Origin of the sequence: Gardnerella greenwoodii 00703Dmash (genome assembly GCF_000263635.1) — a bacterium.
GTDB classification, from domain to species: domain Bacteria; phylum Actinomycetota; class Actinomycetes; order Actinomycetales; family Bifidobacteriaceae; genus Bifidobacterium; species Bifidobacterium greenwoodii.
Genome location: NZ_ADEV01000009.1, coordinates 1 through 57,671, shown reverse-complemented (window position 1 = coordinate 57,671; position 57,671 = coordinate 1). Strand labels below are relative to the sequence as shown.

The 57,671-nt window shown below is 39.9% G+C and carries 30 protein-coding genes, 3 tRNA genes and 1 pseudogene (1 of these 34 running past the window's edge); 12 read left to right on the top strand and 22 right to left on the bottom strand.

All coding sequences use genetic code 11. From position 1 onward, the window contains the following. Positions 1-758: the 5' portion of an alpha/beta fold hydrolase gene (locus NG78_RS02010; protein ID WP_004134865.1), read on the bottom strand. 625 nt of this gene lie to the left of the window's left edge; only the first 758 of its 1,383 coding nucleotides appear in the window; it begins with the start codon at positions 756-758; its stop codon lies beyond the left edge, outside the window. Between the two features lie 128 nt (positions 759-886). Between NG78_RS02010 and NG78_RS02015 the strand changes: the two genes are divergently transcribed. Next, complete coding sequence (locus NG78_RS02015; protein WP_019260958.1) at positions 887-3,439, top strand: sensor histidine kinase; 2,553 nt, start codon at positions 887-889, stop codon at positions 3,437-3,439. 12 nt (positions 3,440-3,451) lie between these two features. Next, entirely contained in the window at positions 3,452-4,243 is a 792-nt protein-coding gene (locus tag NG78_RS02020) for a response regulator (protein ID WP_004134863.1), read from the top strand. Between the two features lie 112 nt (positions 4,244-4,355). Here NG78_RS02020 and NG78_RS02025 read toward each other — a convergent pair whose 3' ends face one another. From NG78_RS02025 to NG78_RS02035, 3 genes are all read right to left on the bottom strand, one after another. After that, entirely contained in the window at positions 4,356-6,245 is a 1,890-nt protein-coding gene (locus tag NG78_RS02025; RefSeq protein ID WP_004134861.1) for a chromosome segregation ATPase, read from the bottom strand. A 383-nt stretch (positions 6,246-6,628) separates the two neighbouring features. Next, on the bottom strand, positions 6,629-9,322 hold the full coding sequence (locus NG78_RS02030) for an ABC transporter permease (RefSeq protein WP_004134860.1): 2,694 nt from the start codon (positions 9,320-9,322) through the stop codon (positions 6,629-6,631). Between the two features lie 17 nt (positions 9,323-9,339). Further along, on the bottom strand, positions 9,340-10,179 hold the full coding sequence (locus tag NG78_RS02035) for an ABC transporter ATP-binding protein (protein WP_004134859.1): 840 nt from the start codon (positions 10,177-10,179) through the stop codon (positions 9,340-9,342). A 291-nt stretch (positions 10,180-10,470) separates the two neighbouring features. Between NG78_RS02035 and NG78_RS02040 the strand changes: the two genes are divergently transcribed. The 5 genes from NG78_RS02040 to NG78_RS02060 all read left to right on the top strand — a co-directional run bounded on the left by NG78_RS02040 (position 10,471) and on the right by NG78_RS02060 (position 16,508). Next, the gene (locus NG78_RS02040) at positions 10,471-11,019 is read left to right on the top strand and encodes a YraN family protein (protein WP_029600163.1); all 549 of its coding nucleotides are present in this window, start codon (positions 10,471-10,473) and stop codon (positions 11,017-11,019) included. Further along, entirely contained in the window at positions 11,019-12,662 is a 1,644-nt protein-coding gene (locus tag NG78_RS02045) for a YifB family Mg chelatase-like AAA ATPase (RefSeq protein ID WP_004134857.1), read from the top strand. Before NG78_RS02040 ends, NG78_RS02045 begins: the two co-directional genes overlap by 1 nt. Beyond that, positions 12,659-14,314 carry a DNA-processing protein DprA gene (gene dprA, locus NG78_RS02050; RefSeq protein ID WP_004134856.1) on the top strand — a complete coding sequence of 552 codons (1,656 nt, stop codon included), beginning with the start codon at positions 12,659-12,661 and terminating at the stop codon, positions 14,312-14,314. Before NG78_RS02045 ends, dprA begins: the two co-directional genes overlap by 4 nt. A gap of 40 nt (positions 14,315-14,354) precedes the next feature. Then, a complete protein-coding gene (locus NG78_RS02055) occupies positions 14,355-16,307 on the top strand; it encodes an FAD-binding protein (RefSeq protein ID WP_004134854.1) in 1,953 nt (650 codons plus the stop codon). A 114-nt stretch (positions 16,308-16,421) separates the two neighbouring features. Further along, positions 16,422-16,508, top strand: a tRNA-Leu gene (locus NG78_RS02060). Between the two features lie 159 nt (positions 16,509-16,667). Here the strand turns inward: NG78_RS02060 and NG78_RS02065 are convergent. From NG78_RS02065 to guaA, 3 genes are all read right to left on the bottom strand, one after another. Next, positions 16,668-17,396, bottom strand: coding sequence for a GntR family transcriptional regulator (locus tag NG78_RS02065; RefSeq protein WP_004134852.1), 729 nt, complete (start codon positions 17,394-17,396; stop codon positions 16,668-16,670). A gap of 214 nt (positions 17,397-17,610) precedes the next feature. Further along, on the bottom strand, positions 17,611-18,999 hold the full coding sequence (locus NG78_RS02070) for a PTS ascorbate transporter subunit IIC (RefSeq protein ID WP_004134850.1): 1,389 nt from the start codon (positions 18,997-18,999) through the stop codon (positions 17,611-17,613). 519 nt (positions 19,000-19,518) lie between these two features. Continuing rightward, the gene (gene guaA / locus NG78_RS02075) at positions 19,519-21,081 is read right to left on the bottom strand and encodes a glutamine-hydrolyzing GMP synthase (RefSeq protein WP_004134848.1); all 1,563 of its coding nucleotides are present in this window, start codon (positions 21,079-21,081) and stop codon (positions 19,519-19,521) included. 401 nt (positions 21,082-21,482) lie between these two features. Here guaA and NG78_RS02080 point away from each other — a divergent pair, with 401 nt between their 5' ends. From NG78_RS02080 to NG78_RS02090, 3 genes are all read left to right on the top strand, one after another. Continuing rightward, positions 21,483-23,960: a phosphoketolase gene (locus NG78_RS02080; RefSeq protein ID WP_004128025.1), complete on the top strand. Its 2,478-nt coding sequence runs from the start codon at positions 21,483-21,485 to the stop codon at positions 23,958-23,960. 278 nt (positions 23,961-24,238) lie between these two features. After that, positions 24,239-25,939: a phosphate acetyltransferase gene (pta, locus tag NG78_RS02085; protein WP_004134845.1), complete on the top strand. Its 1,701-nt coding sequence runs from the start codon at positions 24,239-24,241 to the stop codon at positions 25,937-25,939. Positions 25,940-26,112: 173 nt separating this feature from the next. Further along, entirely contained in the window at positions 26,113-27,342 is a 1,230-nt protein-coding gene (locus NG78_RS02090; protein ID WP_004134844.1) for an acetate/propionate family kinase, read from the top strand. A 74-nt stretch (positions 27,343-27,416) separates the two neighbouring features. Here the strand turns inward: NG78_RS02090 and aroA are convergent, their stop codons facing one another. Both aroA and NG78_RS02100 read right to left on the bottom strand, forming a co-directional pair. After that, complete coding sequence (gene aroA, locus NG78_RS02095) at positions 27,417-28,784, bottom strand: 3-phosphoshikimate 1-carboxyvinyltransferase (protein ID WP_029600161.1); 1,368 nt, start codon at positions 28,782-28,784, stop codon at positions 27,417-27,419. A gap of 88 nt (positions 28,785-28,872) precedes the next feature. Continuing rightward, positions 28,873-28,946: transfer RNA gene (locus NG78_RS02100), tRNA-Pro, on the bottom strand. Positions 28,947-29,112: 166 nt separating this feature from the next. Between NG78_RS02100 and NG78_RS02105 the strand changes: the two genes are divergently transcribed. Continuing rightward, entirely contained in the window at positions 29,113-30,207 is a 1,095-nt protein-coding gene (locus NG78_RS02105; protein ID WP_004128015.1) for a hypothetical protein, read from the top strand. A gap of 73 nt (positions 30,208-30,280) precedes the next feature. Here NG78_RS02105 and glgX read toward each other — a convergent pair whose 3' ends face one another. The 13 genes from glgX to pyk form a co-directional block, all read right to left on the bottom strand. Continuing rightward, on the bottom strand, positions 30,281-32,410 hold the full coding sequence (gene glgX, locus NG78_RS02110) for a glycogen debranching protein GlgX (RefSeq protein ID WP_004134840.1): 2,130 nt from the start codon (positions 32,408-32,410) through the stop codon (positions 30,281-30,283). A gap of 100 nt (positions 32,411-32,510) precedes the next feature. Then, entirely contained in the window at positions 32,511-35,552 is a 3,042-nt protein-coding gene (gene polA, locus NG78_RS02115) for a DNA polymerase I (protein ID WP_004134838.1), read from the bottom strand. A gap of 107 nt (positions 35,553-35,659) precedes the next feature. After that, entirely contained in the window at positions 35,660-36,448 is a 789-nt protein-coding gene (locus tag NG78_RS02120) for an ANTAR domain-containing response regulator (RefSeq protein WP_029600160.1), read from the bottom strand. Between the two features lie 225 nt (positions 36,449-36,673). Further along, entirely contained in the window at positions 36,674-37,762 is a 1,089-nt protein-coding gene (gene menA / locus NG78_RS02125) for a 1,4-dihydroxy-2-naphthoate octaprenyltransferase (RefSeq protein ID WP_004134835.1), read from the bottom strand. A 39-nt stretch (positions 37,763-37,801) separates the two neighbouring features. Next, positions 37,802-38,575: an energy-coupling factor transporter transmembrane component T family protein gene (locus NG78_RS02130; RefSeq protein ID WP_004134834.1), complete on the bottom strand. Its 774-nt coding sequence runs from the start codon at positions 38,573-38,575 to the stop codon at positions 37,802-37,804. Positions 38,576-38,587: 12 nt separating this feature from the next. Next, a complete protein-coding gene (locus NG78_RS02135) occupies positions 38,588-40,444 on the bottom strand; it encodes an ABC transporter ATP-binding protein (protein WP_050541788.1) in 1,857 nt (618 codons plus the stop codon). Between the two features lie 262 nt (positions 40,445-40,706). Further along, on the bottom strand, positions 40,707-41,333 hold the full coding sequence (locus NG78_RS02140) for a hypothetical protein (RefSeq protein ID WP_004134831.1): 627 nt from the start codon (positions 41,331-41,333) through the stop codon (positions 40,707-40,709). A gap of 467 nt (positions 41,334-41,800) precedes the next feature. Continuing rightward, positions 41,801-43,201 (bottom strand): glycoside hydrolase family 3 protein, encoded by a 1,401-nt coding sequence (locus NG78_RS02145; RefSeq protein WP_004134829.1) that lies wholly within the window; start codon positions 43,199-43,201, stop codon positions 41,801-41,803. A 49-nt stretch (positions 43,202-43,250) separates the two neighbouring features. Beyond that, positions 43,251-44,996 carry a VWA domain-containing protein gene (locus NG78_RS02150; protein ID WP_004134827.1) on the bottom strand — a complete coding sequence of 582 codons (1,746 nt, stop codon included), beginning with the start codon at positions 44,994-44,996 and terminating at the stop codon, positions 43,251-43,253. An 82-nt stretch (positions 44,997-45,078) separates the two neighbouring features. Then, positions 45,079-50,826 (bottom strand): type I pullulanase, encoded by a 5,748-nt coding sequence (gene pulA, locus NG78_RS02155; RefSeq protein WP_080577896.1) that lies wholly within the window; start codon positions 50,824-50,826, stop codon positions 45,079-45,081. A 220-nt stretch (positions 50,827-51,046) separates the two neighbouring features. After that, positions 51,047-52,714, bottom strand: coding sequence for an alpha-amylase (locus NG78_RS02160; protein ID WP_004134822.1), 1,668 nt, complete (start codon positions 52,712-52,714; stop codon positions 51,047-51,049). Positions 52,715-52,858: 144 nt separating this feature from the next. Further along, positions 52,859-52,932: transfer RNA gene (locus NG78_RS02165), tRNA-Leu, on the bottom strand. 256 nt (positions 52,933-53,188) lie between these two features. Beyond that, positions 53,189-54,628: a pyruvate kinase gene (gene pyk / locus NG78_RS02170; protein ID WP_004134820.1), complete on the bottom strand. Its 1,440-nt coding sequence runs from the start codon at positions 54,626-54,628 to the stop codon at positions 53,189-53,191. A 682-nt stretch (positions 54,629-55,310) separates the two neighbouring features. On the opposite strand from pyk, the pseudogene NG78_RS02175 reads away from it, so the two are divergent. Further along, positions 55,311-57,671: pseudogene (locus NG78_RS02175) on the top strand (hypothetical protein); the annotation flags it as partial.

Below are 57,671 nucleotides of genomic sequence, written 5' to 3'. Positions count from 1 at the left end.
CCAAAGGAAGAGCCCAACATTTGGAATCGTTCAACCGTAAGCTTCTCGCCATTTGGAAGCACAACATCACCCTGCGCAATACGATCTGCAATAGCAGCAGCACGAGCAACATCCTGCGGATAACGCTCATAGAATTGCTCTGTTTTTCGAGCCATGCGTGGGAAAGTATGCTCGTATACTTCACGCGCATTTGCTGGAACATGAGGAATACCACCAGTTGTAAAGCTTGCAATCAAGCCTTGTGGGAAAAGCGACAAATAAGTAAGCGTTAAAAATCCGCCATAACTTTGCCCTAAAGAAACCCACGGCTTAGCATCAAACTCAGTAAGACGCAAATGCTCAAAATCACGAATAATAGAATCAGCCAGGAAACGCTTCAAATACCAGGCTTGTCTCTCAACACTTACACCGTCGTCTGCCATTCGCTTCATAGTTGAAGCATCTACTCTTGAAGAACGCCCAACACCACGCTGATCTGGCAAAACTACGCGAAAATGCTTAATAGCCTCTTGGATCCAACCATCGCTAGAAGGTGAAAGCGGACGAGGACACTGCCCACCAGGTCCGCCTTGCAAAAAGACCAGCAACGGTAAATCGTCATGTACATGTTCAGGAGAGCAAACTACTCTACAGAACAATCGAATTTTTTCGCCTTTAATAGCTCCGCCAGGAGTATTTCCTTCCCAATCAAGCGGAACGTCAATCGCACGCTCTTCAACATGCAATCCAGGAACATAATAAGTATTAAGTAATGCCATGCGTATTCCTTTCCATTCTATATTTCTTTATTTGCGTGCTACATTGCAACTATCAATCACACACTCTATTTATAAATCATACTCAAGTTCGATTGTTCTATAAAGTACTATGCACTAGCCTAGTAAATATGAAAATATCTCATATGTTTTGCAGCGTTATACAACGCTTACGCACCGAGCTTACGATAAACGATATATTATGGGGTATTATTCCATTTATTCTTTTTATACTTTCAAGCAATCGCTATGTTATAAGCAACGTTGATGGCTTTTTGACACAAAGTTCTTTAATTACAGTAGCGCTTACAAATATTGTTGTTGCATTACTACTTTCAGTACGAAAACTATGGCCTGAACAAGCGGCTACTATTTTTATTGTTATTTGCATTGTGCAAGTAATATTTGGTCCTACTCAACTTTTTGCTGATTTCTTTGGTTTCGTACTGCTTGTTAACGCTATTGCGCGAGGAAATCCAGAACATTCAAAAGCTTTTGTTATTGCAGCCTACGTAACAACAGTATTATCTTGCGCAATAATATCGTGGAATGCTGTAATGGGACCAATATATGGCAATAATCATTCGAAATCTAGTTATACTTGCAGTGTACGAAATATAAATAGCAGTAACATAAAAAATTGCGTTTCAAATATACTTAATTTTGCAATTCCTTCAATAATTTTTGCGATTATTATTACCACTATTACGGTTATTATTGGCTACTGGCAGCGCACTCACGTGCATACTATTCAACTTTTACAAGATCACAATAATGCTATTCGCGCGTACAGAAAGAAAGCTCAGCATATTGCTGTTACTGCAGAACGCGCAAGAATTGCCAGAGACATGCACGATATTGTTGCTCACACGCTTTCTATTATTATTGTGCAAGCAGATGGTGGTCGTTATGCAGCAACCAAAGATATTTCGCTTGCTAAAAAAACAATGCATATTATTAAAAACGAAGCCGAGCGCGCCGTTCACGACATGCGCCGACTTCTAGAAGCTTTAACAGATGCTCCATCGGGTAAATTGGACTTCAATCATGTGCCTTCTCTTATTGAGCAAGCAAAAATTGCATCTCCTAAAAATATTTTTTGGCACACTGTTGATGGCATAAATTCTTCTAATAAACTCAACAAAAATGCGCAAACTGTAGCATATAGAATTATTCAAGAAGCACTTACTAATATTCGAAAGCATGCAGGCGAATGCGTTAAAGTAAACATTCATGAAGAGTGGAACAACCAAGGCTTAACACTAAAAATTACAAATGAAATACACAAAATCGAAGCTAATCAAGAGCAAAATAGCGGTGCGCCACATAAAAACGGTTATGGTTTGATTGGCATGAAAGAGCGAATTGAAAATCTTCAGGGAACGCTTGATTATGGAAAAATGAATGATGGAACGTTTAGTATTGTTGCTTTTATTCCATATTCCTACAGCGCAGACCAGTCGAACAGTACTGCTTCTGTATTAAATAGTATTCATAACGTTACTCATAAGAATGCAAAAGTTAATAATGAATCGGCGGCGCAAGCAGAACCGGCAAATGTGAAACCAGCAGATGTAAATGTTCCAACCTCATCAAACGTTTTGCCATACGTTTTACCAGAAGCAAATACTTCAAAAAATAGAATTGAGAAAGTATCACAATGGTTTGAACAACATTGGCTTATTGGAGACATTATTTATGCATCACCTTGGGTTGTTATGATGCTCTTTCTGCCAACCTACGATTTTATTGTTGGAGTTGGAATGTCTTCACAATATTCCAACTCGCTTTCATTACAAATACTTTATAAAGTATTTACTCTTACAACCATGGTGCCATTCATGTTTCGCAGAAAAGCTCCAACCGCATGCGCAATTGTTGCAGCAGTATTTTCTGCAATACAGCTTATACTCTTGCCTGATATTTTATTCGCTAATTTTTTCATACCGAACATTATTTACGCTGCTGTGCTCTACGGTAAAAAACGCGCATGGCAATGGGTTAGCGCAGTAGTGCTTGCCGAATCTGCTATTTTCGCCGTAAAAATTGGTATTGCTACAAAAAATATTCCACAAACTGAAACTCCAATACGATTCTTTACATCAAATATTGCCACAACCAATTTTTATGACTTTATGCAATTTGCGTCCGTTGGATTAGTTTTTGGTTTCATAGTTGCAATAATTTGTTTTACAGTTATTGCGTTTGCTTATTACCGCAGAAATGATGACAATAATTTGCTGCTTCTAAAAGCGCGCAGAACAGAACTTGAGCAAGAGCAAAAACAGCTAGAAGTGCTTGCAGCTAACGCAGAAAGGCAACGACTTAGCTCAAATATTCAGCAAAAAGTTGCTATTACATTGCATAAAGTAATCGATGCCGCAAATAGCGGAATTGATATGCTAAATAAATACGAAAAAACAAATAGTAATGCAGAAAATACAGAGTCAACAGAAACGGAGAAGCCACAAGAGCAAAGTGAAGAAATTAGTAAAGCTTTCAAAAATATTGGAGATGAAGGTCGTTCGGCACTGAAATATATGCGAAAATTGCTTGGAGTTTTGCGAGAAACAGGTTCAAGCGTTCATTCAGCAAATAATACTGCAAATGTAGCTGAGATTGCTATTCGCCCTGCTGCCCCACTTGATGAACAAATTCAACACAACGCTATAAATAAGCAATAGTAAGTTGATACTATGGAAAATATGGAGAACAATGAAGTAATTAGAGTCGCTATAGCAGACGATCAAGAGCTTGTGCGCGCAGGCTTTACCATGGTAATTAACTCACAGCAAGATATGCAAGTTGTATCTCAGGCTTCTAACGGATCACAAATTGTGGAGCTTTCTAAAAGCCAGAATCCAGACATTATTCTTATGGACGTTCGCATGCCAGTAATGGACGGTTTGGAGGCAACTCGCAAGATTCTGCAGCAAAAAACTAACGAAAATACTCGAATTATTATTCTAACAACTTTCGACCTTGATGAATATGTTATGGCTGCAATTCATGCGGGCGCTTCCGGATTCCTTTTGAAAGATACTGAACCTGAAACCTTGCTTAATTCAATACGAACGGTGTATCAAGGAAACGCAATTATTGCTCCGACTGCTACGAAGCGTTTGATTGAAAATATGATTCAGCAAGGCAAAGTAGCAACAAATATTACAGCAAATAGAGCTGCAAATTACAATGCGCAAGAAAGTTCGGCTGCACAAGCAAATTCTGCTACACAAGTAAATTCAACTGCACAAGAAACACAAAGCTGCGCGTGCGAGAATTCTGCTATTCCAGAACTTACTGATAGAGAACGCGAAGTTCTTGTTGAAATTGCTCACGGACTTTCAAATCAGGAAATTGCTGACAAACTATTTATTAGCTTACCAACAGTTAAAACTCATGTTGCGCATATTTTAGGAAAAATCGATGCTCGAGACCGCGTGCAGGCTGTAGTTTTTGCTTACGAAAATGGCTTAGTTAAGCCGTAATGAATGAGCCAAAACATATAAAAATGCGGCTATTCGTGCATTATGCATTAATAGCCGCAAATTTAGATTATTATCTTATTAGATTTAAATTATCTAGTATTTTTTACAAGCTTTAGGCCTTAGGAGCACGGCGGTGACGCATAAATGTTACGCCTGCAGCAGATGCACCAGAAATGGTTAGCACACCCAAAACACCCAACATTATAGTGCTAAGCATATTGCCAGAAGACTTGTTCTCGGCTGTAGCGCTAGCTTGAGCTTGTGGCTTTTCGCTTTCAGTATCCGAAATCTTTTCGTCAGTTTCGTTAGCAGGACGATCCTGAACATCATCATTTTCGGCAGTTTCAGCACTTTCTGCAGTTTTAGCGTTTTCTTTAGCAACATTAGATTCAGAAGGCTTTGCAGAAGGCTTTGCAGATTCAACAGTCTTGCTTTCAACAGGCTTTGACTGCTTATCTGCAGCATCTTCAGAAACAGCAGGAGCTGAATTATCTTCAACTTGAACTGCTGGCACTACTGGGTTTGCAGGAGCAACAGATGCTGATGGAACAACAGAAGCAGGTGGCATAGCTGGTGCGTTAACAGACGGAGCTGGAATCTTAGCTTCAGGTACTGCAGGAGCAGGAGCAGCTACTTTCGGAGCAGATACTACTGGAGGTGCTGGTACTGGAGAAACATGCTCTTTAGATTCAGACTCAGAAGGTGCTGGCGCAATAGGAGCAGTCTGTTTTTCAGATTCTTTGGCATCATTATTGCCAGCAGAACTGCTGCTATTTTGCTGATTCTTTTGAGCTTTTTCCTGTTCCAATTGAGCTTTGAGAGTAGTAACTTTAATTCTAGCTGCCTCAAGATTCTTTTCTGCTTCCTTTAAAGAATCTTCAGCTTTATTCTTTAAATCACTTTTCTCAGTTCTCTCATCAATCTGATTTTTCTTAGCTGCTTTAGCACCCTCGACACCATTTTTTAAGGAGTTAATTTTTTGGCTTAGCTCATTATCTTTGCCAACTAACTTATAGTTCTCAATAATATTATTAAGAAGCTTTATTTCAGACTCTGCTTTCTTTGCTTCAGAATCTTTAGTATTAGAAGCTTCAAGCTTATTGGCTACATCTTTCTTAGACTTATCAATTTGATCTTTAATCTTTTTAAGTTCTTCATCTGCTTTTTCAAATTCTTGCTTTGCTGCTTTGAAAAGGGTCTCTAATTGTTTCACAGTTTTTTCTTTAGCAGCAACAGATTGCCTATTCCCTTCTATTTTTTTAAAAAGCAAATTTTGATCATCAGAAACTTTTTTAAGCTGATTATTTATAGAATCAATATCACCACTATTTTCTTTAACAGCTTTTTCTAACGCAGATTCTAAATCAGTCATTTTTGTTTCATGCTCTTTAACTTGAGCAGAATCACTTGCAATAGATTCCTTAAGAGAATCTACTTCTTTGTGAAGATCGGAAATCTGTGATTCATATTGTTTTATGTTAGCTGCAGCTCTTTTTGTTGTTTCACTTTTTTCTTCTTCATTATTTTGCAAATCGTCAAGAGCTAATTTTGCATTATCATATTGCTCTTTTAAAAATTCATATGCTGCTTTTAATCCAGTAAGATTACTCTCTTTTTCTTTTTTGGATTTTTCAAATTCTGCAACCTTTGCTTTTGCAGCTTCGGAATCCATTTTTAATGCATTCTCAGCTTCTGAAAGTTCCTTTGCTTTATCTTTCTCAGCGTTTTCAAGTGTTTTTTCAGTTTCAGAGATTTTATTTAAAAGATTGTCAAATTCTTCGACTTTTTTCTTATACGCTTCAATTTGATCTTCTAATTGCTGAACTTGCTCTTCAGCTTTTTCAATTGCTTCTTCAGTAGACGCTTTTTTAGTCGCCTCTGTTTGAGCTGGTACACTCTGTACTTCATCAGCAGCATCTTGCGCCCACGCTGGCATTGGGCTTTGCATTAACAATAAGATTCCTGCAATTGCTGCGGCAGATTTTTTATTGACCGTTACCATATTTTCTACTCCTTGCTCGTAGCGGCCTTCATGTCTAACTTACGTCAGCAGTCATTTTGAGCATAACAAAGAAATAAATACATTTTCAACGCTATTTATTCGGAAAATTTCCGGCAAAACTTGTCATTATGAATAATAATCGTATTATTTTTGAATATCTCTAATAAAAAATGCTATTTTTATACATAATATTATAATCTTCGCATAATTATGCGTACATTTTAATAAAAAAATAATAACGATAATACAAATTTTTTCTGCGTGTCGAAAAACGCTTAGAAAAAAGATAATGCCGACACGTAAAATTTACACACCGGCATTATCTTTATTTTTCTGCAAATTAACTTCTACAAACTATCTTTCACATATAGTTTTTGCGAAATTTAGTCCTCCGCGAGCGCAGCTACTGGCGAAGACTTCACTGCTCTACGAGCTGGAAGCACGCTGGAAAGAAGAGCTGCAAGCAAAGCGATTAAAGCAAGAACCGCGTAAATAGTCCAATCAACTACAAACGGAACTTTGCCAATTACGCTAAACACCATGTAGGATCCAATCCATCCAAACGCTGTTCCAACAATCAAGCCCGAAACAGTACTTGTTAAGGAAATCAACGTTGCCTCCAACGCAAGAGACCTTCTAACCTGTCCCCTTGTCATGCCTATTGCGCGCAAAGTTGCAGATTCTTTGGTTCGCTCAATAACAGACAAGCTTAATGTGTTTGCAACGCCTATTAAAGCAATCACAACAGCTACTGCTATTAAGCCAACAAGTACCATCATCATTGCGTCGATAGCACTCTCCCACTTTGCTCGCTCAAACACGCTTCCAGTAGCCATAACCTCCGCATAGCTAGATGTAACATTTTGAATGTTTTTAGCAATATCTACAAGATTAGCTTTGCTAGAGTCTACCGAAATAAGCAGCATATGCGTTGTAGGCTTAAGGTAGTTATTGAAGTAGGATTTGCTCACAAAAGCAGTATTATTTGAATACACACCAACATTTCTATAAGTCTTAAACTGAACTTGCTTTACAGTAATGCTCTTATCGTTATTACTCGGGTCTGTATTCATGCCGGTAAATGGCGTAATATTATTGCTGTCTGTTTCACCAGAACTGTACTTTTCTACGTAAGCTTGCAGATTAAGGTTTCCTTTTTTAAGGTCAAAAGGCTCTCCACCTTCATCATTAAACTTAGGCAAAAGCACAGAATCCTTGTTTATGTTAACGCCATCAAGGTCAGTGTGCATTACATTTCGAAGCTGATCTACATTATCAACTCCAGCTGTCATAGCATACTCAGTTTTGCCCTTAGCGTTCTTAAAAGTCATAGGAACTGCAGGAAGCAACTCAGCATGCTTTATTCCACTAATCTTTGAAATATCGGCAGCTAAAAACTCGTCAACATTCTTGCCTTGAATAATAATGTCAACACTGTAACGGTCATCAACAACACCTTTAAGAGTTGCTTTACCGCAGATTGCGCCAGTTACTACCGTAGAAACAAGCGTTACACCAATAAGCAAAGCCGTTCCAGTTGCAGCAACTCTTCTAGGATTTCTTTGCACGTTTGCGTTGGCAACTTTAGAAGCAGGCCCACAAAGTGCCATAACTGCGCCAGTTGCCTTCATAGCAAACGGCATCCAGAATGTTGCTGTAATAATAATTCCAATAAACACAAGCGCGCATCCAAAAACTGCCACAAGCAAAGTTCTCCAAGAGTCAGCACCAGCATTAGGCGACTGCTGAGCAATCATGCTTGCCAAAGAAGTAGCACTTAAAGCCGTAAATAAAATACCTACAACAATAAATAGAACGCCAAAAACAGAGCGAAGAATGCTTGCACGCTTATCTTTAATCAAATCCATTGGTCGCAACGCTTCCATAGGCGTTACTTTTGTAGCAGATCGCGCAGCACCCATAGATGCAAGAACTGTTACAATCGCGCCAATTACTATTGGCCACACAACCGCTGGAAGCGAAACAATCAAAGGAATCTTAGATAATGGCCCAGAATTAATATTCAAGTTACTAATTGCGCCCATAAATCCGATTGCGCAAAGCACGCCAACAGCCGCAGAAATAACTCCAAGTATTGCAGCTTCAAGCAAAACTGCCGCATAAAGCTGGTGCGATTGTGCGCCAATTACGCGCAAAAGTGCAAGAGTTCGTCTGCGTTGAGCGACCAACACTTGGAATGTGTTTGCTATAACAAGCGAAGAAATAAGCAATGCTAGAACACCAAAAGATAGCAAGAACATAGTCACAAAATTAGTGCCGTTGGACACATTTCGAACAGCTCTTACACCAACATCATGCCTAGACATAAGAGAAAATTGCTCTGGAAGCAAAGCACTAATCTTAGGAGATAAATCGTTTATTTTAGATTCATCGATGCTCATATACACTTTGCTTTGCACAACTTGATCATCAAAATTCTTAAGATTGTTGAGTTTTGCACAAAAATCGTTCGTTACGCCGCCAAGATATATGCCGCGATTTGAAAATGGTATTTGAGAATGTTCTCCATCGTCAACAAGACCAACCACACGAACATCGTACGATTTTTCTTTATTTCCGCCAGTGTCATCTACTTTAACCAAAGTTATAGTATCGCCAATGTTTGCATGTATGGATTTAGCAATACTTTTAATAAGCGTAATTTCGCCTATTTTTTGCGGATCTCTACCTTCTGTTGATTTATACACAGGAAGATTTCCATACAAACCACTAGACCAAGCAGCGCTCGTAACTGATTTATCACCTTTTTCTACTCTTACAAGCGCAGTCGCATCGTTACTACGAATACCGTTGACACCAGGCATCTTCGATATTTCGTCTAAATGAAGGTCTTTATAATGAATTCCACTATTCGGAGAACTGTTAGAGCTTTTAGATGAGATTGCATAATTTGCGCTATGGAATTCTTCCGTTGCATTGCGAACCATCAAGTCGTCAACACTGTTTACAAAAAGCAAAGTAGCGCTCATAAACATGCTGCCTATAAGAATTGCAATTCCAGAGGCGATTAGCATGCGCACGCTTTTACGCATAAGTTTTAGCGCGATTTTCCACATTCTAACTTCACCACCTTTTATTGCAATTGAGCAGACTGATTACTAATACCAGCCTCACTGCGTTCCATAAGCATCTTGCTCATGCCTTCTGCAGTAGGATTTTGCACATCTTCAACGATTTGACCATCTGCAAACACGATTGCTCGATCAGAATAAGAGGCTGCAACAGCATCATGCGTAACCATAATCACAGTTTGACCAAGCTCAGTTACGGACTTCTTCAAGAAATGCAAAACTTCTGAGCTGGAAGCAGAGTCAAGATTTCCGGTAGGCTCGTCTGCAAAAACTACGGAAGGCTTAGAGATTAAAGCTCGAGCGATTGCAACGCGTTGGCGCTGGCCACCAGAAAGCTCAGCAGGCCTATGCTTTAAGCGATTTTGCAAGCCAAGAGTATTAACCAAAGTATTAAACCATTGCTTATCTGGCTTTTTGCCCGCCAAAGTAAGAGGCATGAGAATATTTTGCTCAGCGCTAAACATTGGAAGAAGATTAAAACTTTGGAAAATAAACCCAACCATTTCGCGACGCATAAGTGTAAGCTGCTTATCGCTCATGCCTGTAATATCAAGGCCATCAACCAAAACTTTTCCAGAATTAACACTGTCAAGACCAGCCAAGGAATGCATTAAAGTTGACTTTCCAGAACCAGAAGGACCCATAATCGCCGTAAACTTGCCGCGCTCAAAACTTACGCTTACATCTCGCAAAGCGTGAACAATTCCTGCACCCTTGCCAAAATCTTTAACAACATGCAAAGCTGCAACCGCAGTTTCGCCAATCAAGTTTTGATTAAAATCTGCTCTAAAATCTAAAGCATTTTCTTGCTCATATGAGCTTGTTTCGTACGGACTGTTCATAACTGCTCCTTTTCTTAAAAAGTAGTAATCGCATAGTTATCTACTGCTAATACTTAAATTTACGGAAAAATACAGCTGATTACCATCGTACGTAAGATTGAACTTTTAATAAAAAACACTGCAAGTAATACTTAAGTATGATATAGAAATTTTCTAAATATTTAAGCACTATCTAAATAACAATTTTCTAGAAATACATTTTATAAACTAAATAAACACGCAGAGAAAATGTTTTATCCACAATGGAATAAAAATCTGGATTACATTAAAACAAGTTATGAAAATGGCTATATGGCTATTAAAAAACAAATTATTGACAACGAAATTATTCCAATGGAATACATTGAAGACTATGAGACGGCACAAGAATTGTTGCACTCAAAACTTGAGCAAGTCTCGCAAGATCTTCAATCAGACTCTGTTGACAGCAAAGAGCTTGGAAAACTGGGAGAAACATACGCCGCTTTGCGCCTAATGCAACAAGGTTGGCATGTTATTGACAGGAACTGGCATTCGCGTCAAGGAGAATTAGATTTAGTTATGATTACACCGGAACAAAAGTTAGTTTTTGTGGAAGTCAAAACTAGACGAAGCGTCCAATATGGCACACCTCTTGAAGCAATCAACCAAGATAAACGTAGTAAATTGCGTAAAGCAGGCATGCAGTGGATAGAAAAATTCGGCACCGACATACCTAGATACCGTATTCGTTTTGATGCAGTATCAATTCTTGTTATAAACAAATACACGTATAGCGATTCTGCATGCATGATTCAAGCGCTAGAAGAAATAGATAACAACAGCAATATTCAATTCACGCATATTCCAGGAGCATTCTAATGAGTATTGGAAACGCATTATCAGTTGGACTTATTGGACTTAAAGCTTTTACGATTAAACTTCAAGCATTTATGTCTGGCAATATGCCAAACTTTTCAATAATAGGACTTCCAGACACTTCTCTAAGCGAAGCTAGAGAACGAGTAAAGTCAGCTCATCATGCTTTACACTGCAAATGGCCAGAAGGTAGAGTAACAGTAAACTTATCTCCTGCTTCAATGCCTAAAAGTGGATCTTCATACGATCTTGCTATTGCAGCAAGTATTTTAAGCGCCGAAAAATATATTCCACTTTCTGAACTTGAAAATACCGTTATTTTAGGAGAACTAAATCTTGATGGCACAGTTCTTCCAATACAAGGAATGCTTCCTATTGCTCTTTACGCAAAAAAGAAGCATTTTAAGCGCATGATTATTCCTCAAGAAAATCTTGCGGAAGCGCAATTAGTAGAAGGTATTGAGACTATTGGAATACATCATATTTATGATTTAGTAACCGAATTGCATGGAACTTTGCAAGAAGAGTCACTAAAACTCATTGAAGAAGACCCAGTTTATAAGCACATGCAAGTTTTAGAACGAAATGGGAAAGACAATACCAATAATGAGCATTCTGAAATATTAGAAGATCAAAGTGCTTCACCATTACAAGTTAATTCAAAATATGAGATTGGAGACATGTGCGAAGTTATTGGGCAAGAACACACAAAGTGGGCTCTTCAAGTTGCTGCAGCCGGAGGGCATCACGTTATGATGATTGGCCCTCCAGGATCCGGAAAAACCATGCTCGCATCTCGAATACCAAGCATTATGTGTCCTCTTAATGAACAAGAACAGCTTGAAGTTGCTTCAATACGTTCGCTATGCGGAACTCTACCCTACTACGGCATTAGTGACATTCCACCATTTGAAGCACCGCATCATACAGCTTCAGCAGCTTCTCTTATTGGAGGCGGAACAGGAGTTGCAAAACCTGGTATTATCACTCGCGCACACTGCGGAGTGCTGTTTATGGACGAAGCTCCAGAATTTTCACCAAGAGTTTTGCAAACACTTCGAGAGCCACTAGAATCCGGACATATTGCTATTTCACGCTCAAAAGGAACTACGCTTTATCCTGCTAAATTCCAGCTTGTTATTGCAGCAAATCCTTGTCCTTGCGGCTACGCGTATGGAAACGGAGAGCGATGCACGTGCAAAGAGCGAGAACGCGCTAGATACTTTTCTAGACTTTCCGGCCCTATTCTTGATCGCATTGACATTCAAATGGATGTTCCACCTGTGGAAAGAATTGTTATACCAAACCAAAACAATCAAGTTCACGGACCGAGTGAAGAATCAAGCACAACTCTTACAAGTGAAATGATGCGCAATAATGTAACAGAAGCACGTCAAGTAGCTAGGACTCGTTTCAGTAAGCAAGGTTGGGATTGCAATGCTCAAGCTTCCGGAACATGGCTTCGAAAATACACTTCTAAACAGGCTGTTGGGCTTATTAATAGAGCATTAGAAAAACACCAATTGAGTTTAAGAGGAGCGGATAGAGCGTTGCGACTTGCTTGGACGTTAGCAGATCTTTCTGGACATACTTCCCCAGACATGACAGACATGGCTCAGGCTATTAGTTTAAGGACACGAATATGAGCAATCTTAATAATGTAAATAATAAAAATTGCGAAAATAGCATTGATAATGTTATTGAAATTGACGAGGAAACACTTTCTCGCGCAATACTAACGTTCTGCTTAGAAGGAGCAGACGCTATTATGTATACGCTTTTACTTGGAGCGCAGCATGCTAACGATATTGTAAAGCTTCTGCATCCTATTGTTAAAAGTTTCCTAGCTCAACAGCAAGAATCTTCTGCTCAACAAATGCAACTTCCTATTATTAGTGAAGAAACTTGCGAAGAAACCGGTCAAGAAAGTATTGAAGAAGCTATTAAAGAAAACGCGGATAATATTAGCTTGTCTAAAGACAAGCGCAGCAAAAGCCAACAGTTAACATCTACTATGTGGAAGCACATAAGCAAACACCACTCAATAACAACTTTAGAATCGTATTTTAATAAGGGATTAAAGTCATGGGGGTACAGAGACAACAACAATACGCAAACTTTAGAAGCACTACACCACACTCTTGCAAAATGGTGTGTTAGACTAACACATCTACCAACTTGGGAGCCAAACGCATTATGTAACTGGTTCACTAATTCAGGAAAGCAGTGGATTATTGCGCCTCACAGTAAGTATTGGCCAAAGCAATTACAAGACCTGGCTTTTCACAGCCACTTTTCTCCACCATTATGCCTGTGGGGTATTGGAAACCCTCAAGCACTTATTCAATGCCATAATCCGCTTGCAATTGTGGGATCTAGATCTTGCACAGATTACGGAAGAGAATTAGCGTATCGTTTTGCGTACGACTGCGCTTCAAAAGGGCATACTATTATTTCTGGCGGCGCTTATGGAATTGATGCAGCAGCTCACTGGGGTGCAATTGACGCTCAAACAGACGCCGGAGAAAACAAACCAATCGGAAGAACAATTGCAGTTTTTGCAGGCGGATTGAACCATATGGGTCCACAAAGCAATTCTCAGCTTTTTGATGAAATTATAGAAAAGGGCGGTGCTTGCATAAGCGAATTGTGCCCTGACACAACTCCAGTCGGGCACAGATTCCTACTACGAAACCGAATTATTGCAGCATTATCTTCAAAAGTTCTTGTAGCACAAGCGAGACTACAATCAGGAGCTTTGAATACTGCAACATGGGCCACAGACTTAAACCGCGAGTTGTATGCAATCCCAGGAGACATCAATCGACCGCATAACGCTGGGTGCAATAAAATTATTCACGATTCACAAGCAATAATGGTGTGCAGCCAACAAGATGCTGATATTCTTTTCCCACAATCTCACCATTACATAGCTGGAGCTTTGAATAAAACTGCTATTAGTAAAACAACAGCGGAAAGCAACTCTTTTAACAACTCTGCTACTAGTAATAAAACTTACAATATTCAGGAAAAGCAAGTCTTAAATTCAAGCGAATCAGAAAATTATGCTGAAATACAACAGCATATTATTAATGCGATTCTTACATGCAAGCGCAAACGTGAAAATGCAAACATTGATAGCATTTATGAAATTATTAAGCTTTCGTACGAGAAAGAAAAATTAGGCACAATTCCGTCTATTGCAGAAGTTTCCGGAGCGATTGCGCTTTTAGAGTTGGAGGGAACAATATTTAGAAAAAATGAAGATTTTATTATAAAGCAGCAAAAAGTGGCGTAACACGCATTCCGCAAGACTATGCTTATGAGAAAATAAGAGTATGCAATCAAGCGAATACTACGATGCAATTATTATTGGAGCCGGAGCAGCAGGACTGTCTGCAGCACTTGGGTTGGTTCAATCTTGCGAATACAAGGCATTGAAAAAACAAGGAAAATCTCCTTCAATAAAAGTGATTTCTAAACTACCTTCTTTAAGATCTCATACCGGATCAGCAGAAGGTGGAATTGCTGCAAGCCTCGGAAATGTTGAACACGATACTTGGCAGTGGCATTATTATGACACTGTTCATGGTGGAGATTGGCTAAGCGACCAGGATTCGGCTAAGCTGCTTGCAAAAGAGGCTTACGAAACAGTTATTCAGCTTGAACATGATGGCGTAGCTTTTTCTCGCACAAAAGATGGTCATATTAACCAGCGTCGCTTTGGCGGTCATACTGCCAATTTTGGTAAGCAACCAGTTGCGCGTGCTGCTTTTGCTGCAGATAGAATCGGTCATCAAATTTTGTATAGTCTTTGGCAAAAATGCGTTGCTGAAAATATCTCTTTTATTGAAGATTTATATGTTACAGATATTGCAATAAATCAAGAAACGCAAAAAGTTGAAGGCATTGTAGCTTTTGATCTTACAAAAGGTAAATTGCGCTCTATGCGCGCAAAGTTAGTTCTTATTGCTACAGGCGGCGCTGGAAGATTATTTTCTACAACATCAAATTCTTGGGATTTAACAGGCGACGGAATGTCATTAGCTTTGAAAGCAGGCTTGCAGATTGAAGATTGCGAGTTTATACAATTCCACCCTACTGGTCTTGGACATACTGGAATGCTACTTTCTGAAGCAGCTAGAGCAGAAGGTGGAGTATTAAAAAATTCCAATGGCGAATCATTTATGAAAAATTATGATTCAATTCATAAAGATTTAGCCCCGCGAGATATTGTTTCTCGAGCTATTGAAAATGAAATTCGCGAAGGCCGCGGTGTTAAAGATACTACAAGCGATTGTAATGCTGACTCAAAATGCGATTGCATTTGGCTAGATATGACAAATATTGGCAAAGACCGCATTAAAGAAGTTTTGCCGCAAGTTAACGAAACAATAGAACAATACGCTAATATTGACCCTTCTAAAGATTTAGTTCCTATTCGTCCAACAGCTCACTACACAATGGGCGGAATACCTATTACTTTAAATGGCGAAGTTTACAAGTGGCACAACAATAATAGAACTATTATTAAAGGACTATACGCAGCTGGTGAATGTTCTTGTGTTGGAGTTCATGGAGCTAATCGCTTGGGAGGAAATTCTTTGCTTGACGCTTGCCTTTTTGGAAAACGCGCTGGCGTTGCAATGGCAAAAGAACTTAGCGATATTATTTCTAGCAGCAAATGCGAATGCGACGAAAATAACGAGTGCAACAAAAATAGTGAGTGCAACGAAACATGCACAGAACTAGAAAAATTATATAATCAAAAAAATTTTGAGATTAAAACGCTTACTAAAGAAGATAATTCTGAGCAAGATGGTATCGAAAATAATATAAATGCCTTAAGTAACTCTGCAGATACAAGCGAAGGAAATAATCCTTATTCACTATTTTCAAAACTTGGAACAATTATGGAAAAAGCTGCTGCAATATCTTGTGATGAAAAGTCACTTAAATCAGCTTTACAAGAAATACAAACGTCATTACTTCCGAAAATAAAAAATTTAAAGCTTCATAGTAAAGATTTGATTTTTAATCAAGAACTTACAGCAATATGGGAAATAAGCAATATGTCAACGCTTGCACAAGCCGTATTAAAGGCATCGCTTTGTAGGCATGAGTCACGCGGATCATTCTTTAGAAGAGACTACCCAAACCATGACACTTCCACTATTCCACAGCATTCATTCGTTGATTTAAAAGGAAATACAACAAATAAACAGGTTAATATTCTTGATTTTCAACCAAGTAGCGACGTAAATTTTGCAGCGAAGAATGGCTTAATATAAGGCATATATAAGGCAATTTATGCTTTATTAGAACAAAAAAGCATAAATTTTTCAACACGCCGAAGCAAAGACTCAAAAAAGATGTTATAGTCTTATCTGTTGTCTAAAACACCTGTCCGGGTGGCGGAATGGTAGACGCGCTAGCTTGAGGTGCTAGTGCCTATTTGTACAGGCGTGCGGGTTCAAGTCCCGCTCCGGACACGAAATAAGTCTTGCTGAGAAATCAGCAAGACTTTTTTGTTTTGTAAAACAACCGTCAGACTATAAGACTGAAAACCAAACACAAATAGCTTATACGAAAATTGCCTGCAGAAAATTCTACAGGCAATTACAAAACTTCATTCTCACACAGTGAAAATTTTATGAATTTGCGTGTAAATGGAAGCGAATCTCGCCAGAATTTGGCGTATACACTGCTGCACCAAACGCAATTTTAGAACCAAAATTATCTTTTACAGTAGATTGAGCAGCAATTACTGCAGTTCCAACAGGAACGTTCATTACTGTTGCAAGACTGTCACATAAGTTTTCTACATAAATAGATACTTCATTTTCCACAAGCTGAACCGCGTAAGCATGCAATAAGAAATCAGCTAAAGATTCATTAGAAAAATCATGAGTTAGCACTTTAGGAAAACGAGAAGCAGATAAATACAGCACGCTGTAACGCGATAATACTCCGTCTATGTATCGCAAACGCTTTAAGCAAATAAGCTCATCCGTTGGCTTTAAGCCTAATCGCCCAGCAGCATCTTCATCATGAACAACGTCATTTTCTAAAACTTTAATGCGAACTTCAGCATAATCAGCATATTCTTGCTCATAAAATCCTTGTGCCCTGTCAGAAATCATATCTCGATTTCTACTATTAATAATTTCAGATGCGCGGAACGTGCCCCTACCTTGTTCTCGCACCAACAAGCCTTCTGCAATAAGTGTGTCTACAGCATGCCTCAACGTAATGCGACTAACGTTGTACTGCTTGCACAATTCAATTTCGGGAGGCAATTGTTCGTTTGCTTCCATAGAATCAATGCGAGCGCGAAGATTATCTCGCACAGCAATGTATTTAGGCACACCTTCGACCATTATCACTCTCCCCTAGCTAAACGATAACATGAAAAGCCGTTGATACTAGTTTGTGTAAAACACAGCATAGTAACAACGGCTCATGCAAAACTAATAACTCTGTTATCCTACCAGTCATACAATAAAATGTACAAATAAATAAGAAAATGAGTAAAAAAATTTTTAATTTTTATATGTCTACACAATTATTTAATTGTGCTTTTATTTTCCTTACTTATTTTATTTCTTCAACTTTTTCAAAATTATTAGAATCGCGTTTATTCATAAATATTGAGACAGAGTAGAACAATATTAGCGCAATAAGTATTACAGAAATTAGAACAGTACGTCCGCCAACAATATTTACGTGACCAAGTATTACACCAAATACGCCATAATCCGCATCAGAATATGTAGAATTTGCGCTTCCCAAATCGCCAAGCACTGGCAAAAGGAACAAAGGAAGGAAGGTAATAAAAAGACCATTAATAAATGATGCAGTCAAGCAACCACGTATTCCACCTTGACCATTACCGAATACTCCTGCAGCACCACCAGCCATGAAATGCGCAACAATTCCAGGAATAATAATTGTCGTTCCCAAAATCGCCATAAGCGTCATTCCAAGCAAACCGCCAAAGAAACTAGCTAAGAAACCAATAAGAACAGCATTAGGAGCAAAGCCAAAAGTCATTGGTGCATCTAAAGCAGGACGAGCATTTTTAACAAGCTTTTCCGATATTCCCTTAAAAGCTGGAACAATTTCGTCAAGAACAATCTGCACGCCTGCAAGAATAATATAAACACCTGCAGCAAAAGTTGCAGCCTTCAACATAACGAAAACAATGAAGTTTTGACCATTAGATAAATGTGTTTCGACATACGAAGATCCAGCAAAAAGTGCCACTACTATATAAATAACAGCCATAGAAAGCGTGATAAGAACTGTTGTATCACGCAAGAATCCCAATGCTGCTGGGAATTTAATATCCTCAGTTGACTTAGAAGGACGCTTTTTTGAAGCAGTAATTTTTGCAATTAACGCACCTAAAGCAACACCAGTACCAGCAGGATGACCTAAAGCAACATCATCTTTGCCTGAAGCTTTTTTCATAAACGGCTGCACCAGTGCTGGAGAAATTGTCGTAAACAATCCTTGAGCAATTGAGCCCCATAAAAGAACTTCCCACATGCTAAATCCTGCAACATTAAATATAACTGCAAGCATACTTGCCATATAGAAAGCTACGTGACCCGTTAAATAGATAAATTTAAAACGAGAAGTAATAGAAAGAATAATATTAACAATCATTCCAAAGAAGAAAATAATCGCAGATTCAGAGCCATATTTCAATAAAACAGTTCCAATAATTGCTTCATTATTCGGAACTACGCCTTGCACATGAAATGCATATTGAAACATTTTGCCAAATGGGTTCAACGCTTCAGTAATAACTCCAGAACCAGCTGCTAAAACAAGAAAACCAACAAGAGTACGGATTGATCCTTGCAAAATATCCGAGAATCTCTTTCTTTGCACTGCAAGCCCAATAAAAGAAATAAGCGCAACTATAACAGATGGCTGTCTGAAAATATCGAGCAGTACTGACAGAATTCCGTCCACGTAACTCTCCTTACCATATTAATCGATATAGTTTGAGCGGCTTACGCAATTATTGGCGGCAAAATATCTTACAAACTTCGCAAACGATACCGTAGGCGAAACTATTCGAGATACACGATTAGTTTCGTAGCACAGTAAAACTACACTTACAAAATTCACGGTTCCGCAATGAAGCAAAGTAGTAAGAGCTACTACGAGCAGTAGTTTTTACACCCAGCCAACAACTACTGTTACAGCTCATACTGTTGTTTCATGTAAAATTCATTATATCGTTTAAACATTATAAACAATTAGAAACAACAGTATTTACTACTACAATATTCATTAAATATCGATAAAATTCGAAAATTTACCTGTTTTTAGAAAATTCGACACACCGATATACAGAAAAAAGCACTCCATTTTCACGAAGTGCTTTATAAAAAACAGTAATTATTACAGTTTTTAATGAAAATAAACATATGTTTTACTGTATAAGCATATGTTTATATTTCAGTCGATAATTCTCATCAAAAACTGTCACTCCCACTCAATAGTGGCAGGCGGCTTAGAAGTTACGTCGAGCACAACGCGATTGATTTGACGGCACTCGTTTGTGATTCGAGTAGAAATCTTCGCCAACACATCGTAAGGAACGCGAGACCAATCAGCTGTCATAGCATCCTCAGAGCTCACAGGGCGCAAAACAATTGTAGAACCATATGTGCGCTCATCGCCCTGAACACCAACAGAATGAACGTCAGCAAGCAATACAACTGGGCATTGCCAAATGTCGCGGTCAAGACCAGCTTTAGAAAGCTCTTCCCTAGCAATTGCATCTGCTTCGCGAAGAACAGCCAAACGCTCGCGTGTAATCTCACCAACAATGCGAATACCTAAGCCTGGACCAGGGAAAGGCTGACGCCACACGATTTCATCCGGAAGCCCAAGCTCAGTACCAATAGCGCGAACTTCATCCTTAAACAGCGTGCGCAAAGGCTCAATAAGCTTAAACTTCAAATCTTTTGGCAAACCACCAACGTTGTGATGCGACTTAATGTTTGCAGCACCGTCTCCGCCGCCAGATTCTACAACATCTGGGTAAAGAGTTCCCTGCACAAGGAACTTAACTTCAGCTCCAGTTTTACCAGCTTCTTCAATAACCTGACGCTGAGCTTTTTCAAAAGTACGAATGAACTTTTCGCCAATAATCTTGCGCTTGCACTCTGGTTCACTTATGCCTTTAAGTGCATCCAAAAAATCGTCTTCTGCATCTACCGCAATAAGCTTAATGCCTGTAGCTTTAACGAAATCATGTTTAACCTGCTCAACTTCGCCTTTACGAAGCAAACCGTGGTCAACAAAAACGCAAGTAAGCTGATCACCAATTGCTTTATGCACCAAAGCTGCAGCAACCGCTGAATCAACTCCACCAGAAAGACCACAAATAACTTGCGCATCCCCAACTTCGGCGCGAATCTTAGCAACCTGATCCTCAATAATGTTAGAAGGATTCCAATTGTTATCTAACCCTGCACACTTATGTAAGAATGTAGAAATAAGTTCCTGACCCAATGGAGTGTGCTTTACTTCTGGATGCCACTGAACTCCATAAAGTTTGCGACTTTCATCTTGCATTGCAGCAACAGGAGCACCATCTGTGTGCGCCAACACCTTAAAACCTTCTGGAGCGCGCTTAACAGCAACACCGTGGCTCATCCAAGTATTTTGCTCAACAGGAGAATCTGCAAGCAGGCCTTCAGAATCATCAATAGTTGCGGAAGTTTTACCATACTCACCAAGAGCAGCTTTATCTACATCTCCACCAAGTTCATGAGCCATTACTTGGAAGCCATAGCAAATGCCAAGAACTGGAACGCCCGCTTCAAAAATCTTTGGATCAATATCTGGAGCACCCGGTTCATAAACAGAAGCAGGACCACCCGAAAGAATAATAGCTTGAGGATCTTTAGCTAACATTTCGTCAACTGGCATAGAGTGCGGAACAAGCTCTGAATACACATTAGCCTCTCGCACTCGACGAGCAATAAGCTGAGCGTATTGAGCGCCAAAATCAACGACAAGCACTGGTCCTTTTGCCATGATTCTCCTTATATATAAGTTCTAATACGATTCAATTCATAATAGTGAAGCTTTGAGACGTTGCGTAATTACAAAACGCCGAAATTAGATATAAAAGTTACATTAATAATTCTAAATCAATAAATAGCTTTGATAAATTTTTGTGCGAAACGCTGAATAACAAAGCAAAAAACGAACATCAAATATAACATAATCTATACAAATGGCTAATTTTTTGCGCACATAATCACACATTTTTTCAACATAAATGCACGAAGAAGTAACCAAACGAACAAAAGTCAGACGCTGGCACTATACTGAAACGGATGGAAAAAGAGCTGTAATACATTTGTTTTCCAGACTCTATAACCAAATGGTAATGATCAAATTGCACTGAAAAGTGCTTGAGTACAGGAGTACACATGACGAGTCCTGTTATTGGCACACCTTGGAAGAAGCTCAACGCTCCAGTTTCCGAGGCAGCTATCGAAGGCGTAGACAAGTACTGGCGTGTTGCCAACTATCTTGCAATCGGCCAAATTTATCTTCGTAGCAACCCTCTAATGAAGGAGCCGTTCACTCGCGAAGATGTTAAGCATCGTCTGGTGGGCCACTGGGGCACCACTCCAGGTCTTAACTTCCTTATTGGCCACATCAACCGTTTCATTGCTGACCACCAGCAGAATACCGTGATTATCATGGGTCCAGGCCACGGCGGCCCAGCTGGTACTGCTCAGTCCTACCTCGACGGTACTTACACTGAGTACTATCCAAAGATTACAAAGGACGAAGCTGGTTTGCAGAAGTTCTTCCGCCAGTTCTCTTACCCAGGCGGTATTCCTTCTCACTTCGCTCCTGAAACCCCAGGCTCCATCCACGAAGGTGGCGAGCTTGGTTATGCACTCTCCCACGCTTACGGCGCTGTTATGAACAACCCAAGCTTGTTCGTTCCAGCAATCGTCGGCGATGGCGAAGCTGAAACTGGTCCTTTGGCCACCGGTTGGCAGTCCAACAAGCTTGTGAACCCACGTACCGACGGTATCGTGCTTCCAATCTTGCACTTGAACGGTTATAAGATTGCTAACCCAACTATTCTTTCCCGCATTTCCGACGAAGAGCTTCATGAGTTCTTCCACGGCATGGGCTACGAGCCATACGAGTTCGTTGCTGGCTTCGACGATGAGGATCACATGTCCATCCACCGTCGCTTCGCCGATATGTTCGAAACCATCTTCGACGAGATTTGCGATATTAAGGCTGAGGCTCAGACTAACGACGTAACTCGCCCTTACTACCCAATGATCATCTTCCGCACTCCAAAGGGTTGGACTTGCCCGAAGTTCATCGACGGCAAGAAGACCGAAGGCTCTTGGCGTGCACACCAGGTTCCACTGGCTTCCGCTCGCGATACCGAAGCTCACTTCGAGGTTTTGAAGAACTGGATGAAGTCCTACAAGCCTGAAGAGCTCTTCGATGAAAAGGGCGCTGTGAAGGAAGACGTTCTTTCCTTCATGCCAAAGGGCGAACTCCGTATTGGCGAAAATCCAAACGCCAACGGTGGTCGTATTCGTGAAGATTTGAAGCTTCCAAAGCTCGATGATTACGAAGTCAAGGAAGTTAAGGAATTCGGTCACGGCTGGGGTCAGCTCGAAGCTACCCGTCGCCTTGGTGTTTACACTCGTGACATCATCAAGAACAACCCAGATTCCTTCCGTATCTTCGGCCCAGATGAGACCGCTTCCAACCGTTTGCAGGCTGCTTACGAAGTAACCAACAAGCAGTGGGATGCTGGCTACCTTTCTGGCTTAGTCGATGAGCACATGGCTGTTACCGGCCAGGTCACCGAGCAGCTTTCCGAGCACCAGATGGAAGGCTTCCTCGAGGGTTACTTGCTCACCGGTCGTCACGGCATCTGGAGCTCTTACGAGTCCTTCGTACACGTTATCGACTCCATGTTGAACCAGCACGCAAAGTGGCTTGAGGCTACCGTTCGCGAGATTCCATGGCGTAAGCCAATCTCCTCCGTGAACTTGTTGGTATCCTCTCACGTATGGCGTCAGGATCACAACGGCTTCTCGCACCAGGATCCAGGCGTAACCTCCGTGCTCTTGAACAAGACCTTCAACAACGATCATGTAATCGGCATCTACTTCCCAGTAGATTCCAACATGTTGCTCGCTGTTGCTGAAAAGGCTTACAAGTCCACCAACATGATTAACGCCATCTTCGCTGGTAAGCAGCCAGCCGCCACTTGGTTGACCCTCGACGAAGCTCGCGAAGAGCTCGAAAAGGGCGCTGCAGAGTGGAAGTGGGCTTCCAACGCTAAGAACAACGACGAAGTTCAGGTTGTTCTCGCTGGTGTTGGCGATGTTCCACAGCAGGAATTGATGGCCGCTGCCGACAAGTTGAACAAGCTTGGCGTTAAGTTCAAGGTTGTTAACGTTGTTGACTTGCTCAAGTTGCAGTCCGCTAAGGAAAACAACGAAGCTTTGACTGACGAAGAGTTCACCGATCTCTTCACCGCTGACAAGCCAGTTCTCTTCGCTTATCACTCCTATGCACATGACGTTCGCGGCTTGATTTACGATCGTCCAAACCACGACAACTTCAACGTCCATGGCTACAAGGAGCAGGGCTCCACCACCACGCCATACGACATGGTTCGCGTGAACGACATGGATCGTTACGAGCTTACCGCTGAAGCTTTGCGTATGGTTGACGCCGCCAAGTATGCCGACGAAATCAAGAAGCTCGAGGACTTCCGCCTCGAAGCCTTCCAGTATGCAGTCGACAAGGGTCTTGATCACCCAGATTACACCGATTGGGTATGGCCAGGCGTTAAGACCGACAAGCCAGGCGCTGTCACCGCTACCGCTGCAACCGCTGGCGATAACGAGTAGTTTTAAGCTCATAAAGCTAAAACTGGTTAGCTAAAAACAATTCGGGAGTCAATCGAAAGGTTGACTCCCGTTTTGTATATAAAAATAAATTTGCATGTAAACTAAATAAAAAAAAACGAATCAAAATTTATATTGCAGAATTACTACTATGTGCGTGTATAAAAACAAAAAGCCGTACAATAGAACAAGCTTGGCTATATTGCAAAACTTAAGTAATTTAATTTTTACAATATGAAACCTAACAGCACAACACGAATAGTATCAAAGGAGAACGCATCGTGTCACATATTAATGTAACAATTATTGGCAACGAAGATATGTACGGCAGAAACGCTGTTGCACTCGGAATAACACATATTCTGTCTAACAACTACAGCACTACTATTTTTCGCCCATGCGCTCAAACCAATGACGCTTTCACTAAACAACTTTTGGGTATTGCAAATACTTCAGCAAAATTAGAGCAAGTTATTGCATCCACTCCAGAAATAGTCAGAACAAATAAAGACACAGTGCGCGGAGATATTGTTGCAAGATACAATGAAGTACTACAATCAACATCCGCCCAAGCTTCTGTTATTGTTTCAAGCGACGCAAGCCCTGTATATGATCCAGATTTATTTGCTTTTGACGCAACTGTTGCAGCAGACTTAGCTTCGCCTGTTTTTCTAACCGTTTGCGCAAAGGGACGAAGCTCAGAGCAAATCTTACAAACTATTAATACTGCCAACGCTTGTATTATGAAGGCTTGCACGCAAATTTTGGGCGTTTTTGTTACTGACTGTTCTGAGGAACTTGGCGCTGAAGTAATGAAAGATTACACAGCTAGAAATTGTGCAAATTCTAGCGAAAAAGAAACTCGAGTAAGCCAAACACCATTATGGGTGCTGCCTCAAATAAACGAAGAAAACAAAAATAGTTCGTTAGAAATATTCGTAAACTGCATTAGAGAAAAAGATATTCTTAATGCGCTGCACCAGCCATTCAATGTACCAACTACCCCATACGCTTTTCAATACAGTCTTTTAGGAAAAGCAAAAGAACAGAAGAAAACAATTGTTCTTCCAGAAGGAGAAGAAGATCGCATATTAAAAGCGGCAGATTACTTGCTTGAACGAGATATTGTGAATCTTATTATTGTTGGAGAGCGCGAATCAATATTGAAACGTGCTGAAGAGTTAAATCTTAATTCAGTTTGCAAAGCAAGTTTCCAATCTATTAGCGATGAAGCAATGCTTAGCCATATGATTACAAAACTTTGCGAATTAAGAGCAAAGAAAGGAATGACTGAATCACAAGCAAGAGAACAACTTAACGACGCAAGCTATTTTGGCACTATGCTAGTTGTGCTTGGACAAGCAGATGGTCTTGTGTCTGGATCTGTTAATTCCACTGCAAATACTGTGCGACCAGCATTACAAGTAATAAAAACAAAAGCCGGCTCTAAGCTGGTTTCTGGCGCATTTCTTATGTGTTTTAAAGATCACGTAGCAGTCTTTGCAGATTGCGCTATTAACACAAACCCGAATGCAGAACAGCTAGCAGATATTGCGATTCAGTCTGCGAATACTGCTGCAGCATTCGGACTAGATCCTAAAGTTGGAATGCTTTCTTATTCAACGTTAGGATCTGGTAAAGGCCCAGATGTTGACATTGTAGAAGAAGCGACGCGAATAGTAAAAGAAAAAGCTCCAGATTTAGCCGTAGTTGGTTCTATTCAGTTTGATGCAGCTTGGTCTCCTACAGTTGCTGCAGCAAAAGCAAAAGATAATCCTATTGCAGGTCACGTGAATGTATTTGTGTTCCCTGATTTATGCGCAGGAAATATTGCGTATAAAGCAGTACAACGCTCAAGCGGAGCACTGGCAGTTGGCCCTATTTTACAAGGTCTAAATAAGCCTGTAAACGACTTATCTAGAGGAGCTTTAGTACAAGATATTATTAATACTGTTGCTTTAACAGCTATTGAAGCTCAGTGAGAATAAGATTTTGTGCAGAAAGCTATAAAATCAACAAAAATAAACTGTTAAATGTTCTTCACATATTTTAGATTGTTATGACACAAAATAACTCTCCGTATTGTATGAACTTAACGGTAAAATAGAGCGTGGCAATTTACAAGCCTTATCAATACTTTATGGAGGATGCCCCAATGGCAAAAACCGTTCTTGTTATCAATTCTGGTTCCAGTTCGATTAAGTATCAGCTCGTTGACTTGGAAAGCGGTGAAGGTATCGCTTCCGGCATCGTTGAGAAGATTGGCGAGCCAGTTGACGGCCACTACAAGCACGTATTCAATGGCGAAAAGCATGAGTTCGACGAGCCAGTTCACGACCACGAGCAGGGCTTAAAGCGCGTACTCGGTTTCTTCGAAGAATATGGTCCAAAGCTTTCGGAATCCGGCATTGTGGCAGTTGGACACCGCGTTGTTCAGGGTGGCTTGACCTTCCCTAAGCCTGCATTAGTCAATGAGAAGACAATCAACAAGGTTAAGGATTTGGCAGTTTTGGCTCCACTTCACAACGGCCCAGAGGCTGTTGGCGCTGAAGTCATGACTGAACTTTTGCCAGACGTTCCGCAGATTATGGTATTCGATTCTTCCTTCTTCCATGCTTTGCCACAGGTTGCAGCAACTTATGCCTTGAACAAGGAAATTGCAGACCGCTATCATATTCGTCGCTACGGCGCTCACGGCACTTCTCACGAATACATTGGTTCTGTTGTTCCAAGCGTTGTTGGTAAGCCTGCAGAAGGTTTGAAGCAGATTGTTTTGCACATTGGTAATGGTGCTTCTGCTTCTGCACAGATTTCTGGCAAGCCAGTTGAAACTTCCATGGGCTTAACCCCACTCGAAGGCTTAATGATGGGCGGACGCACTGGCGATATTGATCCAGCAGTAGTCTTCCACCTTATTCGTAACGCTCACATGAACGTGGACGAACTTGATACTCTCTTCAACAAGCGTTCCGGCATGATGGGTATGACTGGCCACGGCGATTTGCGCGATATTCATAAGCTCATTGCAGAAGGCGACGAAAACGCTAAGCTTGCTCTCGGCGTATACGTACACCGTATTGTTGGCTACATTGGTAACTACACTGCCCAAATGGGTGGCGTTGACGTCATTACATTCACAGCAGGCGTTGGTGAAAACGACGAAATCGTGCGCGCTAAAGTATGCGAAAAGCTTGAGCCATTCGGCGTTAAGCTCGACAAGGAAAAGAACTTGGTTCGCTCTAAGGAGCCACGCGTTATTTCCACTCCAGACAGCTCTGTAATTATTGCTGTAATTCCAACGAACGAAGAGCTGGCTATTGCACGCAAGGCTGCAGCTATTGCTGAAGCTGGCGAAGATAGCTACGGCAACAAGTTCAAGCACTAAATTGTTTGCGCTTAATGGCGCAGAAAATAAATAGATATAAATAATCCCGAGTCAAAAAGGCTCGGGATTATTTATTATTCAAGCATTTTATGCCACATGCCTGGAAAATCAGGAATCGTTTTGCGAGTAGTAGAAATATTTTTGATTCTTACATTTTCTATGCGCAGTCCAAGCATTGCAGCAAACGTTGCCATACGATGATCTGCATAAGTTTCCATAACTTCCCCATGCACATAATCACTTGGCTCAATACTGATGCCATCTTCAAGCTCTTTAGCACCAATACCGACTCTATTTAATTCTTTAACTAAAGCTTCTAAACGATTAGTTTCATGGCCACGTAAATGAGCAATACCGTGCAACTGACTTACTCCATCCGCAAAAGCAAGAATAGCTGCAATGCTTGGAGCAATCTCCCCCGCTTTACTTAAATCTAAAGAAGGAATTGCATGAATACGGCCATTTCCTTTTACACAAAGAACTCCAGACCCAGTGTTTGTATCGTTCTCTTCAAAATTAACAACAGCACCCATACGTTCAAGTATGGCCGGCAACAATCCGCCAGGTTGAGTCGTGCGCTTAGGCCAGTTTGGAACTCTAACTATGCCTCCTGAGATTAAAGCAGCCCCTAAAAATGGCGCAGCGTTAGACAAATCTGGTTCAATAACTACAGTATTTGGCAAAACTAATTTTGATTCCAAAACAGCCCAACTAATAGGCTCTATCATTTGGACTGTGCCACCAGACTTTTTCACATCATCTATTGTCATTAAAATATGCGGCATGCTCGGCAAATTTTTACCAATATGTTCAATATACAAACCGTTAGGTATGCGAGAACCAATTAGCAATAATGCTGAAATGAATTGTGACGATGCAGAGGAATCAATGCAAACAATATTTTCCACATTGCGAGTTTTAAGTTCTAATGATTTAGGAGGAGTAATCGTGTACGGCAAAAAACCAGTTTCGCCGTGATACTCCACGTGAGCACCAAGCTGTTCTAAAGCGTCAAGAACTGGCTTCATAGGGCGAGCATAGGCTTGCTTATCTCCATCAAAGCGCACAGGTTTATTCGCAAACAATGCTAGAGCAGAAACAAAACGCATTACAGTTCCAGCTAGTCCGCAATATACTTCAGCATTATCTTCAACTCTAAAAATTCCGTCTTCTGGAGGAATTACGCGCAGTTTCGTGCCCTCTTCATTTAGAGATTCACATTTAACTCCGAATGTAGATAACGCGTTAATCATGAGCTCAGTGTCTCTAGAGCGTAACAATCCTTGTAAAACTACAGGTTTTGTACCTATTGCTGCCAATATTAAATAACGATTTGACAGGGACTTACTACCAGGGACCTCAACACAAGCTTTTAATTGATGATTAGAATACGGTGCTTCCCAACAAGTAGCACAATCCACAGTATCGTTAATATCACTCATAATATGAATACTATCTATTAATATGTACGGATACGTGCACAGATAATTGTTGCGAGCTGAATAAAATATTTCACTAGATATAAAAAAGTCGGGGTGACAGGATTCGAACCTGCGACATCCTGCTCCCAAAGCAGGCGCGCTACCAAACTGCGCTACACCCCGAGGCTTTTGAACTGTTAACCAGCTCCAAGCACAATCAAATACAATAGCGCACTTTGCCGACAAATGCAAATTTTCGACACACGTGGCGTGTATAAAATTTTATGCGTGCTTGACTTTAGTGCAAACTGTACAATGTAATTAGTTAACAAGATAAAGGGGCTAAAGTATGGGACGTTTCCAGCGAACTGAAGCAATGGGATTAATAGCGTTTCTTGTATGCGCATCATTCGCAATGGTTACTATGTCTATGTACATGTTGGTTATGCCAGCATTTTGGCAAATTAGCCAAAGACTTTTCCTTACAGCCTCAGGAATTGTGGCTTTGTGCAGCATTGGCGCTTTTATTATTGGCTATTTGCGTACTAATAAAAAATTTACCGGACACCATCTGATTCGCATAGTAAAACATACTTTTGAAATTACAGCGCTTTCTACAATTTATGGCGCAACAATGTTTCTTATGTCTTTTGCTTTGCTTTCCATCATAAACAGTATTATTGGCAAATCTGCAATGAACAATTACTTGCCGGTATTATGTTCAGCATTATCTGGAATTGTTGGTTACGCAACACTTATTCAAGCTGAGCTTCTTGAAGCTAAAACTGTAGCTTCCCTGCTTCCACTATTCGTTATTTCGGGCGCCGCAACTGCAGGTCTTACCACGGATGACCCTTACTGGTATAACAATAATTTTTCTCAGCTTGGCGACAGAACCACTTTTGCAGCCAGCATGTTTAACGCAACGCTTGTACTATCTGGAATTTGTATTATCATAACAAGCTACTTTGCTATTACAGAATTTGTTGCAACCCAACGCGAAATATTGCAGCACAATAATGAAGAGCGCACGCGTCATTTTAGAACTCGCACAACTATTATGGCTACTTTGCTTATTTTAGGCGGTATTGCTTTTATTGGCATAGGAACTTTCCGCTATACCCCTCATCCTTTTCTTCATGACTTGTGCGCTAGAGGCGTAACTGGATTAATTTGCACAATGCTTGTATGCTTGCCTTGGTTAGCTCCTCGCCTTTCTCGCACATTTTATGTAGCTTCTGATTTAGCTGTTGTTCTTACAGCTTGGGCTGGAAATCAGTGGATGCACGGTCACAATACTCTTACTAATGTTGAAGCATTATCTTGCCTGCTATTTCTAGGATGGATTATTGTTTTTTCAAGGCAGGTTGCAGCTATGCAAACTGACCGTCTTCAATCAAAAATTAATCAGGCTATTATAGCAAATAGCAGCGCAGGAAACTAAATTCCCTACGCTGCTTCAATCTTATGAAATTATAAAATTATTTGCGATTAAATTATTTTTATTCGAATCTTATTTAATGTTCTGGCTTATGTTCGCTCATAAGTAGCAAGAAGCTGCGAGATTGAGCCACAATATTAAATCCTGCCTCATATAAAAGCTCAGGGCCTTTTGGATTGTAAGTGTCTACAATAAGCTTCCACTTTTCACCATAACGCTTGTCTGGCAATGTAAAAGTAATAGGTTCATAATGAGCATTAAATATAAGAATAAAGTCGTTATCGACCATTCTTGTTCCATACCAGTCTGTTTCTGGAATGTCGGATCCATTCAAATAAATCATCACGGAAAGCGCGTGAGTATTTGACCAATCTTCCATGTCCATAACAGTTCCGTTATGATCAAGCCATTCAACCTGTGGAATATCGCAAACGTCATCATTGCTTGAACGCCCAGTAAAGAAGCGACGACGATGCAAAACAGGGTGATGAAGACGCAAATGAATAAGCTTGGAAACGAAATCAAACATATCACGTTGAGTTTCGTTATAATCCCAGCTCATCCAAGAAATAGCGTTATCTTGACAGTAAGCATTATTATTGCCGTGCTGTGTACGCATCACTTCGTCGCCTGCGCAAATCATAGGAATACCCTGACTCATAAGCAATGTTGAGAACAGGTTACGTATTTGCCTCTCGCGCAGCTCATTAACATCGTGAATACTAGTAGGACCTTCTACACCGCAATTCCAAGAACGATTGTCGTTTGCGCCGTCGTTATTTCCTTCTTTATTCGCCTCATTATGCTTTTCGTTATAGCTTACTAAATCGTTCATAGTAAAGCCGTCATGAGCTGTGATGAAGTTCACAGAAGCAACAGGCTTACGTCCATTTTGCTCATACAAATCAGAACTTCCCATAAGCCTACTTGCAAACTCAGGCAAAGTAGAAGGCTGCGAGCGCCAAAAGTCACGAACGCAATCCCTATACCTGCCATTCCATTCGGACCAGCTTGGAGGGAATCCACCAACCTGGTAGCCACCAACACCAATATCCCAAGGCTCTGCAATAAGCTTTACGCTAGAGATAATAGGGTCTTGCTCAATAATGTCAAAGAATGCAGAAAGTTTATCTACTTCTTGGAACTGGCGAGCAAGAGTTGCAGCTAAGTCGAAGCGGAAGCCATCAACGTGCATTTCAGTCACCCAATAGCGCAAGCTGTCCGTAATCAATCGCAATGCTTTCGGCGAGCGCATAAGCAAAGAATTACCAGTACCAGTAGTATCAAAATAATGACGCTGATCGTTGTCTACGAGACGATAGTATGCGCGATTATCAATTCCACGGAAGCTTAAAGTTGGGCCTCTATCGTTTCCTTCAGCAGTGTGGTTATAAACTACGTCAAGAATAACTTCCATGCCAGCAGCATGATAAGCCTTAACCATTGACTTAAACTCATTAACTTGCTCACCGCGCTGACCAGAACTTGAGTAAGAATTTTGCGGAGCGAAGAAACCAATGGTATTGTAACCCCAATAGTTGCTCAATCCCTTATTTTGTAAGAATGAATCATTTACAAACTGATGAATTGGCATAAGCTCAATCGCCGTAACACCAAGCTTCTTCAAATAAGAAATAACGCTTGGATGTGCAAGACCTGCGTAAGTTCCGCGAATATCTGCAGGAACACGGCTATCAAGATTAGTCATACCGCGAACATGAGCTTCATAAATAACAGAATCATGGTATGGAATCATAGGATGCTGATCATTACCCCAATCAAAATATGGGTTAATAACAGCAGCTTTCATTGTGTGAGATGCAGAATCCAAAGTATTCATTGCAGAAATATCATCCGGATTATCAAACCAGTAAGAAAACAGGCTCTCATCACCGTCAATATTGCCTTCAATTGCTTTTGCATATGGGTCTAAAAGAAGCTTATGCGGATTGCACCACAATCCGTGCGAAGGATCGTAAGGACCATGAACACGATACCCATAACGTTGGCCAGGTTGAATACCTGATACATAGTTATGCCAAACGTATGAGTTCTGTTCGGTCATATCAATACGTGTTTCATTATCATTCTCGTCAAACAAGCATAATTCAACGCGCTTTGCGACTTCGGAAAACAGCGCAAAATTAACGCCGGCGCCATCATAATTGGCACCAAGCGGATACATGGAACCTGGTCTTATATGCATAATATAAGTATCTCATATATTTGCGCACTTTTCACGCTATGTTGCTTTTATTTGAAAAAAGATGAAAATTTATACAAATTTATTCAAATGTATGCAAAATTTAATGAGCTGCTAATTGCCAATCAACACCAACGCCAGTTGATACATTAAGCGGAACATCTAAATTAACTGCATGTTCCATAGCTTCTCGCACAATATTTTCTACGCTATCTTTTTCTCCGTGCGCAATTTCCAAAATTAATTCATCGTGAATTTGTAAAATTACGCGACTTGCCAATTTAGAATTTCGTAAACCTTTATCAACACGTATCATTGCAAGCTTCATAATATCGGCTGCAGTTCCTTGAATTGGAGCATTTAAAGCTCCACGCTCGGCAGCTTCGCGAGCTGCACGATTATTTGACGACAACTGTGGGAAATACCTACGCCTACCAAACATTGTTTCTGTATACCCAAGTTCTTTAGCTTTTAAAACCAAAGACTCCAAGTAATCATGAACTTTTCCAAAAGTATCAAAATACTTATTTTTCAATACTTCAGCAGCAGACGGCGTAATAGAAAGTTGTTTTGCCAAACCATAAGTGCTCAATCCGTACGCCAAACCGTAGCTCATAGCTTTTACGTGAGAACGCTGGTCACTACTAACTTGATCTACAGGTATTTGATAAACCAGACTTGCCACATATTTATGAAAATCCGCACCAGAGCAGAACGCTTTAATAAGAGTTTCATCATGAGAAGCATGAGCCATAATACGCAACTCAACTTGAGAATAATCACAGCTCATTAAATATTCAAAATCTTCACCTGGAACAAACGCTGCACGGATTTCACGACCAGCAGCATTACGATTAGGAATATTTTGCAAATTCGGATCTGCAGAACTTAATCTGCCTGTTGCAGCAATAGTCTGCTCAAATCTTGTATGAATACGTTTATCGTCATAATGAGCAGCATCAATTAAGCTTTGCACTATTTGCTTTAACTTATTTTTCTCACGATGACTAAGCAGAGCACCCAAAAATTGGCTTGCAGGTTCTTCAGGATCAAGTTTCGCATACATTGCTTGCAAAGCTTCAGCATTAGTAGTGTAAGAACCGTTTTTTGTGCGCCTAGTTGGTTTAAGAGCAAAATGATCAAACAGTATTTGCTGCAATTGCTTAGGACTTTGCAAATTCACACGATTTCCCGCAGCCTGCCAAGCCATATTCTGAGCAAATTCAGCATCGGAAGAAAATTGCTGGAACATGCTACTTAAACGCTGCATATCTACAGCAGCACCAACATCTTCTAATCCTCGCAAAACTCTTGAAATAGGCATTTCCAAGTTTGACATCAAACCTGTTTGTTTTCTAGAATCCAATTTTGGCGCAAATTGAATAGCTAAAAGACGCGTAAGAACAGCAGTTCTTAAAATTTTACCTTCAAATTTTTGCGTTTCTTCTTCACTTGTTTTAGCTTCATCTAAAGCTGACGAATCATCAAGTAAAAGATCAAGCTCACCCTGCTTAGCTTCCTGATTATCCAAATCTTCATCATCGCTTGAAATATCTAAATAATGTTCTGCCATATTTTCAAGCGTTTCAGCGCGAAAATCAGGCTCAAGCAAATATGAAGCCAATCTTGTGTCAAGAAGAGGCGTAATACTAGGATCTTCGCAATCAACTAATTTCAAAGATGACAACAATCCTAAATGCTTTTTATAATCGTGCAAAACTATTGAAGAAGCATATTTTTGCAAAAATTCTCTTAACGCTTCAAGTAATGAATTTCCCTCTACATGCAAGTCTGAAGCATAAATTAGCGCTGCACTACCCTTAACAAGCAGCAATAAACAGTCTGCTTTTAAACCAAAACGATGCTTTGACTGGCAGCTACTTTCATGAGCATATACAACTAATTCGCGATTATTTAATATTAAATCTGCACATTTTTGCTCATTATCAATAAGTTTTTCTGCATCTAAAGAAGAATCATCTCGCGAAGAATCTTTCGTATTGTCTTCTTCTAGGAAGGTAGATACGCTAGTTTCCCACTCGCGTAAATCTTCTAAAGATTTAATATGACTTACTTTAGTATTTTCTAGTACATCTTGAAGATCTTCAGAATCAGAAGTTGATTGCTCGCCGCTGTTTAAATGCTCTATTTCGACATTTCCTTCATACGTTGAAGAAAGCATAATTCGCATATTGTTATCAAGCAATTGCTGATTTGTGCGGCTAAAAGCTTTAAGAATCTTACGCTTTTTTAATTCACCAAACTCAAGTTGAGATAACAACTCTCCCAATTTCTTAGCATTAATATCTTCACCAAAACGCAAATTATCAACACTAATACCAAGATCTAAGTCACGAACCAAAGCATTAACTCGACGGTTCAAACGAACCTGATCAATATTTTCTCGTAAAGCTTCACCCTTTTTACCTGTAATCTCACCTGCATGAGAAATAATATCTTCCAAGCTGCCGAACTGGTTAATCCATTTGGCAGCATAGCCATCTCCAACACCAGGAACACCAGGAATATTATCTGCAGTTTCGCCTCTTAAAGCAGCTAAATCAGGATATTGCTTAGGAGTAACATTATATTTTTCTAAAACGGCAGCAGAATCCATTTGTTTCAAATCTTTGAAATGCTGCCCCGGATAAAGAACTGTAATATTGTCGTCAATAAGCTGGAAGGCGTCTCGATCTCCAGAAAGAACTAAAGTTCTATACCCCGAATCAGCGCCCATTGTTGCAAGTGTTCCAATAACGTCATCACCCTCATAACCGGGTTTTTCAATATAAGTAATATCTAGAAAACGAAGCATCTGCTGAATAAGAGGCAATTGAGAAAGAAGCTCTTGAGGAGCAGCTTCACGCGTACCCTTATACTGAGGAAGCATCTTATTTCTAAAAGTGCCACCTTTAACGTCAAAAGCAATAGCTAAACGGTCAGGATTTTCTTTTCTTACCACTTGCGAAAGCATAGTGATAAAGCCCCAAACAGAATTGGTTGCTTGACCATAGCGAGTAGAAAAATTATCCGCAGAAACTGCAAAAAAAGCACGGAACGCAAGAGAATGGCCATCAACGACCAACAACGTTCCTTTCTCATTCTTAAAATCAGAAGAATGTTCTTCGACGATGCTGGTATCCACTGTTGATTACTCACCCACGTTCCGTAATTATTACAAATTATGCTAATAGTATTCAGCACAACAAGCGTTATGATTTAATAAATTTAAGATTTTTAAGATTAATATTATTAATCCTCAGAATCTGAGTCTATTTTATCATCGCTATACTTTGAAATAATAGCCAAAGCAAGACGCTTCTTAGGAATACGCTGATCCATAGAAGTTTTTTGAATCCAACGGAATGCACCCTGCTCTGAGAACCCGGCCTTATCCATAAGAAGACCCTTAGCTCGATCTACCAGCTTGCGTTCTTCTAATGTATCTTCAGCTTTCTTAAGCTTTTCTTCCGCCTTTTTTAGCTGATCTTCCGTATCGTGCAATCTATTTTCTGTGCGCTCAACGCTATCTAATAAATCGTTGATCTCGCTAAAACGACCCATAGCAACTTCCAAAGCTGGAAGAAGCTTAGATTCTTCATATGGCTTAGTTACGTACGCCATTGCACCGGCGCCTGTTGCTTGTTTTACTAAATCTGCCTGCGAAAAAGCAGTGAGCATAACAACTGGCGCAATGTTTTCATCACAAATAGTTGCTGCAGCAGTAATACCATCCATAACAGGCATCTTAACGTCCATGCACACAACATCAGGATGATGCTCACGAGTCAACTCAATAGCTTCCTGACCATTAGCTGCCTGACCTACAACCTGATAACCGTTATCTTCAAGCATAGCTACTAAATCCATGCGATTAACAGATTCATCTTCTGCAACAACAACAGTGCGAATATTGTTAGATTTCTTATCTTCAGACTCGTTCTTCGCAGCTTCTGCATCAGCAGCCTTACGAAGCTCATCATCAGTAAGTATTTCAGGCATCGTTTGCTCTGTCCCTTCATTCCTTTTCGTAACTGGCATATTCACAACCTCATTTCATTGCCGCATAAACAGGGCAACACCGCCATGCATCTTTAACATGACGACTACGCAACAGCACGTTCACAAACACCAGTAGAATCACGCATCATAACGCGATTTGCATGTCACTAAAACCGCACGCGCCCAATGTTTGTGTCAATCAATGATACCATAAGATTCACGAGACTCGCGAAAGAATGCACAAATTCGCGCTATTTTGCTTATTTATATAATCGCAGACAACAGTACTACTGCAGATGCAAAAATGGCTTGAGCAACGCAAAGCGCAAAAGAATTCTTATAGTCACCTTTAAGTATACATTTGGCAAATTTATACGCTTTTATTACAAGAGCTACCAATATAAACCACTGAAAAATAGCAAAAAATAGGTGCAATGAAATATTGCGTATAAACTCACTAAAACTGAAGAAAACTTCAGAACTATAAAAGCTCCATATTGAAGGAACTTCAAAAGGAAAAACAATAATTGAAACCGAATACGCTAACAACAAAAGAGCCGCAACAATACTCGCTGCAGCACATAAACGTCTACCGCTTTGCTCTCCAAGCCTTATCATCACAGTTATTTTTCCATGCTCTTTATCACTTGCAATATCTCGAAGATTGTTCACCATCATTAAGCATGCAGAATAAGCTCCAGGAATAAATGACATTAAAACACAAGCCAAAATCATTAATGGACTATTAATAAAAATATTGTTGGCTTGAACACCTATGCCATGCGTTATTGCACATAAAGATCCAATAAAAGGAACAGGGCCAAAAAACACAAAAGCGCTTAATTCTCCAAAACCTTTATAACCATAAGGATGCTTTCCTCCTGCATAAAACCACGCTGCAGCAATGCAGGCAATTCCAAGTGGAATAAACCACAATATTCCCGTGCTAAAAACAATAAGCAAGCCCGCAATGCAAGAAATCAAAGCAGAAACTATTACCGCTTTAAGCACAGATTCTGACTTAATACCAGCATCCGCAAGACGCCACGATACATCGCATAACGGCTTAGAATTTTTACTTTTACTCACAGGGCGAAACTTACGATTCTCGTCTAAGCCATTCAAGCCGTCACAATAATCATTCGCATAATTAACAGCAATCTGCATAAATACTGCAACCGCACAGCATAGAAAAAATTGTATAAAACATTGCACAAAACTAATAATTGGTTTCTCAAAATGCGAAAAACGCATCATTCTAAGAGAAATCGCGAATGCCATAACAACAGGAACTAAGCCTATTGGCAGAGTGTAAATTCTTGCACCTTTAATCCAAACTTTTACACTTTTCATTATTAGCCTCTTAAACTATTTGCTAATTACATAAATGCTTCATACAAGATTAGGCAAAAAGATTGAAGTAACTATTGGCAAAGCAATAATAAGTGCGGAAATAAATATAAAAACAAATCCTCTCCACCCAAAAGGATAACTATAGTAAGAAGATTTGCGGGTGCGTAAATAAAAACCACGTTCTTCAGCAGCGAGCGCACAACTGTCCGCCTTACGAACTGAAGTTACTAAAAGTGGCACAATAAGTGGCATCATCAACTGTAATTTCTTAAAAGGATTTTTAGTATCGTACTCAACACCACGCGCCATTTGCGCTTCTGTAATTTGTGTCATTTCGTAAGAAAAAATAGGCACAAAACGGACTGCAGTAGTAATAGTAAAAGCGTAGCAGTATGGCACATGCAAATATTGAACTACTGCGTTTGCAAGATCGTTTAATTTAGTAACCATTAGCACGCTTACTAGCGGAAGAGCAAAACAGAAGAGTCGCAAAGCTGCTTTTGCACCAATATCCATACCGTTTTGAGTAAACCACAGGAAAATATAATGACCTTTTTGAGCAATAACTGTTTGCATAACAAACATAACACAAGCAATTATTATCATTGCTTTAATAAGGTTTAATAAAGCTTTTACAACATGAGCACAAGCCATTGCAATAAGAATAAGTACAGCAAGAGCAATAAGCACAGTGTACTGTTTTGCAATAAAAACGCTTATTACAACACTGGCAGCAAGAATAAGCTTTGCAATAGGATTAGCTTTATGAAATATGGTATTGCCATGTTGATAAGTTAAAAGTTTTGTTTGCATGCCAACCTACCTTTACCTTTGTTTCTGCTCATTTTGCGTACTATTTTTACCACTCAACGCTTGCACTAATAGAGATCTAATGTACAATCCCCTACAATTTTCAAAACCATTCGCAACTAAGCCTTGAGAAACAGAACACAATAATGGCGGATACAATGCAGCAGCATCGCAAACTTCTGGTTTTTCAAACACATCTTTTGCCAATCCGTCAATAATAAGCTTTCCGTCATTAATAACTATCAATCGTGTTGCATAATCAAGAACAACTTCCATATCGTGACAAACCATAATCACGCAGCAACCGTGATCTCTCAAATCTTTAACTACTTGCATAATTTTCATGCACTCATTGTAGTCAAGTCCGCATGTAGGCTCATCAAGAACAAGAATTTTAGGACGCGTTACAACAGTTGCAGCCAAAGCAACCATTTGACGCTGACCTCTAGAAAGCATAAATGGAATATCTTTCGGGTTAAGATTAAGCTTTTCAATAATCTGCATTGCATGCTCTTGAGCTTGGCTAGGATCTTCACCGATTAATTCACAGCTAAAAGCTACTTCTTCAAGAACAGTTCTTTTACAAAGTTGACGATCAGGATTTTGGAATAAGGTAGATACATATTTTGCTATTTGACTAATGCGAAGCGACTTAGTATCGATACCATCTATTTCCACACTACCTTCTGTAGGTCTTAATAAGCCATTAATAATCTTTGTAATTGTTGTTTTTCCAGCACCGTTTCTTCCAATTAAAGCAATTAATTCACCGCTATTTGCATTAAATGAAACATCTTTTAGAGCTTTAACGCCATTCGCATAAGCAAAACTCACATTATTTATTGAAAGGCATGGCTTGTTAGAATTATCTAAATTATTAGCTTTTATAAAAGTTTCTTTACTGGACTCTAAAGAAGATTCTGCATTATTCGAGTTATTTGAATTAGAAAGTTTAGAATAATCCGTACGTAATGTTTTAACAATAGTATTTACAGTTTCTTCCACGCCAACAGTAAGTTCAGAAGGATTACAAATTTGCTCATCTTGCAACTGCTTAATTAAGTGAGTAGTACGAGGATAGTTAATACCAACTTTACGAAGTAAATCAATGTCTTTAAGAGCTAAAGAAACAGGAGCATCAAGAACGAGCTCACCTTTAGAAAGCACTATAAGACGTTTACAATATTCGCTTAATAAAGCAACTTTTTGCTCGATAACAACAATAGTAATACCAAATTTTTTATTAAGATTTTGAAGAATAGAAAAAATCATGCGGGAAGATACAGGATCCAACGCACATGTTGGTTCATCCAGCACTAAAACTTTAGGTTTCAGCGCCAAAATTGCAGCAATAGCAACTTTCTGCTTCTGACCGCCAGACAGTGTATCTAGATCTCGATTGCGCAAATCGCTAATGCCAACAGTTTCTAAAGAGCTAACTATACGATTAGGGATTTCATCGTGAGGAACACCAAAATTTTCCAATCCAAAAAGCAGCTCATCTTCCACGTTCGCAGCAACCATTTGAGCATCAATATCTTGAATAACTGAACCTATTAAGCAAGCAATATTAGTTAGTTCAAGAGTTGTAGTGTCATGACCAGCAATACTTACAGTTCCACAAAAGTTTCCCGAATAATGGTGAGGAATAGCACCAGAAAAAAGCGAAGCAAGAGTTGTTTTACCAGAGCCAGAAGGTCCAATAATTCCAACAAATTCACCAGGGTAAATTTTAAGATTTACTCGATTAAGCGCATACGTATTATCTTCAACGCTTGAAGTATTTTCACTACGATTTGTACCGTATTGAAAAGACACATTCTTCAATTCAAGTAGCGGCTCTTCTAAGTGGGAATCATTAGGTTTTTTCATAAGGCTCTTTATGTTTCGTTGTTGGGCTTGTTCAACTAATTTTCTGCCAGCAATAAGTTCGTTTTGCTGATGCGTACCATCCATAACTGTAACACACCAATCAAACTCAAACTATTTACCAACATGCAAGTTGATGCCAATCGCAATACGACTGGCATCAACTTACTTTTATACCTTTATTTTTCTATACACTGCAATCATTCATGCATACTAAGTGCAATAAAAACACATTTTATGCAAAATAATTTGTATAAAAATTGATTTACTTATGCAATACAATCTTCAACGGAGTGTAAAGTACTTCAACAACAATCGCATTAAATACTGCTGTACCCAAAATAATTGGAAGCATCACCATTACCATATTTGGAGAGTGAAGAATGAAGAAAGCAGCAATAAGAGCAAAAATGCAACCAGAAATTACAGTCGTAATAAAAGTAGAGATGAATGGGAATACGCTTACTTTACGAGCTGCATCCTTTGGGAACACGCGAATATAACCAATTAATATTGCAGTCATAATGATTGCAGCTGGAATATCGCAAGCATACTCAAGGAATGGAATTGAAGTATTAAATTGAATTAATGTTGCTGCAAGAGCACCAATAATAGCTCCCTGGTAAATCTTCGGCCTAACGAGCAAAATTGACAAGCAGAACGAAGCAATAACAAACTCAGGCTGAATATTTCCAATAGAAAGAGATTTTGCAACAGTAAAGTCAAGAATACATCCTGCTGCAAAAAGTACTGCAACTAAAACTAACGAAGTAATATCTAATGCGTGATTCTTAACTTTTACATTTTGCATCATTACAGCTGCAGCATCTGTAGTTGCGTTTGCACCATTGTTATAAGCTTCCTTAACGGTTTCGTTAATTTCTTGAGCCATGATTTCTCTCCTTATTTGGGCTTTATATTATTCATATAAAGCTATCGAATATTTTGTTGTGGTTTGTGATTTGTGACTTGGTTATTTTTTAAATTTAAGCTTGTATACAAAAAGACCCCCGGGCTTACCCCGGAGGTCTTCTACAAGCTTTTATATGCAGCTTCTAAAACTTCAGAGTAAACTCACGCCAAAGAGAAGACTGCCACCACCACATACGAGCAGCGTTAAGAGTATTCATAGATTCAGCATTCATGTTCATGTTACGCATGATGACTGCCTCCTAAACTCATTAACTAGCTGTGGTTAACGCACAAACCTCAACCGAAATATTCGATATTCGTTTGTGTTGAAATGATGCTAACACCATGAAAGTACAAATGCAAACACAACACGCGCACAAACGGAAAATATTATTAGAATTCTTAGTTATTCTTAGTAATTATCGGTAATTATCAGTAATTCGTTTGCTATTTAGAAAGTTTTTGATATTTAGCAATCTGCAATTTTACAGCAATAATTCGTTTTACAGAATCATCAATTCTAGACTCAGGGATTTCTCCTCTACGAACAGCATTAACAACAGAATAGTAAGCCTGACGCAAATTTGCAGGAGAAAGTAACATATCAAGACCTGCTTTAATCCCAGTAATTGCAGCGCTTGAAGGAGCATAACGTAAAGATATTGCTCCCATTCCTAAAGAATCAGAAATCAGAATACCGTTATAGCCAAGCTTTTTACGAGCTAAACCTGTAACAATCATTTCCGACATACTAGCTGGAGTATCATCTCCCGTAATCTTCGGATACGACACATGACTAACCATAATAAACTTAACGCCAGTATCTACAGCATCTTTGAATGGAACTAAATCTACTTTTCTTAAAGAAAATGGAGTTTGATTCGAAACTGTAGTACCTTTGTGAGAATCTTCAAAAGTTGAGCCATGACCAGGAAAATGCTTATACGTAGCAAAAACATGATTTTCTTGCAAACCATCCGTAAACGCGTCAGTCATACTAGCCACAAGCTTTGGGCTAGAACCAAATGAGCGCTTTTTCATAAGATTATTATCTGGATTAGTTAGCACATCTGCAACAGGGGCAAAATCAACATTAAAGCCAAAATCATGGAGATATTTACCAATATATGCTCCAGCTTTATAAGCTTTACGCATTTTCTTAGTAACGCCAATATCTCTCATATTAGGAGAAGTATTCACTCCCATTTGAGGATTAGAACTAACTCTTGCAACAGTTCCACCCTCTTCATCAACGCTGACAATTGCAGGCAATGATACACGAGCATTACTCATTTCTTGCAATTTAGAAATCATACTTTTAGTCTGTTCAGGACTTTGAATATTTTCTCTCGTATACATTATTCCGCCAACAGGCAAGGAGTTAAAAGTCTGCTGCATTTGTGCTCCAGAAGAAGTTACAGTCCAGTTTATGCCAACTAATTCCTCAGGTTTTACAACAAACATTTGCGCAACTTTATCTTCAAGAGACATTTTTGAAAGCACGCTTCTAACTTCTGCGCTATTGGAATCAACTCCCCTACGAGCCAGCTTTTTATGAGCTTTAATTAAAGCCTCGCGCTTTTCTGCTTCTATTGCTAACTCTTTAGGACTCTTAATAGCAGTTCTATTAGAATGGCTAAAGAATTGCGAGCGCATAACATGTACTGCAGCACACATAGACACTGCTATTAAAGCAACCGCAATAATAATCGCAAAAATAGAAGCGAAATGATTCCTCGACGCAACTTTTTCTACTCGCTGATTATGCAATGCACCCCTATACTGTACTGTGCGACCAGTTACAGTATGCGGCACGCTTTGCAATTTACGCGGCTGTTGCTTACGCATAAGCTTTCCCCTAATTCACTAATAATAAAAATACTATTGAAATTATTTATTAGTATTTATTCACTTCGCACACGTAGCCTGTCTTACCGCTAAATGTTTTGCGCAGTGTAGGATTTGTAAATAGGTTGTCGCGCTGATCGTTCCAAGACCATTCGTCATTTAATCTCCAAAGCATAAGATAAAACTCAGGTTCACCATCTTTATCATTTCGACTTGGCTCACCCGGCAACCAATTTTGATACTTTACTTTTTCACCAGTAACCCAGTGTGCATACACGTCACCATTTTCGCGCTGAGAGGTGTAACCGCCAATCCACACATACTTGACACCTTCCTTCTTAGCCATATTTATAACCTTAGTTTCCTTACTCTTGTCTGTAAGAGTTACTAAGTATCCGCCATCTTGCATGCATGCACTATTAGCTTCGGTCCAAGTTACATCTCCCTTATGAAGAACAAAACGAGAACCACTCTTCTTATAAGTCTTCCTCTTCACTGGCTTAAACGCTAAATCGTCACCAATTCCACCAGACTTATGATTCTTCGAATCTGCAAGCAAAGCAGAAACTACACGATCAACATAAGGATTTGTTGAGGAATCAGAATCGTATTCAAGGCAATAAACATTATCTTGATTAACTCTAATTCTATTCATTACATCTTTCATATCTGAAATAGAATTAATATCCCAGAAGTAGCCGTTTGTTTCGTTTGCAATATTTTGCAATACGCTAGAATCAGCATCAGTTGTACCAATCAAATAAACTGGTATTCCCTTTTCTTTTGCGAGCGCAATAACCTCATCCGCAGTATGAGTGCTTTCATTATCCAAACCGTCTGTAAAAGCAATAACACAGTTAAAGCCTGGATGGTTTGAAGCATTAGTAACACCAGTGTATAGAGCATCATACAAGGCAGTCATTCCGTAAGGTGTCATATTATCGATACCTGTAAGAAGTCGATTTTTATCGTTTGTGTATGTTGCCATATACATGAGGTAGCTATCGAAAGATATAAGCTCTCCTTTATCTCCAACCTTATAGTTGAGATTGCGCACAAAATCACTCATTGTTTTCTTCATAGTGTCGATTGAAGAATCCATTGAGCCAGATTTATCAAGAAGAATCTCGTAATTAACACCTTGATTGTCTTTAATTCGCTCAACCTTATGAATAAGGCGTTCTACTTCTTTGCCGCCACCAATTTTTTCGCGAATTGCAGCAGTTGGAGAGTCAATTTCAAGCGCTTTTCCACTGCTATCCGTAAGAGAAAAGTACAATTTAACGTGCGGATATTGAGAAACGTCGGAATTAACAATTTTTAGCGTATAATCTTCATACTTGTGCGATTGAGTAAGCTCACTGCGAAGCTTTGAATAAGGAATTTGACCCGGATGAATAAAATCCCAAATTAAGCAGCCAAAAATACAAGAAAGAATAAAAGATATAACTATTGTAATAGAAAGAACTATATTTCTTTTATCCTTTAATTCCTCATTTGAAAAAACATCAAATCCAGAAAATAGGCCGCCACCGCGAGAAGACGAAGGAATAGCTGATGCCGTATAAGTGGCTGATGCTGCAGCATTAGCATTATACGGCTCAGCTTTGTAAGCTTGAGGCATGTTGTTACGCATACTTTGCTGATTCTGAGAACTCTGCTGATTCTGAGAACTCTGCTGATTCTGCGTATTGTTCTGCTGATCATTTTCTGCAGAAGCATTAACAGCTGCTCCACAACGAGAACAGAACCGTGTATTATCCTTAATTAAAGCTCCACAGTTGATGCAAAACATACGTTCTTCTTTCTCACAGCATTATGCAAGTACTTGCATAATTAGCTCAAGCTTAATATACTTTTTGATTCTATACCTTCTTTTATATATTCTTATTTCGCTTTACTTTAATAAAGGACGCACTAGCCACGACCAACAATATTGCACAAATAAATACAATCTGAATTATGCTGCTACCTGTAGCGCTTAATTCTTGCGATTTTTTAACAATATCGTTATTTAGAACGGTTATGTACGTCCATGCAACTTGATTACCATGATCATCAATCAACACAACTGTATGCTTTCCGGAATATCCTGCTGGGAAGATTGCGTCAAACTGAGGAACACCATTTACCATTCGAACAGTTACATACTTAGAACCATTTGCGCTCTTAAGTAAGCGAGGAGAGGAGTAAATGTATGCGTATGCATAAACTACACCGTCTTTCTTCAATCGTTCGGTAAATTCACTGTTTACAACATGAATACTCACATTGTTCACAACACCGGCTGTTGCAACATCATTGCTACCTACAGTAAGCGTGCCCTTTAATTCTGGCTTAAGCTGCTTAACAGTTACAGGAGCTTCAGGAGCTGGAGCAGATGGATCTGGTGCTGAAGTGGAAGTCTCAGCCTTTTGAGCATGATTCTCAACCTGAGCAGGCTTCTCAGTTTTTCCAGTCTTTCCAGTGTTTTCGGATTTAGCAGTATCTTCAGAATTAACATGCTCTGGAGTCTTATTAGCAGGAGCAGACTCATGCTTATTTTTAACTGAAGGCTGCGTATTTCCTTGCTGAGTATTCTCCGTCTGAGGATTACCTTGCTGAGTATTATGAGTTTCTACAGAAGGTTGCTGCGATCCATGTTGAGTTCCAGAACCAGACTGAGGATTCACCGGAGCAGGCTGAGGATTCACCGGAGCAGGCTGAGGATTTACAGGAGCTGGCTGAGGCGCCGGCTGAGGATTTACAGGACCAGGAGCTGGCTGAGGCTGAGGCTGTGGGCCTGGAGCAGGCGGTTGAGGTGTAGGAGTTACAGGAGTCACAGGCTCACTCTTCTTTTCAGCATTAAGCAACACAGCAGTCGAAAGAGCAGCAACCTTATATGTTCCGTCAGCAGAAACATTAGCCTCTTGAGCACCATCATTAACTTTGCCATTAGCAACAAGAGCAGAATACTTTCCTGCTGGAATCTTTACTTGAGTTTCAGCATTATTAGCATTGAACACTACAACGTACTGCTTATCTGCATCTTTAAGCGTGTAAGCAATTACACCATCAGGAGTGCCATCAATCATCTTCATGTTCTTGTTAATTGTTGCATAATCAAAATCACGAAGAGATTTAATGCTCTTGCGTAGCTTCAACAATCCCTTGAAATAGTTCACGGAATCAGATTTGTCAGCAGCACGATTCCAATCAAGAGCATTGTCTTTATCGCCAGCATTGTAGCTATTAGAATTACCGTTCTTGCTTCTTAAGAATTCCTGACCAAGCTGAATAAACGGCATGCCACGAGAAAGCAAAATCATTGAATTTGCAAGCTTTACTCGCCTCAATCGTACGTCTTCAGTGTCTTTAGGCGCAGAAACCTTTAGCTTATCGTACAACGACAAGTTATCGTGAGCTTCAACATACTGAACTACTTGTCCTGCATCAGCAAAGTGCGTTTCAGCATTACTATTCGAGCACTTAACAGTACTCGTGCCAAATTGGCAACCAAGCAAATTATGCTCAAGCAAAGCCTTAACACCTTTATCTGTATTGCCATTTACAAAACCAGTAGACGCATCACCAAACACAGAACCTTTTACAGAATCACGGAAGGAATCGTTAAAGAACGCTACTCCTGGAATCTTATAGCCATTTGGCTGAATAGTAGAATCACTCTTAGGAAGCAGTTCATTCATATCCCAGCCTTCACCGAGCACAATAATTGAAGGATCAATCTTATTAAGCTCAGCACGCACTTCCTGCATAGTCTTCAGGTCAATTAAGCCCATCAAATCAAATCGGAAGCCGTCAAGGTTGTAATGCGTAGCCCAATACTTTACAGAATCTAAAATATACTTGCGCATCATTTGACGCTCAGAAGCAGTATCGTTACCGCATCCAGAATTACCATTCAGAGCGCCATCCTTATAACGGAAGTAGTATCCAGGAACCGTCTTGTTAAACGAATGATTTTGTGCGCTATAAACATGGTTGTAAACAACATCCATAATCACACGCAAACCAGCTTTATGAAGACCAGCAATCATTTGCTTAGCTTCCTTAACTCGCGCTGTTGGATTAGCAGGATTCGTAGAGTAAGACCCTTCAGGAACATTGTAGTTTTGCGGATCATACCCCCAGTTTTGAGCACCTTGCTTTCCATAGCTCAAGTCACCAGTTTCATTCACAGAACCAAAATCATACATTGGCATGATTTGCACGTGAGTGACACCAAGAGACTTCAAATAATCCAACCCAGAAACATTATGCTTATCTGTAGTTTTCGTACCTGCTTCTATTACGCCAAGATACTTACCACGATGAGCATCGCTAATACCAGAGTTTGGATTGATTGAGAAGTCACGAACATCCATTTCTGCAATTGTTGCGTCACTTGGATTCGTAAAGCTTGGCATACGATTTCCAGCGCTACCAGCGTCTTTATCTGCTAATACAACAGAACGTTCACCGTTTACTACTGAAGCTTTCGCATAAGGATCAGCAGAAACATTCACTGTGCCATCAGCAAAATGAACTTCATATGCGTAAGCTGTATTAGCTTTATCACCATCGAGCTTTACAGACCATACACCATGATCTTCTGCTTTCATAGCTGTTTCTTTGTCTTTTTCAGCTTTTTCAGCAGTCGACTTATAAGTAATCAGCTTTACTTCAGTTGCTGTTGGAGCCCAAAGCTTGAAAGTAGTTGAAGAAGCAGAATACACAGCACCTAAATCATCGCCAGTATAAGCATATTTCTTATCGAATTCATCGGTACGAATTACACTAGCACCAGTTTTTGAGGAAGCAGAAAGCTTAATATCTTTAGCTAATCCCTTAATACTCAACTCATACTTATGTTTAATATTAAGTTCATTCTTGGTTTCAATAGTAATCTCTGAACCATTAGCTTTAACAGAATTAAGCTCAACAGTCTTGGCAGGATTTTCACTAGCATCCAAAAGCGTTACGTCAGAGTCTTTTACAGAAGACACGTCACCAGATACTTTTACAGCTAACTTCTTTAAGCCAGCAATATCAGCAGACATTACGTGAGCTGTAAGTTGTGGCATAGTAGCGTTTAAGTATACTGTCATGTCATCTTGCATTAACCAGACTTCAACGCTACCCTTGTTTGGATCATTTGGATCTAGCTTAATCGCGTTGTTTGGAATACTGCGATCGCTAGGATCTTGTTTATCCCAAGCATTATTTGGCGTAGACTTTCTAACTTTGAAACCAACACTGTCAATACCAGCATCATTCTTAGCAGTGAAGGTTGCAACTTTGCCATAATCGTCATGCGAAGTGAAGTAACGAGCAGTACCACCGGTTCCGTCATTCCAAGTCCACATGTTCCAGCCTTCATAATCGCCAGCATTCCTGCGATAATGAACTGTTACCTTTAGCTCTTTTGGCTTCTTCTTAAGATTGTCTGGAGCAGCAAACTGCGTAGTACCCGTTCCGCCTGTTACCCAAGCTTCAGCAAGACCACTTGCGCAGTTTTCAATAGCACGATCGCCACCGTCTTTATTCCAATCTTTTGTAGTAGTAATAAAGGAAAGTGACTTGTTTTCAAAAGAACCATCAACCGTAGTTTCAAAAACTTTGCCGAATTTATCACTGCCATTGAACTCATGCCAAGCTCCAGGTAAATCTTTACCATCCTTGTCTTTGCCCCACAAATAAACGCCAATATTGCGAGTATCACTCACTTTTTGTGCGTAGTGGATGCGAACAGTGGTCTTTGGATTATATGCTACTGGGCAAGGATTTACTCCAACGCTACCCTTGTGATCTTGAGCTACATACGAATCAGTGTGAGCTGGAATCTTAAAGTTATTATTATCTCCTTCGTGATACCAGTAACCATTGCCATCGTTAAACACTGCTTCATAAGCTTTGCCATTGGTTCTAATTGTCTTCTTATACCAACCATCGCAAGCCTTCTTCATCTCATCGCCAGGAGCTTGAGTCCAGCTTGAGCCTATGCCGTAATGAACATATACTTTTTTATCTTTAAACTTTTCATCTGGCTTAAAGTAAATAGTTGTTGTAGGATCTTCTGGCATACCTGCATCAGGCTTTTCTTCACCATATTTAGGATCAGATGGATCAGTGGCAGAGCCTTTTGGATGATTAGCTTTTGTTGCATCAACGTGCAATACTACTGCTTCGCGAGCGCCAATCTTGGTTTTAACTTCACCTTTTTCAACTTTAACAGTCTTAGAGCAGTCACCTGCAGCATACACATTGCAGTACTCACCATCAGGCAAATCAGTCTTATAAGAAACTTCTTTTTCGTCAAGCGAATTGTTGATTGCTAAGAAGCCCTTCTTTTCGCGGCTAAAAGCAATGTTGTTATCGCCATCATCCTGCCAATTTGTGACTTTCGCACCTTGAACAGCATTGTAGAATCCAATCATTCCGCGAATAGAAGTCCAACGCTGAGTGCACTGCCACTTTGAATTAGCACCACAAGTTACTTCCGGAATAGACGTTTCAGTTGCACCAGGAGCACCATCATCATTCTTATCGAACTTGTATCCGGAATACACGTTTGGAGTGCCGTATGGCCACGCGAGCATGAAAGCGTTTGCTAAAGTGTAACGACGACCGTCCTTATACGTAAGCACGCTGTTACCGCGCTCTGTATCCCAGTTCGTAACGAAAATAGCAGCTTTATCGCTCTTAACCATTCCGTCTTGAATTTTGTTCAGAGGCTTGCTTGCCTTCATCAGCGAGCCTTTGAAACTTTGCATAAGCTGGTAAGAGTAGCCAAACTCGTTAACTTCGCCTTCATTCAAATGCGCAGCTGGCTGAATTTGTTGAGCTTCTGAAGGATTGCCAATAGTTTCCTGCATCCACCAGATGTCATTAATCTTTTTGCTATCTTCAACACTTTCGTTGTATTGCTTTATAGCAGAAGCTTTAATGCCCCTCATATCTTCTGTAGAAATATGTTTTACAGCATCCACACGAAAACCAGCAACACCAAGCTTCAACAAATCTGCAAAATACTTACCTAAAACTTGCTGAACATGCGGCTTAGAAGTATCCAAATCAAGTAAGCCTACAAGCCTGCGATTCCACACTTCCTCCGCATTGTTATAATGCTCAATATTCCTATTATCTTGATGGAAATCATCCTTTTTATATCCAGCATCTTCAAAAGTCTGAGTAGACACATCATACTTACTTCCACCAACACCGACTTTATCTTTATTATCAGCGCCAGCCATGTGATTAATTACAGCATCTGCAATAATCCCCACGCCCTTTGCCTTGCAAGTTTTAATCATATCTTTAAACTCAGCTTCAGTGCCAAGTTTAGAATCAAGCTTATAGCTCACAGGCTGATACGAAGTCCACCAAGCTTTACCTTTAATATGATCCTGAGAAGGCGAAATTTGCACATACTTCACACCTTCAGGACCATACGTTTGTTCGCATTCTTGAGCAATACTCTTCCAATTCTGCTGGAATGCAGTAACAATAACACCTTTACCTTTAAGAGTTACATTCGAAGAAGTTTCTTTGCTATTGCTAGACTCCCCGCTAGTCGCAGCGTTTGCGCTAATTGTAACAGCAAAACCAGTTACAAGCATTGCAACAGACGCAACAACAGCAACCATCTTCGATGCAAAGTGTCGACGATGACTCATCAGTTTCCTTTCCTCCGTTGGCATTAGCGCGTTTCTTCTTTGGACGCACTAATAGCTTAAATACGCAAACGGTGGCTAGTACGGCTATGTTGCTAGCCACGCATAAATGCGCATATAAGCGGAGGCAATTATATCACCGACATATTGACAATATTGCAATAAACAATTAAAAACTGCAGTTGTGTTGGTACTACTTAGCTGCACTTTCAACATCAGCTTTGTCTTTTTTAAATCGCAAAACCAAAGTAACAACCAAAGCTACAAAAATAGCAACAAATACCAGAAGTATTTTATTAATTGCAGAATTGCTACCAAAGTGCTTCACAGCCTTAATATGCAAAGCTACAGCAGAATGAGAAGGAATAGTTGTTTCAACCTTTCCTCCACTAACAGTTACAGTTTTTTCGCAATTCTTTGATGCATAAACATTGCAATACTCGCCATCTGGCAAATCAGTATTGTAACTAACATTATTTTGCTTATCGTCATTATTAATAGCGAAGAAACCCTTATTTCCGCGGCTAAAAGCAATATTATTGCTTTCATCATCCTGCCACTTAGTTACTTTCGTGCCTTTAACAGCATTATAGAAACCAATCATGCCTCGAATTGAAGTCCAGCGTTGAGTGCACTGCCACTTTGAATCCTTGCCACAGCTTGCATCTGGAACAGACGTTTCAGTTGCAAAAGGCGCACCTTCGTCACGCTCACTAAACTTGTATCCGGAATAAATATTTGGCGTACCATACGGATAGCTAAGCATAAAAGCGTTCGCAAGCTCATATAATTTGCCATCTTTGTAAGTAAGAACGCTTGTGGCATTATCTCGCTCAGTATCCCAATTTGTAACAAAAATAGCAGCACTCTTATTAGGAATAAGACCATCTGTAATATGCTTCAAATTGTCGATTGAACCAGAGAAATAATTTCGCAAACGGTACGAGTACTCAAACTCGTCTACTTCACCAGTTCCAACATACTTATCTGGCTGATTTTCTTTCGCACCATTGCTATCCCCAATTGTTTCCTGCATCCACCAAATGTTTTCAGGCTTAACACCACTAGCCTCAGATGCAGCCTTCTTAATAGCTTTCATCTCGTTTGGAGCAATATGCTTTACAGCGTCCACACGGAAGCCAGATACACCCATTTTTAGCAATTTTGCAAAATAATTACCAAGAGTTTGCTGCACATGAGGCTTAGAAGTATCCAAATCAAGCAAACCAACTAAACGATAATTCCAAACTACTTGCGCATCCTTATATGTGTAAATATCTTTATCTATTTGGTGAAAATCATCTTTCGTGTAACCAGCATCTGGATAACTCTGATTCGCCGCATCATACTTACTGCCGCCAACTCCCACAGTATCTTTATTGTCAGCACCAGTCATGTGGTTAATAACAGCGTCAACAATAATTCCAACCTTCGCAGCTTTACACGTAGTAATCATATTCTTAAACTCAGCTTCAGTACCAAGCTTAGAATTTAGATTGTAACTAACAGGCTGGTAAGAAGTCCACCACGCTTTGCCTTTAATATGATCCTCCGGAGGAGACACTTGAACGTACTTAACACCTTCAGGACCGTACGTTTCTTTGCACTCCTTGGCAATACTCCTCCAGTTTTGCTGAAAAGCGGTAACAATAACGCCTTTTTGTGGAAGGCCGTTTGTTGATTTAGTTGAAGCAAATGCCGAAGAGTTTGGAACAATGGTAAACACACACATTAATATTGTTGCTACAGCAGCGAATGACGCAAATACAAACATTAAATTGCGCTTGCAATTATTGATTAATTCGCCAGAATAATTACTTTTTTTACGCTTGCCTAGTTGCAATTTTGCACTGCGGATCATCTTTGTTCCTTTCACATCACGTACAGCACATTCATTGTTTTATTGTGCGAAAATGCTTTTATTATTATACGCTTTATTACTTATGTCTAAATATTAAAACGAAATAAAAAACGTCACTCAGCAAGCTAAGTGACGTTGTGCACGTGCCCCCGGTGAGACTCGAACTCACACTGCACAGATTTTGAGGCTGTTTCCTCTACCAATTGGGATACAGGGGCATCTTCAATTTTTCGCAATTTTTTGCGACTTGTTGACTATAGCACACTTTAAGCTGCATGCAAATAGTTAAGGCGTTTTGCGCGTGTCGCAATATTGAATAATTGCGATTAAATACAAGCAATGCGCGCAACCTACAGATAGGAAGCGCGCATTACAAGTCACAACTTATACGTTACACGTTATATGTCTTACACATACGCAAGTAAATAATTAAAAATTAAATCATACTAAACGCATGTGTAAAACCGCATAATATTAGTCGCAAGCACCAACTGTGTGAACGTAGATGGAGTCAGTACGGCCAGCCTGACGCTCACCCTGAGCAGTGCTCAAGATAACAATCTGGTCACCATCTGAAACCTTACCAGCCTCACGAAGAACCTTGTCGGTGAAAATCATCAAATCGCGACGATTCATATCGTGATAATCTTCACTAATCAAGAATCCTTCAGTACCCCAGCTCAAAGCCAACCAGTGATAAGTGTGCTCATTGTTGGTCAAGCCGTAGATTGGAGCGGTTGGGCGTTCGCGGGAAATACGATGAACCGTGCGACCAGTCTGAGTGTAGGCAACAATAGCCTTAGCGTTAAGCTTATCTGCCAAATCAACAGCTGCAGAAGAAACTGCGCCGGTGCTAGACATATCAAGCTCAACAGCAGGAATACGATCATAGCCATTCTCGGTAGCATACTGAGAAATGCGAGACATAGTCTTTACGGTAACATCTGGATACTTGCCGACAGCAGTTTCGTTAGAAGTCATTGTTGCGTCAGCACCATCGAGAACAGCGTTAGCGCAATCAGAAGCTTCTGCACGAGTTGGTACTGGAGAGTTAACCATTGTGCCAAGAACTTCAGTAGCAACGATAACTGGCTTTGCGTAACGGCGAGAAAGCTCAATGCAGCGCTTGGTAACGAGTGGAACCTCTTCAAGAGGCATTTCCACAGCCATGTCGCCACGAGCAACCATAATGCCGTCGAAGGTCTTAACAATCTCTTCCAAGTTTTCAACAGCCTGTGGCTTTTCAATCTTAGCAACGATTGGAATACGACGACCTTCTTCGTCCATGATTTCGTGAGCGCGATCAATATCGGTAGCAAAACGCACGAAGGACATAGCAATAATGTCAGCGCCAGTGCGAATAGCCCAACGAAGATCAGACTCATCTTTTTCAGTCAAAGCTGGAAGAGAAACTGCAACGCCTGGAAGATTAATGCCCTTGTGGCTGGAAACTGGGCCAGCAACAATAACCTTAGTGTGAACGTCGTTACCTTCTACCTTGGTTACCTCAAGGCGAACCTTACCATCATCAATAAGGATTGGATCGCCTGCGTGGCAATCTCCTGGCAAGCCCTTGAAGGTTGTGGAAGTGCGATGCTCGTCGCCTTCAACATCATCAGTAGTAATGATGAACTCCTGGCCTTCTTCCAAATAAACCTTATCTTCACCATCAGCGTTCTTCTTGAACCAACCACAGCGAATCTTTGGACCCTGCAAATCAACAAGAGCAGCAACATTGCGGCCAGTGGACTTGGAAGCTGCACGAACATTGTTGTAAACGCGCAAATGATCTTCAGGAGTGCCGTGAGAACGGTTCAAACGAGCAACATCCATACCAGCTTCAACAAGCTTGGTAATACCTTCCAACGATTCTGTAGCTGGACCAATGGTATCAACAATTTTGGCTTTACGCATAATGCCTACCTATTTCTATTTCTGTTTACTTTTTCATGAGCGCTTTAGCAATAAAAACAATAAAGAACTCAATTCATTTCTCTAGTGTATCAATGTATTGTGACCGCATAATGCATTTATACGGCGTTTTGTGAACACTCACAGAAAATCACATAAAATACTTTGACAATACTTAAATAATAGCTATTTGCTAACTTTGAGCATCGCTTATTTGACGCAGCTCTTTCGAACGTTTTGAGCCTGATTTCTTGCTCTTTATCTTTAATCAAGAAAACAAAATGTCTGAATTCGACAAAGCACTAAACGATTTAGTATCAAAATTATAGTGAGGTAATAAACTACAACATTTGTTTAGAAATTACCCAATCACATATCTGCGACACACCATAAGACGTATTACAGATTACGAAAATAATAAGAAATTTTATTAAAAATTATATTATTATAACATTTTGCAAAAAATTTTCATTTAGTTCACCCCCCCCCGTAGGAAATTTTACAGTCTAAACTAAGTTCAAACTGAAAAATATTATGGAAAATAACAAAAAATGATAGAATTTTAAATGTACCCGTTTAAATAGAGAGCTTTATTACTGGCATTGGAGAGATTTGTCATAGAATTCGTTCTATTTATTTGTTTAAAAAAATTCATTAAAGATTAGGGAAAATTAAGGAGATTGTTATGACAACGGTTAACCCTTCAAAGCACACATCATCAAAACCTTCTGGAAAGCGTTCTGCACACAAAGTACACACTCTTCCGTTAGCAACAATGGCTGCTTTGTTGACAGCAGCAACCTGCTTAGGCAGCCAGCCTGCCATGGCTGTTCCAACAACCACAATTCCTACAACAACATACACTGCAACAGCTAAAAAGCTTACGAAAGCCGCCGGTTCTGAGTCTCAAAATCGTGAATATGTTCCACTAAGCGACAAGAAACCTTGGTTGCAGTATCCAAATATTCTTGAATTTAGAAGATTACGCGGTAGAAACAGCGATGCGACAGAAATAAAATCAGACGTGGAAGGATATGATTCTGGTTGGAGAACTGTTAATGATAAAACAGCTATGTATGCGCATGTGGAAACACGTGACAACTCTGACTATCTTGTTTTTGATATTTTCTTCAACAACAATGCTAAGTCAATGATAGATAAATCTAACAAGCAATGGTACTTATGGCAGGTACCATATGCAGTTGCAGACTTGGGTTCCGATGGGTTATATAAATCTGATACGGTTACTAATCTTAAATACGATGCGTACAGACCGAAAAAAGGAAAAGAAGGTCACATTCTTTCGCAGGATCCGGAAGCTTTTGAGAAAGATAATTCCCTATCATTCTCTGTACCTAACATGAGACAAACTGATCAGTATTTTGGCAAAAATCGTTATGCTACTTATCAGGTAGGTATAGGACTTAATCCTGGTGATAAACTTTATGACGATTTAGATCAAATCTTCCATAAAAACCAAAATGAACCACTCATTAGCCGAATGGCTGCAGATCAAGCAATGTATGCTTATACTAATGGTAAGAAGTATAACAAAAATTACGGTTTGGGTATAACAGTTGCTAAACCGTATGACGATGTTGCGTATCATATGCATGCAGAATTAAAGCTTCGTCCAGAAGCCATTAATAAAAACGCAGACAATTATAACGACAAGTATGCAAACATTCAGAACGCATGGACATGGGCAAACAGCGGTTCTTGGGGAGCAACTACAAGTTCTGCATACACAGTTATTTCTGGTAGAGATCCAGAAAACGATGAAGACAAAGATGGTAAGTTAGGGCGCAATAAAACCGACAGCATAGCGCCAAAAATTTATTACAATGGCAAAACCGAAATCTCCGACAAAACTAAGACCATTAAACTCAAGGAAGGCGATAAACTAAGCTTCACTACCACCGATGACAAAGGTTATATTGAGAAGTTTAGCATTTCTGATTTAACGGACACTCCTATAACCAAGCAAGGTGTTGGAAGCGAAGACGAACCGCTTTCATCAGGTGATGACATCACTGTTACTAATGACATGGATAAAAAGGAAGTAACTATTACTTCCGAGGACGGCTCTGGCAACGTTACCACACGCAAAGTTAAAGTCAAAGTTACTAAAAAGCCAAAACTTTCTAAAGAACATCCTATTACCGGTAAAACCATTGATACTACCGTTGGTGAACCATTACCGCCATTGACAGACATTGACAAATTTGTAACTGTTAAAAATGGCGAAAATCTTGAAAAACAGCCAACCTTAAGCTGGAACGGCACTACTCCAAAAACTGATACAGTTGGCGTATTCACCTCTAGTATTATTGGAACATACTCCGATGACTCTAAAAAGACAGCAAATGTAACCATCAATGTTAAACCACAGAAGCCAGTTATCGACAATGATCTGACTAATCTTGCTGGAAAGAAAGGGCAGAAAGTAACAGTATCTGTTGGAAGCGGCATTCCTAAGGATGCTACTACAACAGTTAAACTGTTTGATAAAGACAACAAGGAAATCGGCTCTACTACAACAATTAACAATGGTAAAGCGGAGATTACTGTTAATGATGGAATTCCTGAAGGCGACGTGTATGCAACAACGACTGTCACGAAGAAGCCTGGAACGACACCTGGCGGTAAAATACCAATTCCAGGATTTGACCTAACTTCAGAAAACAGTGATAAAAAACAAGCTACCAAGCCTAAGGATACCCAGGCCCCGACTATCACTGCTACTGCTACTTCATCGTCTGTAGCAGTTGGGCAAGATCTGAAGATTCACATTGTTGCTAAAGATGATGTGAAGGTTGAAAAAATCAACTATATACAGGCATTAACGAGCGCCAATCTGCTTCAAGCTGATGATATCCTTAAAGGTCGTGCGAGTGTTTCAAAAACCACTGACACTGATCAGGAACAAGTGTTGGATCTTACTGTTAAGAACATGCAGCCGAAGGAAGTTGGCACACATAAGCTAACCTTCACGGTAACCGACTCGGCAGGAAAAACCGGCACCGTAACTCTAACCATAACCGTG

Bases quoted from the DNA above. Each gene is read 5' to 3' on its own strand.
- NG78_RS02105 (WP_004128015.1), top strand. From the start codon at position 29,113: ATGGGACGTTTCCAGCGAACTGAAGCAATGGGATTAATAGCGTTTCTT.
- pulA (WP_080577896.1), bottom strand. From the start codon at position 50,826: ATGGTTGCTGTTGTTGCGTCTGTTGCAATGCTTGTAACTGGTTTTGCT.
- NG78_RS02120 (WP_029600160.1), bottom strand. From the start codon at position 36,448: ATGCCAGTTACGAAAAGGAATGAAGGGACAGAGCAAACGATGCCTGAA.
- NG78_RS02055 (WP_004134854.1), top strand. From the start codon at position 14,355: ATGCAATCAAGCGAATACTACGATGCAATTATTATTGGAGCCGGAGCA.
- NG78_RS02020 (WP_004134863.1), top strand. From the start codon at position 3,452: ATGGAAAATATGGAGAACAATGAAGTAATTAGAGTCGCTATAGCAGAC.
- guaA (WP_004134848.1), bottom strand. From the start codon at position 21,081: ATGGCAAAAGGACCAGTGCTTGTCGTTGATTTTGGCGCTCAATACGCT.
- NG78_RS02090 (WP_004134844.1), top strand. From the start codon at position 26,113: ATGGCAAAAACCGTTCTTGTTATCAATTCTGGTTCCAGTTCGATTAAG.
- dprA (WP_004134856.1), top strand. From the start codon at position 12,659: ATGAGCAATCTTAATAATGTAAATAATAAAAATTGCGAAAATAGCATT.
- glgX (WP_004134840.1), bottom strand. From the start codon at position 32,410: ATGCATATAAGACCAGGTTCCATGTATCCGCTTGGTGCCAATTATGAT.
- NG78_RS02045 (WP_004134857.1), top strand. From the start codon at position 11,019: ATGAGTATTGGAAACGCATTATCAGTTGGACTTATTGGACTTAAAGCT.
- NG78_RS02160 (WP_004134822.1), bottom strand. From the start codon at position 52,714: ATGATCCGCAGTGCAAAATTGCAACTAGGCAAGCGTAAAAAAAGTAAT.
- NG78_RS02130 (WP_004134834.1), bottom strand. From the start codon at position 38,575: ATGCAAACAAAACTTTTAACTTATCAACATGGCAATACCATATTTCAT.
- NG78_RS02065 (WP_004134852.1), bottom strand. From the start codon at position 17,396: ATGGTCGAAGGTGTGCCTAAATACATTGCTGTGCGAGATAATCTTCGC.
- NG78_RS02135 (WP_050541788.1), bottom strand. From the start codon at position 40,444: ATGAAAAAACCTAATGATTCCCACTTAGAAGAGCCGCTACTTGAATTG.
- NG78_RS02150 (WP_004134827.1), bottom strand. From the start codon at position 44,996: ATGTTTTGCATCAACTGTGGAGCTTTAATTAAGGATAATACACGGTTC.
- NG78_RS02145 (WP_004134829.1), bottom strand. From the start codon at position 43,201: ATGCGTAAGCAACAGCCGCGTAAATTGCAAAGCGTGCCGCATACTGTA.
- NG78_RS02080 (WP_004128025.1), top strand. From the start codon at position 21,483: ATGACGAGTCCTGTTATTGGCACACCTTGGAAGAAGCTCAACGCTCCA.
- NG78_RS02140 (WP_004134831.1), bottom strand. From the start codon at position 41,333: ATGGCTCAAGAAATTAACGAAACCGTTAAGGAAGCTTATAACAATGGT.
- NG78_RS02015 (WP_019260958.1), top strand. From the start codon at position 887: ATGAAAATATCTCATATGTTTTGCAGCGTTATACAACGCTTACGCACC.
- NG78_RS02040 (WP_029600163.1), top strand. From the start codon at position 10,471: ATGGCTATTAAAAAACAAATTATTGACAACGAAATTATTCCAATGGAA.
- NG78_RS02030 (WP_004134860.1), bottom strand. From the start codon at position 9,322: ATGTGGAAAATCGCGCTAAAACTTATGCGTAAAAGCGTGCGCATGCTA.
- NG78_RS02035 (WP_004134859.1), bottom strand. From the start codon at position 10,179: ATGAACAGTCCGTACGAAACAAGCTCATATGAGCAAGAAAATGCTTTA.
- NG78_RS02025 (WP_004134861.1), bottom strand. From the start codon at position 6,245: ATGGTAACGGTCAATAAAAAATCTGCCGCAGCAATTGCAGGAATCTTA.
- pyk (WP_004134820.1), bottom strand. From the start codon at position 54,628: ATGCGTAAAGCCAAAATTGTTGATACCATTGGTCCAGCTACAGAATCG.
- menA (WP_004134835.1), bottom strand. From the start codon at position 37,762: ATGAAAAGTGTAAAAGTTTGGATTAAAGGTGCAAGAATTTACACTCTG.
- aroA (WP_029600161.1), bottom strand. From the start codon at position 28,784: ATGAGTGATATTAACGATACTGTGGATTGTGCTACTTGTTGGGAAGCA.